At 41.4% G+C, this 50014-nt stretch carries 53 protein-coding genes; 25 read left to right on the top strand and 28 right to left on the bottom strand.

The genetic code is table 11. The features are described from left to right. Positions 1 to 30 precede the first annotated feature (30 nt). The 3 genes from WA352_RS09365 to WA352_RS09355 are packed head-to-tail and all read right to left on the bottom strand — an operon-like array spanning position 31 to position 2838. On the bottom strand, positions 31 to 1092 hold the full coding sequence (locus WA352_RS09365; protein WP_336142201.1) for a DUF6670 family protein: 1062 nt from the start codon (positions 1090 to 1092) through the stop codon (positions 31 to 33). Positions 1093 to 1108: 16 nt separating this feature from the next. After that, positions 1109 to 1942, bottom strand: coding sequence for a CDP-diacylglycerol--serine O-phosphatidyltransferase (gene pssA / locus WA352_RS09360; RefSeq protein ID WP_004802590.1), 834 nt, complete (start codon positions 1940 to 1942; stop codon positions 1109 to 1111). A 38-nt stretch (positions 1943 to 1980) separates the two neighbouring features. Beyond that, complete coding sequence (locus WA352_RS09355) at positions 1981 to 2838, bottom strand: 23S rRNA (adenine(2030)-N(6))-methyltransferase RlmJ (protein ID WP_336142199.1); 858 nt, start codon at positions 2836 to 2838, stop codon at positions 1981 to 1983. Positions 2839 to 3220: 382 nt separating this feature from the next. Between WA352_RS09355 and WA352_RS09350 the strand changes: the two genes are divergently transcribed. Both WA352_RS09350 and WA352_RS09345 read left to right on the top strand, forming a co-directional pair. After that, a complete protein-coding gene (locus WA352_RS09350) occupies positions 3221 to 3847 on the top strand; it encodes a 2OG-Fe(II) oxygenase (protein ID WP_241304876.1) in 627 nt (208 codons plus the stop codon). 62 nt (positions 3848 to 3909) lie between these two features. Next, a complete protein-coding gene (locus WA352_RS09345; protein WP_336142194.1) occupies positions 3910 to 4437 on the top strand; it encodes a hypothetical protein in 528 nt (175 codons plus the stop codon). Positions 4438 to 4458: 21 nt separating this feature from the next. On the opposite strand, the gene WA352_RS09340 is transcribed toward WA352_RS09345, so the two are convergent. The 4 genes from WA352_RS09340 to WA352_RS09325 all read right to left on the bottom strand — a co-directional run bounded on the left by WA352_RS09340 (position 4459) and on the right by WA352_RS09325 (position 8633). After that, positions 4459 to 4701: a DUF2789 family protein gene (locus WA352_RS09340; RefSeq protein WP_004802586.1), complete on the bottom strand. Its 243-nt coding sequence runs from the start codon at positions 4699 to 4701 to the stop codon at positions 4459 to 4461. A gap of 156 nt (positions 4702 to 4857) precedes the next feature. Further along, complete coding sequence (locus tag WA352_RS09335; RefSeq protein ID WP_004655942.1) at positions 4858 to 5844, bottom strand: malate dehydrogenase; 987 nt, start codon at positions 5842 to 5844, stop codon at positions 4858 to 4860. A gap of 167 nt (positions 5845 to 6011) precedes the next feature. Next, positions 6012 to 6680, bottom strand: coding sequence for a ribonuclease T2 family protein (locus WA352_RS09330; RefSeq protein ID WP_336142211.1), 669 nt, complete (start codon positions 6678 to 6680; stop codon positions 6012 to 6014). 45 nt (positions 6681 to 6725) lie between these two features. Beyond that, complete coding sequence (locus tag WA352_RS09325; RefSeq protein WP_336142206.1) at positions 6726 to 8633, bottom strand: lytic transglycosylase domain-containing protein; 1908 nt, start codon at positions 8631 to 8633, stop codon at positions 6726 to 6728. Positions 8634 to 8933: 300 nt separating this feature from the next. Here WA352_RS09325 and miaB point away from each other — a divergent pair, with 300 nt between their 5' ends. From miaB to WA352_RS09305, 4 genes are all read left to right on the top strand, one after another. Continuing rightward, the gene (gene miaB, locus WA352_RS09320; protein ID WP_004802583.1) at positions 8934 to 10385 is read left to right on the top strand and encodes a tRNA (N6-isopentenyl adenosine(37)-C2)-methylthiotransferase MiaB; all 1452 of its coding nucleotides are present in this window, start codon (positions 8934 to 8936) and stop codon (positions 10383 to 10385) included. Positions 10386 to 10424: 39 nt separating this feature from the next. After that, complete coding sequence (locus WA352_RS09315) at positions 10425 to 11501, top strand: PhoH family protein (RefSeq protein ID WP_004655946.1); 1077 nt, start codon at positions 10425 to 10427, stop codon at positions 11499 to 11501. 67 nt (positions 11502 to 11568) lie between these two features. Further along, positions 11569 to 12054, top strand: a complete 486-nt coding sequence (gene ybeY / locus WA352_RS09310; protein WP_004655947.1) for an rRNA maturation RNase YbeY — start codon at positions 11569 to 11571, stop codon at positions 12052 to 12054. An 11-nt stretch (positions 12055 to 12065) separates the two neighbouring features. After that, positions 12066 to 12365: an antibiotic biosynthesis monooxygenase family protein gene (locus WA352_RS09305; protein WP_005315274.1), complete on the top strand. Its 300-nt coding sequence runs from the start codon at positions 12066 to 12068 to the stop codon at positions 12363 to 12365. Positions 12366 to 12438: 73 nt separating this feature from the next. On the opposite strand, the gene WA352_RS09300 is transcribed toward WA352_RS09305, so the two are convergent. Then, the gene (locus tag WA352_RS09300) at positions 12439 to 14589 is read right to left on the bottom strand and encodes a TonB-dependent siderophore receptor (protein ID WP_336142189.1); all 2151 of its coding nucleotides are present in this window, start codon (positions 14587 to 14589) and stop codon (positions 12439 to 12441) included. 287 nt (positions 14590 to 14876) lie between these two features. Then, entirely contained in the window at positions 14877 to 15764 is an 888-nt protein-coding gene (locus WA352_RS09295; RefSeq protein ID WP_004802579.1) for an energy transducer TonB, read from the bottom strand. Positions 15765 to 16004: 240 nt separating this feature from the next. Between WA352_RS09295 and WA352_RS09290 the strand changes: the two genes are divergently transcribed. The 3 genes from WA352_RS09290 to WA352_RS09280 all read left to right on the top strand — a co-directional run bounded on the left by WA352_RS09290 (position 16005) and on the right by WA352_RS09280 (position 18250). Further along, complete coding sequence (locus tag WA352_RS09290) at positions 16005 to 16685, top strand: hypothetical protein (RefSeq protein WP_004802578.1); 681 nt, start codon at positions 16005 to 16007, stop codon at positions 16683 to 16685. Positions 16686 to 16881: 196 nt separating this feature from the next. Then, positions 16882 to 17586 (top strand): DUF3108 domain-containing protein, encoded by a 705-nt coding sequence (locus WA352_RS09285; protein WP_336142185.1) that lies wholly within the window; start codon positions 16882 to 16884, stop codon positions 17584 to 17586. A gap of 88 nt (positions 17587 to 17674) precedes the next feature. Next, positions 17675 to 18250, top strand: coding sequence for a xanthine phosphoribosyltransferase (locus tag WA352_RS09280; protein WP_004655958.1), 576 nt, complete (start codon positions 17675 to 17677; stop codon positions 18248 to 18250). Between the two features lie 50 nt (positions 18251 to 18300). Here WA352_RS09280 and WA352_RS09275 read toward each other — a convergent pair whose 3' ends face one another. After that, positions 18301 to 19125: a YwqG family protein gene (locus WA352_RS09275; protein WP_336142182.1), complete on the bottom strand. Its 825-nt coding sequence runs from the start codon at positions 19123 to 19125 to the stop codon at positions 18301 to 18303. 172 nt (positions 19126 to 19297) lie between these two features. On the opposite strand from WA352_RS09275, the gene thyA reads away from it, so the two are divergent. The 5 genes from thyA (at position 19298) to msrA (ending at position 22982) form a co-directional block, all read left to right on the top strand. After that, positions 19298 to 20140, top strand: coding sequence for a thymidylate synthase (thyA, locus tag WA352_RS09270; RefSeq protein WP_336142179.1), 843 nt, complete (start codon positions 19298 to 19300; stop codon positions 20138 to 20140). 25 nt (positions 20141 to 20165) lie between these two features. Beyond that, a complete protein-coding gene (locus tag WA352_RS09265; RefSeq protein WP_005315240.1) occupies positions 20166 to 20675 on the top strand; it encodes a dihydrofolate reductase in 510 nt (169 codons plus the stop codon). Between the two features lie 18 nt (positions 20676 to 20693). Beyond that, positions 20694 to 21749 (top strand): Lnb N-terminal periplasmic domain-containing protein, encoded by a 1056-nt coding sequence (locus tag WA352_RS09260; RefSeq protein WP_302924778.1) that lies wholly within the window; start codon positions 20694 to 20696, stop codon positions 21747 to 21749. A 125-nt stretch (positions 21750 to 21874) separates the two neighbouring features. Continuing rightward, positions 21875 to 22351, top strand: a complete 477-nt coding sequence (locus WA352_RS09255) for an META domain-containing protein (RefSeq protein ID WP_336142175.1) — start codon at positions 21875 to 21877, stop codon at positions 22349 to 22351. 106 nt (positions 22352 to 22457) lie between these two features. Then, positions 22458 to 22982 carry a peptide-methionine (S)-S-oxide reductase MsrA gene (gene msrA, locus WA352_RS09250; protein ID WP_336142173.1) on the top strand — a complete coding sequence of 175 codons (525 nt, stop codon included), beginning with the start codon at positions 22458 to 22460 and terminating at the stop codon, positions 22980 to 22982. A gap of 53 nt (positions 22983 to 23035) precedes the next feature. On the opposite strand, the gene WA352_RS09245 is transcribed toward msrA, so the two are convergent. The 5 genes from WA352_RS09245 to WA352_RS09225 form a co-directional block, all read right to left on the bottom strand. Further along, on the bottom strand, positions 23036 to 23440 hold the full coding sequence (locus tag WA352_RS09245; RefSeq protein WP_004802569.1) for an ExbD/TolR family protein: 405 nt from the start codon (positions 23438 to 23440) through the stop codon (positions 23036 to 23038). Position 23441: 1 nt separating this feature from the next. Then, on the bottom strand, positions 23442 to 24062 hold the full coding sequence (locus WA352_RS09240; protein WP_004655971.1) for a MotA/TolQ/ExbB proton channel family protein: 621 nt from the start codon (positions 24060 to 24062) through the stop codon (positions 23442 to 23444). Between the two features lie 42 nt (positions 24063 to 24104). After that, complete coding sequence (locus WA352_RS09235; RefSeq protein WP_004802567.1) at positions 24105 to 24854, bottom strand: energy transducer TonB family protein; 750 nt, start codon at positions 24852 to 24854, stop codon at positions 24105 to 24107. A 207-nt stretch (positions 24855 to 25061) separates the two neighbouring features. Beyond that, the gene (purU, locus tag WA352_RS09230) at positions 25062 to 25925 is read right to left on the bottom strand and encodes a formyltetrahydrofolate deformylase (protein ID WP_004802565.1); all 864 of its coding nucleotides are present in this window, start codon (positions 25923 to 25925) and stop codon (positions 25062 to 25064) included. An 88-nt stretch (positions 25926 to 26013) separates the two neighbouring features. Continuing rightward, complete coding sequence (locus WA352_RS09225; RefSeq protein ID WP_336142170.1) at positions 26014 to 26703, bottom strand: TetR/AcrR family transcriptional regulator; 690 nt, start codon at positions 26701 to 26703, stop codon at positions 26014 to 26016. A gap of 121 nt (positions 26704 to 26824) precedes the next feature. Here WA352_RS09225 and WA352_RS09220 point away from each other — a divergent pair, with 121 nt between their 5' ends. The 4 genes from WA352_RS09220 to WA352_RS09205 all read left to right on the top strand — a co-directional run bounded on the left by WA352_RS09220 (position 26825) and on the right by WA352_RS09205 (position 30793). Next, on the top strand, positions 26825 to 28279 hold the full coding sequence (locus WA352_RS09220) for a coniferyl aldehyde dehydrogenase (protein WP_336142168.1): 1455 nt from the start codon (positions 26825 to 26827) through the stop codon (positions 28277 to 28279). 168 nt (positions 28280 to 28447) lie between these two features. Continuing rightward, complete coding sequence (gene rpmB, locus WA352_RS09215) at positions 28448 to 28684, top strand: 50S ribosomal protein L28 (RefSeq protein ID WP_004649871.1); 237 nt, start codon at positions 28448 to 28450, stop codon at positions 28682 to 28684. A gap of 12 nt (positions 28685 to 28696) precedes the next feature. Beyond that, entirely contained in the window at positions 28697 to 28852 is a 156-nt protein-coding gene (rpmG, locus tag WA352_RS09210; RefSeq protein WP_003654787.1) for a 50S ribosomal protein L33, read from the top strand. Positions 28853 to 29077: 225 nt separating this feature from the next. Then, positions 29078 to 30793 carry a cation:proton antiporter gene (locus WA352_RS09205; protein ID WP_336142164.1) on the top strand — a complete coding sequence of 572 codons (1716 nt, stop codon included), beginning with the start codon at positions 29078 to 29080 and terminating at the stop codon, positions 30791 to 30793. A gap of 54 nt (positions 30794 to 30847) precedes the next feature. Here WA352_RS09205 and WA352_RS09200 read toward each other — a convergent pair whose 3' ends face one another. Both WA352_RS09200 and WA352_RS09195 read right to left on the bottom strand, forming a co-directional pair. Next, positions 30848 to 31126, bottom strand: coding sequence for a hypothetical protein (locus WA352_RS09200; protein ID WP_005200271.1), 279 nt, complete (start codon positions 31124 to 31126; stop codon positions 30848 to 30850). Between the two features lie 103 nt (positions 31127 to 31229). Beyond that, complete coding sequence (locus tag WA352_RS09195) at positions 31230 to 31733, bottom strand: DUF6586 family protein (protein ID WP_005192240.1); 504 nt, start codon at positions 31731 to 31733, stop codon at positions 31230 to 31232. Positions 31734 to 31817: 84 nt separating this feature from the next. On the opposite strand from WA352_RS09195, the gene WA352_RS09190 reads away from it, so the two are divergent. Further along, entirely contained in the window at positions 31818 to 32162 is a 345-nt protein-coding gene (locus WA352_RS09190; protein ID WP_336142158.1) for an EF-hand domain-containing protein, read from the top strand. Positions 32163 to 32173: 11 nt separating this feature from the next. On the opposite strand, the gene WA352_RS09185 is transcribed toward WA352_RS09190, so the two are convergent. From WA352_RS09185 to WA352_RS09150, 8 genes are all read right to left on the bottom strand, one after another. Then, a complete protein-coding gene (locus tag WA352_RS09185) occupies positions 32174 to 32536 on the bottom strand; it encodes an ASCH domain-containing protein (RefSeq protein ID WP_336142155.1) in 363 nt (120 codons plus the stop codon). A gap of 6 nt (positions 32537 to 32542) precedes the next feature. Next, positions 32543 to 32788 (bottom strand): RNA recognition motif domain-containing protein, encoded by a 246-nt coding sequence (locus tag WA352_RS09180; protein ID WP_004802550.1) that lies wholly within the window; start codon positions 32786 to 32788, stop codon positions 32543 to 32545. Positions 32789 to 32852: 64 nt separating this feature from the next. Next, on the bottom strand, positions 32853 to 34832 hold the full coding sequence (locus WA352_RS09175) for an ATP-dependent helicase (protein WP_336142153.1): 1980 nt from the start codon (positions 34830 to 34832) through the stop codon (positions 32853 to 32855). A gap of 118 nt (positions 34833 to 34950) precedes the next feature. Continuing rightward, entirely contained in the window at positions 34951 to 35523 is a 573-nt protein-coding gene (locus tag WA352_RS09170; protein ID WP_033133269.1) for an HdeD family acid-resistance protein, read from the bottom strand. Positions 35524 to 35702: 179 nt separating this feature from the next. Then, entirely contained in the window at positions 35703 to 36461 is a 759-nt protein-coding gene (locus tag WA352_RS09165) for a hypothetical protein (protein ID WP_336142151.1), read from the bottom strand. An 88-nt stretch (positions 36462 to 36549) separates the two neighbouring features. Beyond that, positions 36550 to 39189 (bottom strand): type I DNA topoisomerase, encoded by a 2640-nt coding sequence (topA, locus tag WA352_RS09160; protein ID WP_016164983.1) that lies wholly within the window; start codon positions 39187 to 39189, stop codon positions 36550 to 36552. Between the two features lie 33 nt (positions 39190 to 39222). Continuing rightward, on the bottom strand, positions 39223 to 39672 hold the full coding sequence (locus WA352_RS09155) for a hypothetical protein (RefSeq protein ID WP_004802536.1): 450 nt from the start codon (positions 39670 to 39672) through the stop codon (positions 39223 to 39225). 159 nt (positions 39673 to 39831) lie between these two features. Beyond that, positions 39832 to 40194, bottom strand: coding sequence for a winged helix-turn-helix transcriptional regulator (locus WA352_RS09150; RefSeq protein WP_005192219.1), 363 nt, complete (start codon positions 40192 to 40194; stop codon positions 39832 to 39834). Between the two features lie 99 nt (positions 40195 to 40293). Here WA352_RS09150 and WA352_RS09145 point away from each other — a divergent pair, with 99 nt between their 5' ends. Then, complete coding sequence (locus tag WA352_RS09145; protein WP_336142149.1) at positions 40294 to 41304, top strand: zinc-binding alcohol dehydrogenase family protein; 1011 nt, start codon at positions 40294 to 40296, stop codon at positions 41302 to 41304. A gap of 58 nt (positions 41305 to 41362) precedes the next feature. Here WA352_RS09145 and WA352_RS09140 read toward each other — a convergent pair whose 3' ends face one another. Next, a complete protein-coding gene (locus WA352_RS09140; protein ID WP_004656007.1) occupies positions 41363 to 41608 on the bottom strand; it encodes a SlyX family protein in 246 nt (81 codons plus the stop codon). 32 nt (positions 41609 to 41640) lie between these two features. On the opposite strand from WA352_RS09140, the gene WA352_RS09135 reads away from it, so the two are divergent. Beyond that, on the top strand, positions 41641 to 43536 hold the full coding sequence (locus tag WA352_RS09135) for an ATP-binding cassette domain-containing protein (protein WP_336142147.1): 1896 nt from the start codon (positions 41641 to 41643) through the stop codon (positions 43534 to 43536). A 55-nt stretch (positions 43537 to 43591) separates the two neighbouring features. Here the strand turns inward: WA352_RS09135 and WA352_RS09130 are convergent, their stop codons facing one another. Then, positions 43592 to 44122: an O-acetyl-ADP-ribose deacetylase gene (locus tag WA352_RS09130; RefSeq protein WP_336142145.1), complete on the bottom strand. Its 531-nt coding sequence runs from the start codon at positions 44120 to 44122 to the stop codon at positions 43592 to 43594. A gap of 139 nt (positions 44123 to 44261) precedes the next feature. Between WA352_RS09130 and WA352_RS09125 the strand changes: the two genes are divergently transcribed. Continuing rightward, a complete protein-coding gene (locus tag WA352_RS09125) occupies positions 44262 to 45197 on the top strand; it encodes an LpxL/LpxP family acyltransferase (protein WP_336142140.1) in 936 nt (311 codons plus the stop codon). Between the two features lie 58 nt (positions 45198 to 45255). On the opposite strand, the gene WA352_RS09120 is transcribed toward WA352_RS09125, so the two are convergent. After that, entirely contained in the window at positions 45256 to 46800 is a 1545-nt protein-coding gene (locus WA352_RS09120) for a PT dipeptide repeat lipoprotein (RefSeq protein WP_336142137.1), read from the bottom strand. Between the two features lie 135 nt (positions 46801 to 46935). Here WA352_RS09120 and WA352_RS09115 point away from each other — a divergent pair, with 135 nt between their 5' ends. From WA352_RS09115 to WA352_RS09105, 3 genes are read left to right on the top strand one after another with little or no spacing between them, the layout of a single operon-like run. Beyond that, positions 46936 to 48177, top strand: a complete 1242-nt coding sequence (locus WA352_RS09115) for a cupin-like domain-containing protein (RefSeq protein ID WP_336142134.1) — start codon at positions 46936 to 46938, stop codon at positions 48175 to 48177. 49 nt (positions 48178 to 48226) lie between these two features. Beyond that, positions 48227 to 49105 carry a DUF6502 family protein gene (locus WA352_RS09110; RefSeq protein WP_005315195.1) on the top strand — a complete coding sequence of 293 codons (879 nt, stop codon included), beginning with the start codon at positions 48227 to 48229 and terminating at the stop codon, positions 49103 to 49105. Positions 49106 to 49107: 2 nt separating this feature from the next. After that, on the top strand, positions 49108 to 49836 hold the full coding sequence (locus tag WA352_RS09105) for a hypothetical protein (protein ID WP_005315194.1): 729 nt from the start codon (positions 49108 to 49110) through the stop codon (positions 49834 to 49836). The last annotated feature ends 178 nt before the right edge of the window (positions 49837 to 50014 follow it).

Genomic DNA, 50014 nt, shown 5'->3' with positions numbered 1-50014 from the left:
CAAATTATCTTAATTTATTGCTTCGAACGCTTATTTTTTACACAAATAAGGCTGAAAATGTGCAATTTGGTCGATTATTTGCTCAGTTTTATTCTTTTCTTGCCAGTGTAAAGGGCGACAATCGATGTATTCACAGTATCCAGAACCTTGATAGCTTTGTTTGTTCCACAATAATTGATAATTAAAACTTCCTACATAACCCGCAGCTAAGCCAAATTTATAATCCCCTCGGCTTTGAGCGTGTAGTTGAAAGACCACTTCCCCCTTTTCTGAATATTGCCAAATAAATTCCCGTGGCAAATACATCTCCCGTCCATTTGGGGTCTGAACTTTTGGATAAACACGGGTGACATCTAAAATGACCTGATGATCATAGAGTATTGAATTTTGCTCATTCGACTGAATTTCAATTCTAGAAAAAATAATGTTATTCCACTGATTTCTAAGTTCAGACAAGATGATCTGAAAGTCTGCACTGACCTGAATAATTTGATAGGTAAAAAAATGAAAGGCGATAAAAGGTAAGTAGATGGCTCTGGCATGTTTCAAAATGCCTTGTGCTTGGATTTGATATTTTTGTTTTTTATAGGTTATTTCGCCTTCGCACTGACAGCGAACATACCAATAATCCCCAACGCCCCATTGCAAGGCTGAATGATTTTCTATTTCAGTACCAATATTCACTTTGAGTTGGCAACTGAGTTCTTCATCATCACGCTTAAAATAATAATTTGGGAAATCAACTTGGATTTGATCTACATCTAAAAACTGATAACGATCTTGCTCTAATTGACACTGTTCTTTGGCACTATAACTTTTGAGATGCCCAACTGTAGATAAGCTACTGGTAACCAAAACAGTCGCAGTATCAATTGCCGTCGTAGCAATTGCACTAGCGTTATAACAAATAGGAATCCGCGGTTGGCCAATCAGGCTAATGAAATTTAAATAATGAAAAGGTTCAGGCAAATTTGGCAGGATCAACGCCTGATAAACAATTTTAAAAAGACCTTTAGGCGGATGAAAAGTTAAAGCATCTGACTTATTGAGGTTCAGCTGCTTTAATTGATTGTTATTCATCAATATTGGCATACTGAACCTCCGTATTTTAAGTTGTTATTTTGGCATCATTCTTTTTGGCAAACAACGTCGTTACAAATCCTGAAAGGACATAGATGATACAGACAATGAGTATCCCTACAGGAATGTTGTACGTGATTGCAGCAAAAATCAAGACCACTGGCAACATCACGACAAAAGGTACACGCTTACGATCCATTTGTTTAAATGAATAGTATTTGATGTTTGAAATCATCAGTAAGCCAACGGCAACCATGACCACTGAATTAATCACTTGAATGACGATATCTTTTAAATCAAAGATAAATGGATAATCACGACCGACCCATACCAATGAAATAACAGTCACTGCCGCAAGCGGGCTGGCGATACCAATAAAGTAGCGCTTATCCACCACGCCGATTTGCACATTGAAACGCGCTAGGCGGAATGCGGCACAAGCTGTGTAAATAAAGCAACAGGCTAAACCGATACGTCCAAGATCATGCAAGCTCCAGCTATACATCAAAATAGCGGGTGCAACACCAAACGCCAACAAGTCAGAAAGCGAATCGTATTGCTCACCAAATGCACTTTGTGCACCAATTGCACGAGCCACTCTCCCATCCAAACCATCAAGCAATGCAGCCAAGAAAATGGCATAGATCGCTTGGTTAAAGTTTCCATTCATACTGGCAATAATTGAATAAAAACCAGAAAGAAGTGCGGCTGTTGTAATTAAATTCGGCCATAAATAAATGCCACGGCGTTTCACTTTTTGTCCTTCGTGCGTATGCTCTTCTTCTTCTACTTCAAAAGTGATTCCATCAAAAGAATGATCTTCTTTGTTCAAATCAGAATCAGGTTTAAGAGAATTTGTCATTATTTTCAATTCCTCGAGAATATTTGGACGTTGATGGGTTATTCACCCACCAACCAACGCACTGCAGCATGTCCACCATTTTCACTCATGCGCAAATGTGGAAATAACCATTGTAATGCTTGATCCGCATCTTCTGAGAACTTCCAAGGTGGATTAATCACCAATAAGCCACAACCATTCAATCCGACTGGGGTGTCATCTGGCCATACACAAATTTCACAAATGAGCTGACGGCGAATACCCGTTTTCATCATTTTCTTTTCAAAACGTTCAATCATGGCGCGATCTTTGATTGGATACCAAACTGCAATCACACCTGTTGGCCATTTTTTATGTGCGGCTTGGAGTATTTCAACCAATTGCGGGAAATCTTTACGCTCAATTTCGTAAGGAGGGTCAATCATGACCAATCCGCGCTTTTCTTTCGGCGGAATGACACCCATTAAACCTTCATAAAAATCACGCTCATGCAAGCCCGCACGTTTATCACGAATATTAAAATACAATTGTTGAAAAACATCACGCTGCATTTCAAATATAGTTGCTTTATCAATATCACGCATGCCTTCAAGCGCAAACCAAGGTGAACCTGGATAAGCGCCTTTACCCGAACTGGCACGCATATCTTCAACAATTTTAAGATATTGTTTTACACCTTCAGGTGCATTACGTTTAATCGAATCGTCAAGCTTGACCAAACGATGGATACCCGTTAAGAATTCACCTGATTTTTGTGCTTCAGACGTAGATAAATCATATTTACCTGCACCACCATGGGTATCGATATATCGATAAGGTTTATCTTTAGCATTTAAACGAGCGAGCAGTTGAAGCAAAAGTACATGCTTCATAACATCGGCAAAGTTACCCGCATGGAAATGGTGACGGTAATTCATGTTGACAATTATTCCTCAATTCAGCGGGTAGTTTAACATGAAAATAGGGGCCGATGACATTTCACAGATGCTTGCGACTGTAGACATTTTTTAGCTGATACAAGGCATGGTTTACGAAATTTAGCACCCTAAATGAGAAAAACATAACGCTGTAGCAGCAAAAAATGTCACAGTCCCGAAGGGTTATAGCTAAAACCACCCTAAACTTCGTTATGAAACTTGACAAGGGAATCGCCATTGCCTACGTTCCATGCCTTGTTTATGTCGTTTTAGCTTATAACGCAAAGCATGGTTGAAATGTCAGCAGCCCCTAAATTATTCTTTAGCGTTGATGTGATCGTCTAAAATTGCCCTACAATCGAACCTAAGTCACTGGAGTGCTATGCAAGCAACAACTCTTCCACCCGCATTAAATCTTCAGTCTTGGAATCTGGATCAAGTGCTGGATGATCTAAATGAATTTGGCTTTGCCTTGATTGATGATATTTACTCACTTGATTATGTACAGACATTAGCACATGAATGTACTTCGCATCTTGACGAATTTAGAGCAGCAGGAATACAAAATGGTGTGGTCAGCCATATCCGTAGTGATCACATTCTATGGATTGATGGGCAACTGCCGATTGCGCAACAGCATTTACAGACCTTAGAACACCTATCTCAAGCGTTGAATCAGGCTTTCTATTTAGGCATTAAAGAAGTCGAAGCACATTTCGCTTGTTACAACGCAGGCGAGTTTTATGCCTTACACCGCGATAACCCACAGCAAAAAAATGATCGCATGATTTCGACCGTGTTCTATTTGCATGAAAGTTGGCAAGAGGATTGGGGTGGTCAATTACGATTGCAAGATAAGCATGATCAATGGCATATCATTCAACCACAACCGAATCGTCTCGCGATTTTTCAAAGCGATGTCTTGCACGAAGTCCTACTCTCTAAACAGCAACGTTTATCAATCACGGCATGGTTACGTAGTGGTGGCTCAATTTGGAATAAAGCTTAATCCCTTTAAATTCCTAAAAACACCCTTATATACCACGCATAACTGACGATTTTGGATCCATAATGTCGAATGAAAATCAACAAGTGATTGCTCGAATTGGTGAAACAGACCAACTCTATTTAGACAGCAATACTCCCGAACTTGCTTTAGAACGTGCCGACCTACGTTTGCAATTAGTGGTACTGAGCCATATTCGTCAGGAACAATTGCATTTCTTGCAAGAAGCAATCGTTCTCATTGAACAGGCGCGTATTGAATACGATGAAATGCCACTCAGCTTATATTTGAATTTGTCCTTGCATCTAGCCAAAGCCTATATGATTTACTTTGAGTTGACCAAAGAACGACGCTTTGCCTTGATCACCCAACAAATTTTAAAACCCTTGGCCCATCATGAGCATTTAGACGTCTATTTCTTCTTGGCCTACGCATCAGCAGCTAAACAAGAACAAGCCTTAACACAACACTGGTTAAAAAAATATGTGTCATGTTTAGAACATGATTTAGAGTTATTACAACTCCACCCTGCATTTAATGCCATACGCCAAGAAGATTGGTTTAAAACATTGATTCAAAAAAAAGCTCACTAATGTGAGCTTTTTTTTATTTAACTATCTTGTGCTATCGACATGTAGTTGTTGATTCAACTCATCAATCACGATCGCCCACTCATCATCTTTATCCCAGTGACTTTTGAGAAAATCTCGCTGTCCTGCACTCCAAAATTCCGCTTCATGTAATTTTTGATCGGCAGGTAGTTGATGAGTTTTTACAAAGTTTTCGATTGCTGCCTCATCCGCCCCAAGCCCAAGTTGTTCGAATAAAAGCTCAAGTGTCGGTTGCTGTTCAAACATTGTTATTCTCCAAATCATGTCCTTTATCGAAGTAATCTAACAGCAAATCGCCATAGCATGCAGCGATAGGTCTATATTTTCTTGTTGTTTTTTGTGTTTATTGGCATAAAAAAAGCACTCTCTAGGAGAGTGCTTTCAATTTATCAAAAAGATAAATTATTTTACCATGTCAGCAATTGCTGCACGTTCTTCTTCAAGCTCATTCAACGTGAAGTTGATGCGCTCACGGCTGAACTCGTCAATTTCTAAGCCTTGAACGATTTTGTATTCACCGTTTTCAGTCGTTACAGGGAAACCGAACATAACGCCTTCTGGAATACCATAAGAACCATCAGATGGAATACCCATAGTTACCCATTTGCCGTTAGTGCCCAACGCCCAGTCACGCATGTGATCGATTGCAGCGTTTGCAGCTGAAGCAGCTGAAGACAAACCACGTGCTTCGATGATCGCAGCACCACGTTTACCAACAGTTGGAAGGAACACATCTTTGTTCCATGCAGCATCGTTGATTTTGTCTTTTAAGCTTACGCCATTTGCAGTTGCAAAACGGTAGTCTGCATACATTGTTGGAGAGTGGTTACCCCAAACGGTCATGTCTTCGATGTCAGAAACTGCAACACCTGCTTTTTGAGCAAGTTGAGTTAATGCACGGTTGTGGTCAAGACGTAACATTGCTGTAAAGTTTTTCGCTGGAAGATCTGGAGCAGATTTCATTGCGATGTAAGCATTGGTATTTGCTGGGTTACCAACAACCAATACTTTAACGTCACGGCTAGCAACTTCGTTAAGTGCTTGACCTTGACCGATAAAGATTTCGCCATTCACTTTCAACAAGTCAGCACGTTCCATACCAGGACCACGTGGGCGAGAACCAACTAATAACGCATAGTCAGCATCTTTAAATGCAACTTTAGGATCATCAGTCCCGATCATGCCTGCCAATAATGGGAAAGCACAGTCATCAAGTTCCATCATCACGCCTTTAAGCGCTTGTTGAGCTTTCTCAAAAGGAACTTCAAGCAATTGTAAAATTACTGGTTGATCTTTACCTAGCATTTCACCGCTTGCGATACGGAATAATAAGCTATAACCAATTTGACCAGCAGCGCCTGTAACGGCTACACGAACGGGTTGCTTCATGTGATATTCTCCAATGAGATGCGTTTGCACGATTGAACGCTATTATTATTCAATCGAATTATCATAAACGGCAAAGATTGTACTCTAAAGCGAATACAGATGCATGTAAAAGAGAATGAATTTCAACGAAAGTCTAATAGAAAATACAAATCAAACTAGGTAAATACCTAATAACTTCCTTTAATCGTAAATTCACTTGGGCAGCCCGTCACAATATGGCTTGCACATTGTTTATATTGACCATTTTTCTGATAACAAACGCGTATTTCAGTTAAGACTGAATCAAATCTCGATGACTGGCAAGTAAATCGAATTCCATTCGGCGGTAATGAAGGATTGAGCTTGGTAAATTGCTGTCTTAAGCTTTCCTTTTGTACTTCAATGGTATTCGGGCTGGTCAAATCCGCAGGTATTTTTAAACGCTCCGCAAAGTTAATAATGGTTCTAAAATATTGACTGGCATTCATCGGCATACAACCACCCACATCCTGCCATAACTGCACACGGGCATTTTCATCAGGCATGACCCGCGCCACCACCTTGGCTTGCAAAGGTGACAATTTGGCAGATGTTTTAGTGGAGCAATCACGATTGGGCGCTACTTCAGGTAATAAGCTCGCAATGGTCAGTGAATAGCCTTCCAAACATTTACGTTGCTTCTGTCTTGATAAATCAAAAGAGCAAGCTGCGGGTGTCATCTGCACATGCATGACATAGCCCGCAACATCTGAATTACTCGCAGCATGTAATGGCGTAGCAAAAGACAAGACCAAATAACAAGCCAATGCCTGTAGCGATCTCATCAATTGCCCTTTGAGTAATTCGACTGGTTTCATCAAATGCAAAAACTTCATTGTTTCACTTAAACATCTTGCTGTGTCTTAAGGCCCACTGCGCACAGGGATCGTGCTCATTCGTTTTTCTAACGATTGCGATCCCTGCCCTAATACCACGCCATAGTGCGTGGCATTGGTCATGACATGTTTAACATAGTCACGTGTTTCCAATAGTGGAATGGTTTCAGTGTACTGATCTGCAGCCATATTCTGAGCATCAGGCTGCCAACGGCGTGCACGATTTGGACCTGCGTTATAACCTGCTGTTGCCAATACCGCATTACCACTCAATTGACTTTGAATCATTGAAAGATAATAGGTCCCATAACGAATATTGGTATTCATTTCACTCAATGCTGCAGGATTATAGGTTTCACCCATTTGTCTTGCGATCAGTTTTGCTGTGTTTGGCATAATTTGCATCAAACCACCCGCCCCAACATGGGAACGTGCAGAAGTGACAAAGCGACTTTCTTGGCGCATTAAACCATAGGCCCACGCAGGATCAATACCTGCATTGTAACTATGACTGGTTACATTGCTACGATGCGGCGTGGTATAGCGATAGGTATCATTATGACGAGAGGTGGTTCGATCCGCCGCATAAATTGCACGGTCATACCAACCCATATCATGCGCACGTTTTGCTGCTGCTAAAAGCAGACCATCGTCGTGTTGTAAATAGGCTTGGCGAACTGCCCAGTTCCATTCACGATTGGTATAATTGGCAGGCGCATTCACATCTCTTAATGTAAACGCACGTCTAAAATGGATATTTTGATTCAGACGCTGAACATCTTGGGTGCTAGGCTGTTCATTATAAGGCTGATGGTTATAACGTTCGCCTAAGCGATCTTTTGCCAACAAGTTATGATAGTCATCGCCACTTTGTGCCAATTTGCGATAGATCTGCTGCGCTGCTTGTTTAGAACCGCCATCTGAACGCTGTTCCGATGCACGCGCTAACCAGTACTGCCAACGGTCTTCCTGCTTTTGTGTCACCGACATCGCATCAATGGCACGAATCAGACTTTCCCAAGCCCCGAAACGAATCGCTTGACGCGCATAGATTTCAGCTTCTTCCGGACTAAACGGATAACCATAACTTTGATCGAAAGCATTGAGTACTTCACGATTAAAACCATTTTTCATCACAGTGGTACCACCGACATATCCAATGGTACGATACAAATATTGTTGTACCGGTTGTGGCACATCTTGAACAGTACGCTGCACATTGCCCAAAGCATTGGTTAAATCACTATCGGCAACACGCCCCAAAGCAAAGATTAAATAAGCATAATCGGCATCATTGGCTTTTGGTGCACTCCACAAATAACCCAATGGATTGGCTTGAATTTGATTAAACTGTGCTAAAGAAAGATTCAAGCCCATGGTTTGAGCGGTCGCAATCGCGGGACCAGATTGGCCTGCACGTAATTGTCCCCATAAGCGTTGTTGACGATCTTGTGCAGTCATCAGTGGACTAGACAACATCAAACGCCCCAAACCATTACATGATTCAGGCTGAGAATTGGTTGCTAACCAAATGTCTTTATATTCTGCAAAAACCAGACTATCGCCTGTTTTTGCACGGACTTGTGCAACGGCACAGCTTTCTTCTTGATCTGGATTAGTGACATAACTCAGTACAGGCTTGGCATCGGCAAAGCTTCCGAGTTTGACTTTTTCTTCCACGTAATCAGCAGAGAGTTTTTCCGCCATCGCCGATTGTGGATAGCGTTGTGCAAAGCTAATAATTGATGAAGCTGGTTGAAAACCCAGATTGGTGTTCAGTTTCCAATATTCTGGATAATAACCCAAAGCATCATTTTGCATGTCAGATTGGTATTGATCGAGCAAAGCAGAATTGCCTGCATTGGCAGCGCGCAACGCATCATTAAATTGTTCATCTAAAGCATAGACAGACGAGCATGCGATCATTCCTCCCATTGCAATAAAACAACGGAAGCTCTTCTTGTTATTCAATTTTGGAGTTACGGTTGTTCTAAAATCACGCTGCTTTTTCATCTTCATCAATATCTATGCCCAATTTTGCCCTGCCATTATAGTGTAATAAGTCTGGCCTTCCACTATTGTTGTGTTATGTAAATTACTGATTCATATTCATTAAAATTCGCGCAATTTTATTCATAAACTGTCCATTTTTGTCAGTTTTTTATTCTCTGCGTTCCGTTTAAAATACTGCTATAATCCGCCGTTTATTTAAATCCACCTTGTTTAGGAGCCTGCATGACGGTTCAAACATTCATTCCCAGTGCTGTAAAAGCTGCTTCAGAAAACACTGTTACCCAGCCAATGCACACCGCTGATGTTTCAATCAAGAAATTGTTTATTGAAACTCAAGGGTGTCAGATGAATGAGTATGACAGTCATCGTATGGCAGATTTGTTAGGTGATTCACATGGCTATGTGCTCACTGACAATCCAAACGAAGCAGACATTCTGCTGATGAATACCTGCTCGATTCGTGAAAAAGCACAAGAGAAGGTATTTAGTGGTCTAGGCCGCTGGCGCAAACTGAAAGAACAAAACCCAGATCTCATCATTGGTGTGGGTGGTTGTGTTGCATCACAAGAAGGTGACAACATTCAAAAACGTGCACCTTATGTAGATATGATCTTTGGCCCACAAACGCTACACCGTTTGCCACAAATGCTAGATCAGCATCACGCTCAAATTGAAAAACCAAAGAAAGAAAAAATCAAATTGGTTGATATTTCTTTCCCAGATATCGAAAAGTTCGACTTTTTGCCTGAACCGCGTGTCGAAGGCTTTAAAGCATTCGTTTCAATTATGGAAGGTTGCTCGAAGTACTGTTCATTCTGTGTGGTCCCTTATACCCGTGGCGAAGAAGTGTCTCGTCCCTTGGATGATGTGTTGGCAGAAATCGCAGGCTTGGCTGAAAAAGGCGTACGTGAGATCAGCTTACTCGGTCAAAACGTGAATGGTTATCGCGGTGAAACCTTTGAAGGTGAAATTTGTACTTTCCCAGAATTGTTGCGCTTAGTGGCAGAAATTCCAGGGATTGGTCGTCTACGCTACACCACCTCTCACCCGCTTGAATTCTCAGAGGATTTAATTCAATGCTACCGTGATTTACCGCAAATGGTTTCGCACTTGCACCTACCAGTACAAAGTGGTTCAAACGATGTATTGCAAGCCATGAAACGTAACCATACGATTGATGTCTACATCGATAAAATTGCCAAGTTACGTAAAGTACGTCCAGATATGCATTTATCCAGCGACTTCATCATCGGTTTCCCAGGCGAAACAGATGCTCACTTTGCTGAAACCCTACAGTTCATTAAAGATCTAGATTTCGATCACTCTTATAGTTTTGTCTATTCGAAGCGTCCAGGTACACCAGCTTCTGATTTACCAGACAGTACTCCTGAGCAAGTGAAAAAAGACCGTTTGGCTCAAGTACAAGAAGTGATTAAACGTTCGAGTATTGATAAAACGGATGCCATGCTCGGTAAGATTGAACGTGTATTAATTGAGAAGGTTTCTGATAAAGATCCGAATGTTTTAATTGGTACAGCGGACAATACACGTTTGGTTACTTTTATCGGTGATGCCGCGTGGATTGGGCGTTTCGCAGAGATTGAGATCACGGAAATTAAAACTTTGAATTTAGTTTACGGAGAACTCTTGAATCTTGAACCTGACGTGGCGTAATGTAAGGGTATTCCTACAAAGCAACAAAAAGGGTTTATCTTGACTGCAGCGATTCGACGTACAGTAACGTTCCCTGAAATTCAATTGGAACGTTTGAAAAGCATGCTCGGTGCGTATAACGGGCATTTAAAACAAATCGAACAACGTTTAGATGTCAAAATTACTCACCGTGGTGATGCCTTTTATCTCGATGGTGATATAGAAGCGGTCGAAAGAGCCGAAGCACTACTGCAACGGCTCTATCAAGAATCAGAAATTTCCTCGCAAATCAGCGCCGATGTCATTCATTTGATGATCCAAGGTTCACAGACGGATCGTGAACTGATGGATGATTCAGATCAGGAACATACTGGCCTCGATAGTGTTTGGTTACAGACCCGCAAAGGGCGAATTAACCCACGTGGCGCCAATCAAAAACGCTATGTACAACGTATTTTACAAAGTGATATTTCCTTCGGTATTGGCCCAGCAGGGACCGGTAAAACCTATCTGGCGGTTGCTGCCGCGGTTGATATGCTGGAACGCAATGAAATTCAGCGAATCTTGCTGGTTCGTCCTGCGGTTGAAGCCGGTGAAAAGCTCGGTTTCTTACCCGGTGACCTCACCCAAAAAATCGATCCCTACTTACGCCCACTTTACGATGCCCTATATGAAATGCTGGGCTTTGAAAAAGTGGCTAAATTGATTGAACGCCAAGTGATTGAAGTTGCTCCGCTGGCCTATATGCGCGGACGTACCTTGAACCACTCATTCGTCATTTTAGATGAAGCACAAAACACCACACCTGAACAGATGAAGATGTTCCTGACCCGTTTAGGTTTTGGTTCACGTGCAGTGATTACGGGTGACGTTACACAGGTTGACTTACCGCGTGGGCAGCAATCGGGTTTAGCACAAGCATTACGTGTACTGGAAAATGTCCATGAGATTCATATCACCCGTTTCCATTCACGTGATGTGGTTCGCCATCAATTGGTACAAAAAATTGTTGAAGCTTACGAAGGTTGGGACAGTGAACAGCAACGCCTGTCTGCTGAAGCCCGTGCCGAACGCAAAGCCAAACAAGAAGCACTGATTGCAGAAAATGATTCTGCGGCAGATGCGCAACACATTTAGAAAAATCCCCCCACTCCCCTTAAGATGCTTTAGTCGCATCTTAGGGGGACGATTTTAAGGATCTACATTGAAAATCAATTTAAGTCTTCAACAAGACTTTCAAGCTGCGGAATTGCCACTCAAACGTGGTCAAATCAAAAAGAATATCGAAACTGCACTGCGCCATGTCGGTTTTGATGCCAATTGTGAAATTGGAATTGCCTGTGTTGATCTAGCTGAAAGCCATGAGCTCAATCTGCAATATCGCGAAAAAGACAAACCGACCAATGTGCTGTCTTTCCCAAGTGATATTCCTGAGGAAATGCTCAGCTTACTCGATGCAGAGCCTTTAGGTGACTTGGTGATTTGTATTCCTGTGGTTTTACAAGAAGCGGCTGAACAACAAAAAACTCCAAGCGATCATTTCACCCATTTATTGGTCCACGGCGTTCTACACTTGCTTGGTTTCGATCATGAAACCAGTGAAACTGAAGCTGAAGAAATGGAAGCTTTAGAAATTGAGATTCTAAAAAAACTGGGTATCGCCAATCCTTACCAAGCCGATGAAAGCTAATCCAAGGTCCTATGTATATCGTTATTTTTAAAGCCACGATCAAACAACTTGACGCAACTTATTCAGAAATGGCACAAAAGCTGAGAAATAAAGCCTTGAGCCAATTTAACTGCATCAAGTTTGAAGCGTGTAGTGAAAATGGTTTTGAAATTGCATTGTCTTACTGGCATAACCTTGAAGATATCAAGCAGTGGCAACGCGATGCAGAACATCTGGTTGCTCAACGATTAGGCAAAGAAAAATGGTATCAGGATTTTAGTGTGGAAATCTGCAACATTGAACGTGCTTATTCGAGTCAGAATGACATGTGAATAAGCACGAACTTATCCACATCTTCAATAACAAAACGGCTGAATGCAGCCGTTTTGTTATTTCTCAAGAGAATTAGAATTGATAACGTAGCGTCAAAGTCACGTTACGAGGTGATCCATAAACCATGCTGTTATTCCCGATGCCTGAATAATATTTTTTATCAAATACATTATTCAAATTAATCTGTGCTTTGATATTTGAATCAATATCATAGCCCACCATTAAGTTTGCTAAAGCATATGCATCTTGGCTAATACGTTGACTGCCTTCTCCAGTATAAAATTTACTCTTATAGTTTAGCCCGCCACCCACACTCCATTTATCCAAGGTATATTTGGTAAAGAGATTGGCGCTGGTTCTTGAAGACATGGTTTGAACTTCATTCCCTTTGGCATCTTTGGCATTGAAATGAGCAACACCGAAACTCAGGTTCCAGTTGTCTTTAATTTCCCCATCTAGTTCAAACTCAACCCCTTTGCTTTCAACGCCATCTACACTGCGGTAGGCTTTCTCAGTGGTTGGGTTACCATTGGTATCAGGTACAAAAACACCAACTATCTCTTCTGCAACATTATCCTGCTGGGTTTTAAATACCGACAAGGCCGCATTCAATTTACCGTCTAAAAACTCACCTTTTAAGCCAGTTTCATAGCTTTTCCCTTCTCTTGGATCAAGATATTGGCGATTCGCATCTCGTTTATCTTCTGGCTTAAAGATACTGGTATAACTGGCATACCAAGAGTATTGATCCAGAAAATCAAAAACTAAGCCTGCATATGGTGTAACTTCATTATTAAATTCCCGATTGCCTTCACCATTGTCACTTTCATATTTCCAGTTTGATAAACGTACCCCTGTAATTAACTTCAATGGCTCCAACAAGCTGAACTTGCCTGCAAGATAAGCACCTGTTTGTGTGGTCTTATTTGGAGGTTGATACAAGTTATTATTCTGAATGGCACCAATTAATGGAATATTTGGATGATCAAAATCGAGCACAGCACCTGAGGCAATCGGAGGCGTTCCTGAGTACCACTTATCTTTCTTGCTTTGGTTATACATAAAACCTGCAACAACTTCCTGCTTTAAACCACCCAGCATAAAAGGTGCTGAGAGATAGGTATCAATATTATTTTCTTTGGTCTTAGTAGCATCAGACCAGGTCATGAAAGAGTCGAGTGTATTGGTTGCTTTATCCAGCTTGCCCCATGAATAAAGCAAAGCCGTGTCTTGTTTTACTTCTCGATAAGCGTAGTTCACATTCAAATTGATATCGTTAAATAGATTCTGCTTCAATGTTGCAAAAGCCGTGGTGGTATCGGTATTCCAGTAGGTCCAATCCGAACTCACCGATTTAGAACGATCGAAATGAGTTCGGGTACCATCGGTGTAAAATGCTGGCAATCCGCCCCAACGAACGCCATCTCGCTCTAGATTCTGATACCCCGCACCGACTGAAAGGTAAGTCTTATCCGTAATATCTGCATCCACAACCGCATAGACTACATTATTGGTTTTTTCGTAGCGATCCATATACGAATCCGTATCCTCGTGCTTCACGACGACACGACCACGGACACTACCATCCGCATTTAATGGTGTTGAAATATCTGCTGAACTTGACCATGCATTCCATGAGCCCAAAGAAGTGCTGACATTCCCTGTCAACTCTTTCGCATTGGCATGTTTTCGAATCATGTTAATCGCAATAGCAGGATTCCCAGCACCTGTCATCAAACCATTTGCGCCTTTCACCAGTTCAACCCGATCGTACATGGTTAAATCAGGATCATTGGCTTCCATCCCCACATTGCTTGGAACACCATCAAACAGATAATAGTCGACATCAAAACCACGTGCTGTTGGGTACTGACGTTCATCCCACTGATTCACAGTCACGCCTGTGACGTTATTTAACATGTCCTGAAACGATGTAATATTGGCATCATCCAAATACTCACGGGTGAGAACTTTGACCGATTGTGGTGTTTCTCGAAGCGATAAATTAAGTTTGGTCGATGTATTGGTACTTTTAGCGGTATAACTTTTCTTTCCTTCCGTTACAGCCAAAGCCCCTTCTTCTGCTTTTACTGTAATCGTTGGCAATTTTGCATTTTCTTTAACTTGATCTTCTGCAAAAGCCAATGAAGGTAAAAGTATTGCAGCCATTGCTAAGACCAGTGGGCGGGCTTTAAACAGGTTTAAAGTTGGAGGTTGATGCATGAAATATGTCCTTATTGCAAGGGAGCGGTCTTGAAAACATGCATCTCATTCCCCCGATAAATTTTAAGAAGGATGCATTCATTTTCAAAAGGAGAGTTAACTAAAAACACATTGCAAATGATAATTGTTTTTATTATCAATTCAAGTTTTAAGCAATAAACTTACTTAACTGTTTTTATTGAATTTAAAAATATATTGAAGATTTTTAAAAAATAATTAAATGATTTTTATAAATATTTAATTCTTAGTTTATCCATCATTATTTTCTAATAAGAAGTACACCTTAATTAGTGCACTTCAAATTCAGCATCGACCGGATCAAAACGCCAAGTCCGAATGATACGTAACTCAGAGATTTCTTTTTTCATCGTGGCATCAAAAGGTCCAAATGGTGCGCCACGGCGGACCGATGCTTTGGCTGCCTCATCTAAAATCGCATGCCCAGAACTTTCAATGAGACGAATCGCTCGGATTCCCCCTTCTGCATTGAGAATCACCATGAGGCGTACTTCACCCGCCAAGCGTTGTTGTTTAGCTTGATCAGGATAATAGCGATTCCCGTATAACTCGACTTTTTGACGAAATTTATCTAAATAAGCAGCAGATGCATCTTGTTTGGCCTGAATGCCATCGACCGTTTTAATGCGTTGTTTACGGCTAAAATTTTGTTGTCGTTGTAAATATTGCGCTTCTAAGCTCGCGACCATAGCAGCTTTGGCTTGAAACTGACTTTGTAGATCATCCAAGGTCTTTTTTCGTTCGCTCTGTTCGGCTTGCTTTTGCCAACTCAGAACCGTCATGAGCACTTTTTCTTCGAATTTTAACTCTCGTTTTTGCTGTATTTTCTCCAGACTTTCTAACTCTTTTTCACCTGTAGTTGCATCCGCTTGCATCGGAGCAGGCATATCGCTCGACATCCGATGTGCTTCACGGAAATCGCCCGAACCTTTTTGATCAGCTTGCGCCAAAAAGTCTGCATCTTTAACTTTTTCAGTACTTGGACGAACGGTGACGGCAATTTCTTTGGTGGAGGTGTCAGATGGTGATGGCATGGTAAATTGAATCGCCAACACAGCCCCATGCAAAAGCATCGCCAAAGCCACTGCCCCAACAAAAATTGGATCTTGCCACCAATAAGGAGACAGTTCTGAACGAAAATTTATTTTATTCCACATGGTATTCAAGCGACAAAATGTCCCATCCCCAACGGCATAACCGTATAAAAACCAAACCAATATTCAAAATTTTACAAAAATGTGACCCACTTATAGTTACAGTGTTTCCATACCATCAATTTATGAAAATGTAGCAATTAATTTTGCTACACTGCAAGTCAGAAATTTATTTTTATTTTTAGTGAATACAAAGATTGTGGCATTGCTTTACTTATCAATTCACTTTCTGGAACAACTTTTATGCAAACGCTAATTTCATCTGTAGTTAAACGTCTACGTAAAGTTTACCAAAAAGCAGAAGAATTCATCGAAGAAGAAAGAGAGTTTTCACTTTCACAAGTTTTTGTGAATGCCACGATGGAACGTTATGTCACCGAAAATGTGGGCATTATGCAAGACCTGCATGCTGATCTGTATGACGGTTGGTTACGCTTATACACCACCCTCGATGTCAAAGGCCTGCACACCACCTTATCGGTTGATTTAAAGTTGATTCAAATGGAAATGAATCAAAATGTGCAACTGATGGTTTTTGAACAAATCAGCAATACCCAAGTGATTGAAGCCAAATTCAAAAACATCTTTCAAAAATGGGGCTTTTATGTGGCAATTTGGTATTACCAGAAATTCCGTGAAGAAGATCCACTTGGCAAAATCCTAGAACATTTTGAAGTGGTGAAAGTTCAAGATGATTTACTTTACCTCGATTTAAATCGTTGGTTAGGTAAAAAAGCCAGCATTATCGAAACGTTGAGTAAAGTACATGTCAATCGTGCACGTGTCCGTCCTGCGGAGTTGATTGTTTGGGGCAATGTGAATCTTGCTGCAATTTTATCGCCTTCCAATGAAGATGACTTTGACGAAGATGATCTCAACGACAGCGAAGTTACCCCGATTCAGCAAAAAGACCGTAAAAAATAAATACCTTTACATTGAGGTAGCATGTTGCTTGTCATGAGATGCTACCCAAAACATACATCTTCATGATTTATACGAAAAATTAACAAGCGCTTAGTAAAAAACCTGATCTTTTCTTCATAATCTACAGGCATAATATCTTTAAATCGTAATGATAAATGAGCGATTCAATTCTTCATTGCTCAAAGGATATAGTGTTATGACAAAGAAATTATTGAAAGTACTGGGTCTTACTTCGGCTGCCATTTTCAGTGCAAGCATCTCTAGTCATGCCTTGGCAATGGCGCCTTTCCAAGCCAGCTATCAATTCAGCTACAACAATAAAAACCTCGGTTCAGCAACACGTACTCTTTCTCAACAAGGCAATAACTGGACCTATCAATTCAGTGCCAAAGCTGGTGGTATTGCTTCTGCATCTGAAACCAGTCAATTTAGTTTTGCCGACAATAAGATTAGCTCACAAAAATTTAGTCGCAGCAGTAAAATCTTAATTCACAACAACACGATGAGCATTAACTTCAACCCCAATAGTAAAGTTGTGAATACCAAAAAAGATGACACAGCTCGCTCATTTGCATGGCAAGCAGGTGCTTTGGATGAACTCAATGCTGAACTGCAAATCCGTGAAGATTTGAAGAGCAATTCATTGAAAACCAAGTATCTGATTGCAGATGCGAAAGCCATCGATGAACGTCGCTTTGTGAAACAAGGCACTGAGAATATCAAAACCCCTTATGGCACTTTCAGTACCATCAAAGTGGTGATGCAGCACGATAAACCAGAGCGTAATACCGTGTTCTGGTTAGCCCCAAAACTCGATTACCTTCCTGTCAAAATGGCACATAATGATGGAAAATCATCATATGGTCTGCTATTAACAGGCTATTCGGGTAAAACAAACTAAGCATCTGGTCAATTTTGGCTTGCATTTTTTTCGATGCTTTTTAAAATATGCCTTTGCTTGAACAAGCATCCGTTTAGAGGATTCTCCCGTGTACGCTTTAGAACAGAAAATCTTAAATGAAGGTATCGTTCTATCTGATCAGGTTTTGAAAGTTGATGCTTTCTTAAACCACCAAATCGATCCTGTGTTGATGCAGTTGATTGGTAAAGAGTTTGCCGCTCGCTTTAAAGATGCAGGTATTACTAAAATTATTACCATCGAAGCCTCAGGTATTGCACCTGCAATCATGGCAGGTTTAGAACTTGGCGTTCCTGTTATTTTTGCGCGCAAATACCAGTCATTAACATTGAAAGACGACCTTTACCGTTCTAAAGTGTTCTCGTTTACCAAACAGACTGAAAGTACCATTGCGATTTCAAACAAGCACATTAGTTCAAGTGACAAAGCACTTGTAATTGATGACTTTTTGGCCAATGGTCAAGCTGCCTTAGGTCTAATTGACTTAATTCATCAAGCCAAAGCTGAAGTGGTTGGGGTGGGTATTGTGATTGAAAAATCATTCCAACCGGGCCGCGATGTATTGCTTGAAAAAGGCTACCGCGTTGAATCGTTAGCGCGTGTTAAATCTTTGGAAGATGGCAAAGTTACTTTTGTTACTGAATAAGATTCAGCACTGATAAAAAAAGCGGATGAACACTCATCCGCTTTTTTTATTTAACAACAATCCCAGTTATATAGCACTTTGGAAAAGTCTCGTTTCTTTAGATCTTCTGGATGAATAAAGAAATTTCCCACACCTGAATCGCCCCACATAATCTCGTTTTCCGCATCATCAGTATCGAGCTGAAAAAGCAGCACATAATCTTGAACTTTTTCATTATATTGACGTGGGTCAGTTTGGGTAAAATAAGGATAACCGCCTAAACGATGTCCACTTGCAGAGGCCAATTCATCATAAGGCTCGATAAAATCATCCTCGAAATCCCCACCTTCAAATTGATCTTCAAAATCATACAGTTCATCGACGCCTAAAATCTTTGGTGCAAAGGCAAAATCACCGAGGCTAATTGGCTGAGAAGTCAGGCTAAATTCAATCGCGTATTGCCCCGTAAATGGCAAATAATCATCTTCACTCAGCTGAACTTCAGAGAAGTCTTGTTTTAATTGTGAAGCATCTTCAATGACCTGCTCGAAGTACAACACTTTAAAACCCGATTGCTGTTGTTGGTCATCAAAATTCATTCCATACAAATCATCGGCAGCGATGTAGAACTGTAAAATTCCTTGGTCTGGAAAATGAGCTAAATTGGGGATTTCGCCAAAATTAAACTGCGCCAATAAAGTCAATGGATTGCCATTCGAATCGACTGGGTAAGTCGCATCCAGCGGTAAGTAAGGTTGTCCCCCAATTTTACTTTGCCATAAAGTTAATTCATCACTGGGTGTCAGTTGCATAGTGACGGTTGGCAGAATAGTCGCCGTGATTTTTTCTAGGTATGGCTGCAAATTGTTCGGCAAAGTCTCTGGTTTAAAATTCATTTTGTTGCTTGTCCATGTACTTATTTATAGAACTTAATATAAAACAAGCAGCTAAATTTAAATAGAGAACAAAGTCTGCACTACGACAGTTAATGACGCTCAATTGACCCATTATTTATCACATAAATTCTGATAAGATGAGCCCGATAAAAATTTGCGATTAGGAATCACGATGCGCACTTACTTAGACCTTTTACAACATATCCTCGACAATGGCGGCGACAAAGGCGACCGTACTGGCACAGGTACACGTTCAGTATTTGGTCATCAGATGCGCTTTGATCTTTCTAAAGGCTTTCCACTGCTCACCACCAAGAAAGTCCATTTTCGCTCTATTGCTATTGAATTACTTTGGTTCCTCAAAGGTGATACCAACGTTCAATATCTCAAAGATAATAAAGTTTCAATTTGGGATGAATGGGCAACCGCGGAACAAACTGCCCGTTTTGGTCGTCCTGAAAGTGAGCTTGGTCCAGTTTATGGTCACCAATGGCGTAACTTTGGCGCAACCCAAAATGAAGATGGTAGCTACCAGCAGGATGGCTTTGATCAGATCAAATGGTTGATCAATGAAATTAAAACCAATCCTAATTCTCGTCGTTTGATTGTGTCAGGCTGGAACCCAAATGAAGCAGGCAAAGTGGCATTACCACCTTGCCATACCCTGTTCCAATTTTTCGTACAAGATAACAAACTGTCATGCCAGTTGTATCAACGCAGTGCCGATGTGTTTTTGGGTGTCCCGTTTAATATTGCCAGCTATGCCCTACTGACCCATATGATTGCTCAGGTCTGTGGTTTAGGTGTCGGCGACTTTGTCTGGACAGGTGGTGATACGCATTTATATGCCAATCACTTTGAACAGGCACAATTACAGCTTAGCCGTGAGCCGCTACAGTTGTGTCAATTAAAGCTCAATCCTGAGATTACCGATATTTTCGATTTTAAATTTGAAGATATTGAAATTGTAGGGTATGAATCACACCCAGCAATTAAAGCACCTGTCGCAGTTTAAATCGATTAGTTAGAGAGAATATAAAATGGCATGGCAAGGCACTGAAGTTGTCCACGTAGTTGCAATGGATAAAAATCACTGTATCGGTAAAGGCAATGCTTTGCCGTGGCATATCTCTGCTGACCTAAAGCACTTTAAAGCCATTACCCAAGGGGGTGTGGTGATTATGGGGCGTAAAACCCTTGAATCTATGGGGCGTAGTCTACCGAATCGTGTCAATTGGGTGATTACCCGTGACCCTGAATGGCATTTTGACGGGGTTAAAGTCGCGCATAGTATCGAAGATGCACTTAATGGCGCACTTACAGATGCACAACACGCTGAAAAAGCATCCTTATTTATTATTGGGGGTGGAGAGATTTTTACCCAAACGCTCGCTATTGCGGATCGTTTAGAATTAACTCATGTTGATCTTGACGTTCAAGGTGATGCACATTACCCAAAAATCTCCGATGACTTTCGCAAAGTAAACTCGGAACAGCATACTGATGAGAAATCAGGGGTTACTTTTGAGTTTGCGACCTACCAAAAATAAGAATGGATCGCGCTTGCCATGCACAATATTGGATCACGTGAGTTTTTCATCGCTTTAGGCATTGGGCTTTTACACAGTCTGTTTACCTTGTGCGTGATCCTTTCAAGTATCTGGCTCTGTCTAGCTTTATGGATTCAGCAACCCTTAGGTAGTTTTTTCAGTCGAGCCGTCATTGCGCTATGGGTCTTATTTGCCCTCAGCTTGATTGGCGTCTATGTCAGTGGTCATCTGGTGAGTCGTCGCACCGATATCATTATTTATTGTGTGGCATTTGCCTGTGCTTTGGTCTGGTATTTTTCCTTAGAAGCAAGACAGGATCGGGATTGGAATCCTGAGGTTGCAGAACAGCTAAGCTATGAAAAGAATGGTGATCTTGTAAAGCTGCATAATGTGCGAAATTTTGACTGGCATGCCGATGGCAGCTATGACATTCATTGGGAAGATCGCAGCATTGATCTGAATAAGATTACGGGCATCAATGTCATTACCTCCTACTGGATGGGGCCACAAATTGCCCATACGCTGGTTAGTTTCGATTTTTCAGATCAAAAGCCATTGGTATTCTCTATTGAGATTCGTAAAGAAAAAGGCGAAGATTTTTCTGCGATTGGTGGCTTTTTCCGTAAATACGAACTCAGTTTAGTCGCATCCGATGAAAAAGATCTGATCTATACGCGCAGTAATGTTCGCCATGAACAAGTCTATTTATTCCCGATCAGAATGCCCGCAGCTGAACGCAAAGCTCTCTTCATTGAATATCTGCACAAAGCAGATGAACTGCGCGCAGAAGCCAAATGGTACAACACCCTGACCAGTAACTGCACCACGCTGGTCTTTGACATGGTTCAAGCGATTAATCCGCAGCGCTTACCCAAAGACTACCGCTTATTGGCCTCAGGTTATTTACCTAACTACCTCTACGATCTGAAGGCGCTCAATCAAAACTACAGTATGAAAGAATGGTATCGCTTGGCACATATCAATCCGCGTGCAGAACAATATGAGCAACAGCCTAACCAAAGCAGTGAATATTTTTCGGATGTCATTCGTACAGGTCTTCCCAAAACTGAGTAATTTTTCCACTCATTTTATTAAAAACACCTGAACATTTACAAAAGGATACGCAATATCCTGTTCCACTCCATGTTGTTTTATTCTAATGCCAAATATAGAAACACAATGATTTGGACTTAAATTTTATGTTAAAGCCTTTTTTAATAACATGTACTTTGGCAATTGCCGTAGCAATGACCGGTTGTTCAACCACAGAATCTCTCCAAACCTCTCCCAATGCATCTCAGAAAGAAAGCATCAATCTCTATGGTCGTAACTGGATTGCCACCCATATCAATGGTGTCGAGATTACAAGCAATGATCTTTCTGGTAAGCGCCCCGCAATTCAATTTGATGCGAAAGGCAAACATTTCTTTGGTGCAGATGGTTGTAACCAGATTCAAGGCAGCTTCGAAAGCCAAGGTGCTATCTTACGCTTAGGCCCGATTGCTTCGACCATGATGGCCTGTATCGGCAAAGATAATAGCGCGCTTTCACGCCAATATAGCAATGCTTTGGCAAGCACAACCAATTACGAGCTGAAAGGCCATGAGCTTAAATTCATGGATGCGTCAGGCAAGGTTCTGGTTAGCTTTGTCACCGTGATTCAACCGTTGCCATAATTCGTTATCGTAAAAAAGTAAAAGCTCGTTTCGAACACGGGCTTTTACTTTTTCAACACTTCGTTTACTTTAGTAGCATTCTTAAAATTAAAAATTGGGGAGTCTCATGCAACAAGCGCTCGTTGGTGGTGGATGTTTTTGGTGTGTAGAAGCGGTATTTCTACAGCTTAAAGGTGTAGAAAAAGTCGTGAGTGGTTATGCGGGCGGGATTAGCCAAAACCCAACCTATGAACAGGTCTGCCAAGGCAATACTCAACACGCAGAAGTTGTGCTGATTGATTTTGATGAACAGCAGATTAGCTATTCACAACTACTGAATGTCTTTTTTACGACGCATGACCCAACCACTTTAAATCGCCAAGGTAACGATATTGGCACGCAGTATCGCTCTGTTATTTATTACTTTAATGAGGAGCAAAAGCAGCAAGCCGAACAGATTATTCATGATCTGGAAAATGAAGGTCTGAATATTGTGACTGAGCTCAGCCCAGCACCGACGTTCTACCCTGCAGAAGAGTATCATCAGAACTTCTTTGCACGTAATCCCTCGCAAGGCTACTGCAACTTTAGCATTCCGCCTAAGCTATCTAAATTGCGCGCCAAATACCTTGATCTACTCAAAGATGCCTAGGCACAAAAAAAGCAACTCAATGAGTTGCTTTTTTCTTGGTATCGCGTGCTGTCTTAGTTTTCACTGACGAATGCGATATCACTTAAGCCTGCTTCGCTGGCACGAGACATCACTTGCGCAACCGTATCGTATTTTGATTCTTTATCTGCACGTAACTGCACAGTTGGTTTGGTCGCAGCCTGTCCCGCCTCTTGGAAACGCTTTTCTAGCTCTTCTAAGCTAATAATCTGCGCATCCCAAGCCACTTCACCTTTGTCATTAATACTAATGGTGATCGCTTTTGGTGGTGGATCTACAATTTCAGCAGTGGTTTTTGGTAAACTTAATGGAATTGATGGGTTAGCAACCGTTGCTGTGACTAAAAAGATAATCATCAATACCAACATAATGTCGATCAGAGGAATGAGATTCATCTCATTCATGCCACTGTCGTGGTCTTCACCCAATTGAAAGCCCATTTTAAGCTTGACCTCCAACTAAACTTTGTTGAGTCGCTTTAGTTTCTGTTTTTGCCGCTGTTTCTTGCTGCAACATGGTATCGATTAACAAGCTATGTGCTTGATCTTGTAAATCATGTGCTAAGCCACGATTGAAACGTACACAAATGTTATAGGCCATCACCGCTGGAATCGCCACTGCAAGACCAAGACCGGTCATGATCAGCGCCTCACCCACTGGGGTTGCAACCTGAGCTAGGCCAGCTTGACCACTTTTGCCCACCGCAACCAAGGCATGGAAAATACCCCATACTGTACCAAATAAGCCCACGAACGGCGCAAGTGAAGCAATCGTTCCAAGAACTGATACACCTTTTTCTGCTTGAGATTTCTCTGCAGAGATTTGGCGAAGCAATGCTTGCTCAGCGACAGCTTTACGTTGTTCAAACGATAATGGCTGTAACTTTGATTTAAGCGTAGCCAAAGCTTGAACAAGTTGAGTATAAGCTTGTTGTTTTAATTGGCGTGTTCCTAATAGGCGCAGAATGAAAATAGTCCACGTCGCAATCGACATTGCTAAAAGGATGAAATACAGTGTTTTACTTACTGCATCTGCATGTTGCCAATAAACTGAAAAGTTCATATACGAACTCCTGATTTAATCTGTCGCAAGGACTCAAATTTATTAAGGACTAAGATCAAACGGCTGCTCTGCTCGAATCGGGTAAGCAACACCATTTTCCATATACGGTTTAAATTTCGCACTTCTTACAGCACGTAAAACTTTTTCATCGAGATTTGGTATACCACTACTACGTGTAATACGTGCATTGGTAATTTTACCTTTCTCATCAGCTTCAATCAGTACCATCACTGAGCGTGTTTGGTTATCTAAATCTTTTGCTGTAACAGATAATTTCGGTGAACGACTCCATTGAACCCCTGAACCACCAATCGATACACGTTTTGGTGATGGATCAGCAGCAGGTTGAGGTTTCGTTACTTCCTGAACGGGTTGTGGTTTTTCCACTACTTTTTCAGTAACTGTGGTAACGACTTTGGTCTCAACTTTAGGTTCAATCTTTTGTTCAGTTTTTTGAAGAACAGGTTTTGGTGCTTCTTTGACCTGTTGAACCTTTTCAATCTTTTTCGGTGGAGGCAAAGGTTTTTCAACGACCTTAACTTCCTTCACTTCTTTTTTAGGTTCAGGTTTTGGCTGTTCTTTTGGTTTCGGTGGTTCAGGTTTAGGTGGTTCTTTAATCTTAACGAACTTCACCTTAAGCGGTTCTTTTTCGATTGGTCTTAACTCAATCGTTTTCATGTGGCTCACCGCCCACAGAACTCCTACATGTCCAATCACAACTGCAACTAAGGCAGCGATGATTTTCTTTTTCATCGGGTGTGGCGTGTTGAATGTAGCAGGAGATTGACTCATAAGAATCTAAGTACCTAATAGATGGTGACGCTTTCAAAAAAACGATTCCACTCATCGGATAGAACAATGAAAGTGCCGTAATAATAAATGAGAAGTGTTTTCATTTGCAACTATTTTTTCTTGTATATTCACTAACCATTGAAAAATAGGTATAAAAAAACATGCCTTTCGACATGTTCTCTTTACATATTGAAACAAAGCGATGAATTAGAACACCACTGTTTTGTTTCCATCCACAATGATACGGTCTTCTAAATGCCATTTTACTGCACGTGCCAATACGTTACGTTCAACGTCTTCGCCTAACTCACGTAACTGCTCAACGTTATAATCGTGGCTCACACGTTCAACATCTTGCTCAATGATTGGGCCTTGATCGAGATCAGCTGTCACATAGTGTGCGGTTGCACCAATCAGCTTCACTCCTTTCTCATAGGCTTGCTTGTATGGATTTGCACCCACGAAAGCAGGCAGGAAAGAATGATGAATATTGATGATCTTCATTTCCCACTTAGCAACAAAGTCTTCACTCAAAATCTGCATATAACGCGCCAAGATCAATAGATCATTGCCCTGCATCATTTCATCAATTTGAGCATACGCTTCAACTTTATTGTCTTTATTAACCGGTACAACATGGAATGGGATACCAAAGTTTTCAACCGATTCACGCAAATCTGGGTGGTTTGAAATGACTTGGGTAATTTCACATGGCAATGAACCACGTGCATGGCGCCATAACAATTCCAATAAAGCATGGTCTACTTTAGAAACTAAAATACCGACCTTTTTCAACTCACCAACAAAAGTAAGCTTCCATTGCATCTCATAACGTTCAGCAACATTGGCAGCAAAGGTCTGCATCAACGCTTCTTTACGAGACTGCAAATGATCAATCTCAAACTCAACACGCATGAAATAACGCCCGCCTTGAGCTTCTGTTGCGTACTGATCAAGTGCGGTAATGTTTGCTCCCTGATGATACAAAAAGCTCGATACGGCTTGCACGATCCCCGGCTTGTCTTCACAAGTAATCAGTAATCGCGCTGTGTGGGCTGTAGTCGTGTTCATTTGGTTAATATCACTTATTCGAATCAAATTAAAATCAAGCCGAGCATTCTAACCCTTTTTTGCTATTGACTAAATAGCTGCTGACGATCTATTCATCATCATTTTTAAGATTAGACAAACTCGCGAACAAGTCTGACGGTCCAAGTGATTTCAATAACTGCTCATAGGTTTGGCGACTTTCACCCATTAAATATGGTCCTTCTAAGAACACCATTTGTCGCAATGCTTGCCAAACCCACTTTTCTTCCAGACGATTGTTATCGCTGATATGACCAGACATATATAAGAAGTTGGTCAGCACAATCCACAAGTTGATGATCAAGGCTTCAATTTCTGAATCGGTCATTTTCATCAGACCCGCATCTACGAAGGCACGATAAATTCTTTGCCCCTGCTGCATCACCTGTCCGGCAAAACGTGGATAGATTTTTCGGAAGTCTTCATTATTTTCGACCAGATGATAGACATCACGGTGAATAAAACGATAAGCCCATAGCTGATTACTCAATACTTGAAAATAACTAATTTTATCATTGGCGTTTAATGGTCGATCCGTTGGTAAGGCCAACATTTCCAAGGTTTCAGCCTGATACTGCTGTGCCAATTCTTTGATAATTTCTTGTTTATTACGGAAATGATAATACAAATTACCAGGGCTAATTCCCAGTTCAGCCGCAATGTGATTGGTTGTGACCGAACGTTCTCCGCGCTCATTAAACAACTGCAAACTGATTTGCAAAATTCTATCTTTTGTTTTGTTCGGTTTAACGTGTGACATTGATTGCAACCATCTATAACATAATCAATAGGTTATAAAACAAACCTATAAAGCGACTTGACACTTTAGAGTATTTACTCTAAAAATTAAAAAATAATAAGCTTTCTTTTGGTCCACTCCTATGAACAGTCAAACAAAAACAACCGCTATGACACCTCATGTTGATGTGAAACGGCTACATGATTTGCTTGAGCAGCAAAAAGCAGCTTACCAACGCCATCCTGTGCCAAGCGCCAAAGAACGTATTGAACGCTTAGCTCGACTTAAAAACATCCTGATAAAGTATCAAGATCAATTTGCTAACGCAATTAGTCAAGATTATGGCAACCGTGCCATTATGGAAACCAAAATTGGCGAAGTTCTGACTTGTCTAGAACATATCAAATACTATAGCAAGAACTTAACTGAATGGATGAAACCATCTAAACGCCATATCAGCATGTTACACCAACCAGCAAAGGGCTGGGTAGAATATCAACCATTGGGTGTCATCGGGGTAATTGCGCCATGGAACTACCCTTTATTACTTTCAGTCGGCCCACTGATCTGTGCTTTGGCTGCTGGTAACCATACCATGATCAAAATTTCGAGTGCTTCTTCAAATTTTGGTTATGTGCTTGAAAATGCCCTTTCAGAAGCATTTCCACAAGAATTGGTTGCTGTCGTCAATGGCGGCGGTGCGATTTCAGATGCATTCAGTCACCTTGCATTTGATAAATTGATTTTTACAGGCTCGACCTCTGTCGGTAAAACAGTCATGGCTGCTGCTGCAGAGAATCTTGTTCCAGTGATTTTAGAGTTAGGTGGTAAGTCTCCAGCACTGGTGCATTCATCTATGAACATTCGTGATGTCGCACAACGTATTGCCGTGGGTAAGCTATGGAATGCAGGTCAAACCTGTGTTGCGCCAGACTATATGTTCCTGCCTAAAGGTAAAACAGCAGAGTTCACCAAGCACTACAATGACTTTGTGACCACGATGTACCCAAGCTTGCGTGACAATAACGACTACACCTCTATTGTGAATGACAAACAATATAATCGTCTGCAAGGTTATTTAGAGGATGCTCGTGACCAAGGTGCAACGATTGTTGAACTAAATGCTAAGAACGAGTCTTTAACTGAAGTTCGTAAGATTGCGCCGACCTTATTAACGGGCGTGACCACTGAAATGGAAATTATGAAGAATGAGATCTTTGGTCCAATTCTGCCTATTTTAGAATACGACCATATCGATGATGCGCTTCAGTTCATTAATAGTCGTCCACGTCCATTAGCTTTCTATTACTTCGATATCGATAGTGCACGTGCTGATTATGTCGCAGGACGTACCCATTCAGGACATTTTGGTATCAACCAAGTTCTTACCCACGTGGCGCAGGATGATCTGCCATTTGGGGGCATTGGTGCATCAGGTATGGGCAAATATCATGGTAAAGAAGGTTTCTTTAGCTTCTCACATGAACGTTCAATGATGTCAAATCCGGTAAGCCCTAAACTTTACAGTTTAAAATTCATCCTACCGCCGTATAATAAAGCAACGCACAAACTGCTTTTAAAAACACTATTTCGTTAAGCTGGTTAAGGCATGAGCTATCACACCAGTTCATGCCTTGTTTTTACTAAATTCGCTTGTCTTTTAATCGTATTTTTGGTATAAAACGCCCCTTGAATGATTTCATCCGTTTACTTGAATGGCTAGTTGCACGAAACAGTGCTATATAAACTAGCAATGGAGTTCACCATGTCTAAGGTTTGCCAAGTTACCGGCAAGCGTCCTATCGTTGGTAACAACGTATCGCACGCAAACAACAAAACCAAACGCCGGTTCGAGCCGAACCTGCACCACCACCGTTTTTGGTTAGAAAGCGAAAAGCGTTTTGTACGTCTTCGTCTAACTACTAAAGGTATGCGTATTATTGATAAATTGGGTATCGAGAAAGTTGTTGCTGATCTCCGTGCTCAAGGTCAAAAGATCTAAGGAGTCTGAACAATGCGTGATAAGATTCGCCTCGTTTCTACAGCTGGTACTGGTTATTTCTATACCACTACTAAGAACAAACGTACTATGCCGGAAAAAATGGAAATCAAAAAATTTGATCCAAAAATCCGTCAACACGTAATCTTCAAAGAAGCTAAAATTAAATAATTTTAGTTCTTTAAAAAAAACGACTTCATTTGAAGTCGTTTTTTTTGGCCTAAAAATGGTCATAATGCAAAAGAAATGAAACTGCGGTTTACATGATTTTTTTTGATAAATAAAAAAATTGTCATCAACAAATTCGATTTTACTTGTTACACTTTATTCGCTGTTTTCTTGGCATGTTTTATGCTCATTTATTTTTCCCTTAACCGCAACGATTAAGGAACCACAATGCCACATGATGTTGATTTAATTATATTACTTGCTGTTGGTTTTGGTATGGCCCTTATTTTTGGCTATATCGCAGCACGTCTACGTCTCCCTCCTTTGATTGGTTATTTAGTTGCAGGCATTATTATTAGCCCCAATACCCCTGGTGTGGTCGGCGATATGAAGCTCGCCAATCAGCTGGCTGAACTAGGGGTGATGTTCCTCATGTTCGGTGTCGGGATGCATTTCTCCCTCAAAGATTTACTGCAAGTACGCCGTATTGCTGTGCCTGGCGCAATTCTACAGATTGCGGTTGCAACCTTACTCGGGATTGCAGTTTCTATGCTTTGGGGCTGGAGCTTTGGCTCGGCACTGATCTTCGGCCTAAGCTTATCTTGTGCCAGCACTGTTGTTCTGCTCAAGGCATTGGGTGATCGTGGCTTACTTGACTCAGTGAATGGAAAAATTGCTGTCGGCTGGCTCTTGGTTGAAGACCTCGTGATGGTTTTAGCCTTGGTCCTTCTACCCGCAACAGCGGTATTACTCGGTGGACAGGCACTACCTGGGACAGATACATCGCAAAGCATCTGGATCACGATTGGTATTACCCTGCTCAAAGTGACAGGCTTTATCGCCTTCATGCTGATTATTGGTAAACGACTTGTACCAATGATCATGCAATTCGTGGCACGTTTAGGTTCTCGTGAGCTGTTTACACTCACTGTTGTTGCAGCTGCGGTTTCAATAGCATACGGCTCTTACGCGGTGTTCGGCGTATCCATGGCGCTTGGCGCATTCTTTGCGGGTATGGTGGTAAAAGAGTCCGACTTTAGCCACCGTGCGGAAGAAGAAACATTGCCATTACGTGAAATTTTCGCAATTTTGTTTTTTGTTTCAGTCGGCATGCTGTTTGATCCGAGCATTCTGGTAGAAGAGCCTTTACGTATTTTAGCTGTCGTTGCGATTATCATGGTGGGCAAGACCTTAGCAGCTATGGCTCTGGTATTGTTCTTCCGCTACCCAATCAATACCGCCTTAACCGTAGGCGCAAGTTTGGCGCAAATCGGTGAGTTCTCCTTTATCTTGGCGACACTCGGTTTATCATTAGGCTTACTTACACCTGATGCCCAAAACCTGATTCTTGCCGGCGCATTGTTCTCGATTACCCTGAACTCATTTGTGTTCTCTGCAATTGAACCTGTACAGCGCTGGATTCGTGAACGCTCGCATTTAGCACGTTTATTAGAACGTAGTGGTGACCCACTGGCCATGTTACCAGATGAGGTAGATCAAGCTTATCTACGCGATCAGGTGGTGATTATTGGCTATGGTGGTGTAGGCCGTCGTATCAGTGAAAACCTGATGCAACAAAATATCAAAGTGGTGATTGCTGAAGAAAATCGTGAAATTGTTGAAAAACTACGTAGCCAAGGCATTGCCGCGGTCAGTGGTGAAGCGACTGAACCCAATGTATTGATTCAGGCACATATTCAACATGCCCGTTTGCTGGTCATTTCACCGATGGATATTTTAGATATTCATCGTATCGTGGACATTTCAAAACAGCTAAATCCTGAAATTCAGGTCCTTATTTGCGCAGAGAGTAAAGAAGAAGCTGTGGTGATACGCGAAGAAAATATTGGTGAAGTGTTCTATGCCAAAGAAGAAATGGCAAAAAATATGAGCCATCATATTCTCAGTCAAATCGAACTGGCGCATCAATCCGAAGCCCACTAAATATGTTCAAAAATAAAAAAGCGTACTTTAAGTACGCTTTTTTATTCTGTGAGATTAGCTCAAGTGTGGAGGTTGCTCATCGACGACTTCGGCCTGCCACTCATTCATCTGCTTTTCTAACAGACCAAACAAAGCCGCTTGAATCATGTGCTGTGCGACAGTTGCTGTTTGATCGCCAAGTATGGCTTTGACCTCATCACTAAACTGTATCTTCACTAAAGGCTCATTTTCAGAACCCGCATTGCGCAAAGCCAACTCACCACCTTCGAGTTGGACCAACTCAAGAACTGCTTCTTGATTACCAAATAATTCTTTTAACTGTTGCATTGACATAAATTTTCTCCATGCTTCAACATGGTGGCAAAGTATTTTGCGCTCACGTCTTATTTATATAAGTACTGTTGGCATAGATTTCAAGTCGCTTTAAACATTCGACTTAGAACTCAACCATTTCATTACGGAAACCATCAATTAAATGACTCAATTCACGATGCCACTCACGTAAAATTTTGGCATCGGGCAACCAAGCCTGTGGGCTTTGGGTGACCTTGATGATTAGGTTTGAGGACGTCTCATTTTCAGGTTCAGGTGCTGTTGGCTCAGGTGCATATTGACACATACGGTATGCACGCTTTAACTCTGCCACAAAACCATCTTTAGCCAATTGCTGCAAAACTAAAACTTCAGGTGAAACCTGCCCTTTATCTGCCATATGCTCTTCAATCGATTTAAAGGTCGGCTGTAAATCATTGAGACGGTAATAACGCACCAGTTCCTGCAAGAAAGCTAAAAGTGCACCATGCAAATGGAAAACCGCAGCTTCGCGATAAGCCTGTGCCTGCTGAATATGCTCAGTTTGCTCCGCTTGTTGACATGCAAGACGAGCAAAATACAGTTTTTGATTGGTACGATCTGCATGATAACGAGCAACACGGGACATAATATTTTCCTTCAAGATCCTTTCGCTTGGATAGCTTAAGATTAAATGCTTTAATGATAAAATCAATATCTTTTGAGCCTACCCATGCGTCATATTCAACAAGCCATACTGAGCTTAATATGCTGTATGGTCATCCCAACTACCTATAGCTGTGAGCCAGCAGGATTAGACTGGGAAAAGCTCTATACAGATTATGATGTAAACCATGATCAAATGATCGATCAAAATGAATGGAAAAAACTGATCCAGTTACGAGGCCAACCCGTTGCTTGGCAAAAACAGGTCCTCACAATCGATTCCAAAAGAATAAAAATCTTTAAAGCCTTAGACCTCAATCACAATGGTCTGATCGACCAGCAAGAAATGATCAATATCTATCAATATTTTTCGAACCCTTGTCAGGGCTGGGGTTCAACTTGGGGTAAATAACGGTAGATAAACTATCCAATGTCCAACTCAAGCAGATAGAGTTTTCGTTTGGCAATGATTTGAATCGGTGGATCAATCGGACGAATATTACCAATAACCCAAGCAAAATATCCTTCAGCCCAATACATCGCACAAGCTGCGTCAACTTCATCAGATCGCCATGGATGCACGGATTCAATATCCACCAGTGCAACTGCAAAACCAACGTCTTCATCCCCATCATTCAAAAGAAAGTTTTGATTCTCTACAATTATCAAATCTTTCAGTGGCAACATTTCAGGTTGCCATGAGCGAACTTCAAGAGTTTTAATTTTCTTCGCTATTCGCTCAGCATTTGGTGCAACAATTGATAAAGCCGTATATTGCTTTAACATTGCTAATTAAGCTTTATCATCCGCAGCTTTGACACGAATGCCTTGGCTTTTTACTTTCAAGGTGTTTAAACCTTTAATTGCTTTAATCGCTTCACGAGGATTTGGCATTTCAACAAAACCAAAACCTTTCGATTTACCCGTTGCTTCGTCTTTGACCACGACACAAGACTCAACTTTTCCATATGCTTTGAATAAGTCGAGAATTTCCGCATCAGTCACATTACGGTCTAAATTACGAACTAAAATTTTCATGCTAAAACCTAAAAGATGATTCATTGTAGAATCAATGAATCAAAAGAAATTGAATCTGCCTAGTTTAATCGAAATCAATCCCAAAACCTAAATTGATTGTGGTAGCACGAGAACGATTGCTTTGACCATAGCCACGTGGAATATCTCGATGAATCTGAACATCGACTAAATGTTGAGGTAAATCATTGAGGAAGTAACTTTCTATTTTTCTTCCTAGCTCATCATATTGATCTTGTGACCATAAATTTAAATTCTGTTTGGTCAAAATCAATTCATCTTCTGCACGGGTTAAGGCCACATACAGCACACGACGCTCCTCCTCCACATCATCAAAATCGCCTTGTGCACGTGCATGAGGATATTGATTCGGAGAAACATGTGGGACATAACAGACTTTTTGTTCAGCACCCTTAGCTGAATGGATGGTAATCAGCGTCACTAAATCTTGGTCAGGCGTTTTATCAATTTCTGAGATAGAAATTGGATCAAGTACATATTCCTCTAAGAACTCCCCAAGAGCACTGTGTTTACGTGCCAATTGCTTGACCAAATCAAAGTCTTTAACACGGCGTGACCAATCTTTAGTTTTATAATTATTTTCCAGCTGTTCATTTAGCGCATCCAGTGCAAGGCCTATACAAGCTTCGACATGCTGCTGCAATACATCCAGTTGCATCAAAATTAAAATCGCCTGTTGTGGTACTTTGCCATGCCGCTCTAAACGTTGGCAACGGGCTTCAATATCAGGCAGTTGAATCAGCTCTTGCGCCAACTTACTGGCACCCACATCGCCCACGCCATCCCAAAGCGTCAGGAAACGCATCCAGGCTAAATCATCCTGCGGGTTAACGCTGACCCGAAGTAAGCTCAATACGTCTTTAACATGGGCAGACTCAAGCAGTTTTACCCCACCAACAAAACGATAAGAGATATTGGCTGCAATCAAAGCACCTTCCAAATAACGCCCACTAAAACCTGAGCGCAGCAACACCATATGTTCTGCCCAAGCCGCACCTTGCATATGACGGCGACTCAAATCCTGAATAATCCAATTGGCTTCCTCAAACTCATTACTCAAGATATGCAGTTGTGGCTTTAACCCTTTGCCCCGATAAGCCTGTAGATGCTTGTCATATTCAATTTGGCTCTGCTCCAGCAGCCAATTGGATAAATCCAAAATACCTTGGGTCGAACGATAATTCATTTCCAAAGTCAGCACTTCTGCATCGGGTACACGTTCTTTAAAATGATGAATATTTTCAAAATCTGCGCCACGAAAGCCATAAATAGATTGTGCATCATCCCCCACACAAAATAGTTTTACCTTGCCAACTAAAGGCTGAAGCAAAGCCCATTGCAGTGGATTAGTATCCTGCATTTCATCAACCAATAAGGCAGAGCAGAAACCAGTGACCCACTTCACTAACTCTGGTGAACTTTGCAAATGCACGGCAACAATAGATAGGATATCGTCGTAATCAAGAAAATTACGTTCATGCTTGCGTTGCTCATAGGCTTTCATCAATTCAGCAATTTGAGCTTTATACTCAACCGCTTGGGGTAACTGCTCAATCAATGCATCTGACAATTTGGTTTTGGTATTCCGCGCATAAGAATACAGATCGCACAATTCTGCAGCCTTCGGCAAGACATTGCCCTTATCTTTGCCACGCAATAAGCGGAACATCAGCAATTGATCATCTCGATCAATAATACTGAATTGGCTCAGCCCAAAAGCACGTGGATTACGGCGCAATAGATACATACAAAAAGTATGAAAGGTTGATGCACGTAAACCTTTGGCCTGTGCGCCCATATGTTGTTCAACACGCGTCACGATTTCACTTGCTGAACGTCGGGTAAAGGTCAGAATCTGAATTTGTTGTGCAGCTAAACCCTGATCAATTAAATATGCTGCTCTTGCCACGATGGTTTTGGTTTTACCACAACCTGCTCCAGCCAAGACCAGACAATTTTGTGCTGTCGTTGTGGCTGCTTGTTTTTGTTGAGGATTCAGTTCATCAATTAGCTTGGCAAGCGTCATACAATCGGTCAATTAAAAACGAAATGCTATTTTAGCAGACTCAAGCCATTGAAATGTTTCCGACTACAAAAACAAAAAGAGCATGTGTATTACATGCTCTTAGTTTTAACTTGATCGTTTAAATTGTGGTTGAGCTATGTGGTAACTGCTTAATTGCGCCAGCAAAAGTCAGGTAATTAATGCCTTGGAATAGAATATCAATCGCAAGGAACATCCCCAATACCCAGAACGGTGAATCCGGTGATGAAAGAATGAGAATACCGGTGAGTAAGGTTAATATGCCGGAAAACAGCACCCATCCCCAGCCTGAAATTGGTCTAAGGATAAAGGCGTTCACGGTACGGATAATCCCTGCAATAATTAAGGCAACCGCCAAGAAACTGGTGAGTACCACCGCGGTAATCACGGGTGTAGTAAACGCAAAGTAACCTGCTGCCAGATACAGCACACCAAACAAGGCCCACAACCAACGTGTGCCGCCTTTAAACACCATAAATGCGGCAACAAAATGCAAGATACCACCCAACATCATCAACACACCGAACAGCAATACCGCAGATAGTGTTGCAAAGGGTAAAGCCGCTAAAAGAACAAGGCCAAAAATAACCAATAATACGCCCAATAACAGATACCATTTACGATCAGCGTGCAGCTGATTGCGAATTAGATCGTTACCCACTGTTTTCATCATTATTTACTCTTTTATCATCAATGTTATATCTCTATATTGATCGCGTTTTTCACTGAGTTCTGTATAAGGCATGTTGAGAATTAATGACGGAATGTCAGAAAATGGATGTTTTCTTTGATCTTTTTAAGTTGTGTCATTATTTTTTTAAAGATATGGATAAGTCTGAACTTATCCACAATTTATTTGATCCAGCCTATTTCTTGGGCGGTCAGTACACTGATCACGGTTTGCTCTAAATCGTTTGGCATTTTACTTTTGTGTTCGGACAGTGGAATCCGTCCACCCATTATTTCAGCTTCAGTTTGTGGATAGAGCGGCTGTTTATCTGCCTGTGCATAGCCAATCGGAAAAATAGGTTCACCATTGGCTAAGTTATATTTATCGGTCGCGCCAAAACCATGTAATAACTCATGTACCAACACCACATTGTTCTGTTCTGCCTGTTTTGCTGATGCAAATAAATTGACTGAACCAATGCGCCCACGTTCCAGCGCAGTTGAGTGCTTGAGTTCCCGACTTTGCTTCGGGTCATAGAAATTCAGATATAGAGTTAAACTCGGTGAACCGTCTACCGACTCATGCTGCTTCCATGCATAAAAGCGAAACTTTAGACTCCACAGAATATTATTCAGAGTACTTGGCTGTTCAGACATCTTCGGTGGTGCTTGCTGCAATTCCCGCCCAATCTCGATCATAAAGTAACTGCTTTGCCCTCGATATTGCTGGCTATTTTTTTCCAGATATTGCTTCACCTCAGCAAAATCATCTTGCTGCAATTGTTGAATATACTGCTGTGTTGTAGCTAAACCATCGGCATTAATCGGATGCAACAGCACATTAATCGGCTGATTCCAATCCTGATTTTGATCACGATAAGCATTGATCGCAACGATCAACAACACCAGTAGTAAGCAAGCGACTCGAATATTTTTCCACATGCATTTCACCCCAATCAAAATTAATTTTTCTTTTTATTTGTTCTATAAAAAATGCCAGCAATCGCCAGCATTTTTTAAACTTTAATGTTTAAGCTTCTACCCATTTCCCATCTTGGAACACCAAACTCCACTTGGTTTGTTTCCCTTCAGCGGTTTCAGAACCCACATATTGTGCTTGGTTCTTACGGCTGAATTTCACTACCGTTGGATTGCCTTCTGGATCGACATCTGGAGCTTCTAACAAGAACTGGTATTTCGGATCAAGCTGCTCAGCCACACTGCGTAATTCAGCGACTTTCGGTGCACGCGTTTCACGGATTTTCGGGAATTTGCTGGCTGCTAAGAACAGACCTGCTGCACCATCGCGTAATACGAAGAAATCATCATGCTTGGCTGAACGTAAGTGTTCCATTTTGATTGGATCAACACGCGGTGGCGCTGGTTGACCACTCTTTAATACTTTACGGGTATTGTCACAACTTGAGCAGGCAAAGTAAGGTCCAAAACGACCTGTCTTTAACTGCATTTCACCATCACATTTATCACATGGAATGGTTGGACCATCATAGCCCTTAATCTTGAATTCGCCTTCCTCGACTTCGTAACCATCACAATCTGGGTTATTACCACAGACATGCAATTTACGACCACCATCGACCACATAGCTGTCCATTGCTGTACCGCATTTAGGACAACGGTGTTTCGACATCAAATCAGCTGTTTCAGCACCATCATCATCCGACAAAGCAGCTAAAGACTCGACTGGTGTTAAATTGAGTGTGCCTTTACAACGCTCTTTCGGTGGCAGGTTATAACCTGAACATCCTAAGAATACACCTGTTGTTCCAGTACGAACTTGCATTGGACGCGAACATTCAGGACAAGAGACATCGGCAACTTCGACTGGCTGATTACGGCGCATGCCGCTTTCACCCTGCGCATTGGTCAAACGTTTCTTGAAATCACCGTAGAAGGTATCCAGTAACTCTTTCCAGTTACGCTCCCCCATTGCAACACGGTCTAATTGACCTTCTAAATCAGCGGTAAAAGCATAATTCATCAGGTTATTAAAACTTTCATCCAAACGGTCTGTAACGATCTCACCCATCTTCTCGGCAAAGAGACGACGGTTTTCCAGTTTTACATAACCACGTTCTTGAATAGTTGAAATAATCGCAGCATAAGTCGATGGACGACCAATCCCTTTCTTCTCTAATTCTTTCACCAAAGACGCTTCGGTAAAGCGTGCAGGTGGCTTGGTAAAATGCTGACTCGGATCAAGTTTTTCTAACTTAAGTACTTCACCCACTTTCACCGCAGGCAATAAAATATCATCATCCGATTTATTTGCACCACGAACACGGGTAAAACCATCAAATACCAGTGTGCGGCCTTTCGCCTTTAACTCAACATTTGACGCTTCAACAGTCAAGGTCGAAGATAAATATTCTGCGGGTGTCATTTGACAGGCAACAAATTGACGCCAAATCAAATCATATAAACGTTGTGCATCACGCTCTACGCCCGCCAGTTTATCGCCAGTCAAACCAACATCTGAAGGACGGATTGCTTCATGGGCTTCTTGTGCACCTGCTTTATTGCCATAGCGATTTGGCTTGGCAGGGACATATTTTTCACCAAAATTTTGTTGAATATGGTTACGTACCATATTCACAGCGTCATCACTCAAAAAGGTTGAGTCCGTACGCATATAGGTAATAAAACCACCTTCATACAAACGCTGCGCTAGCATCATGGTTTTCTTCACAGAGAAACCTAAACGCGTACTCGCTGCTTGTTGTAAGGTTGAAGTGATATACGGAGCGCTCGGATTAACTTTAGTTGGTTTATCTTCGCGTAGTGCAACTTTATATTCAGCATCTTTTAATACACTGAGTAAGGCATCAGTTTCGGCTTTATTTTTAAGCTTAAGCGTTTTACCTGCTTGCTTAACCGCTTCTAAGCGTATGTCTTCTTTCTTAGAAATGGTATCTGCAAAAACTTGCCAGTATTCTTCTGGAATAAATGCACGGATTTCACGTTCGCGTTCAACCACCAGTTTTACAGCAACTGACTGCACGCGTCCTGCCGATAAACCACGGGCAATCTTTTCCCATAGTAATGGCGACACCATAAAGCCCACCACACGATCGAGGAAACGACGCGCCTGTTGAGCATTAACACGGTTTAAATCAAGCCGTGTTGGCTGTTTAAATGCTTCTTGAATGGCATTCTTGGTAATTTCGTTAAAGACCACACGATGGTAGCGACTATCATCCCCACCAATCACTTCTCTTAAATGCCAAGCAATTGCTTCCCCTTCTCTATCCAAGTCCGTTGCGAGATAGATTGCATCTGCATCTTTGGCGAGTTTTTTCAGTTCGGCAACTACATGTTCTTTGCCCGGGAGCACTTCATAGTGTGCGATCCAATCATGCTCTGGATCGACCCCCATACGGTTGATCAGCGCAGACTGTGCTTTTTCGGCTTTCTGTTGATCCGTTAATTTGGCACGGGTTGCGGGCTTCTTTTCAGTGGATTTCGCCCCGCCTCCTGTCGGTAAATCACGCACATGACCGACAGATGACTTCACCACATATTGTGAACCCAAATATTTATTAATTGTTTTCGCTTTTGCAGGCGACTCCACAATCACTAAGGCACGTTTCTTTGCAGCAGATGCGGAAGCTGCTGTGCTTTCTGAAGCAGAGCGTGGAGTATTCGCCATAATAAATCGTTTTTCCTATGATCAATCAGAGAGTTAGCGCTGTGCTAAATCATGTAAATAAGCTTTTATCTGTTCAAGCTGTGTGGCTCTTAGGTCAGTTTCTTCATCCCAATACAGTCCGACACAGTTTGCCTGCATATCAATAGCATAAACTCCTTTTAATGCAATGGTTAAATCATTAAATTTCTGATCCCCTTGCACAACCTGAAGCTTGCCATCCACCACCCGCGCGCGCATTAACGCCAAACGAGCATCTGGAATCAACACACTGTAATAAGCCACCATACTGGCACGTTTTTCCGATGCCATTGGAATCTTGGTCCATTCTGGCGCAACGATTAAACGCGGATGCAATCCCATTTTACGCGCCTGATCACGCATCATACCCAATGCCTTTTCTCGTGGACTGACACGCAAGCCAAAAATCGAGCCAAGTACAAACAGTACAATCGCAACAGTGATCCAAATTCCAATATTACTCATAAAGTAGTCCAAAACTTTCTTTTATTAGCGTTACATAAGTTGAATCCAAAAGGCAAGTTACAACGTAAAAAATAATCTTGTATTCAACAGTACCCTTTAAAGCCTCTATTTTCAGACTATCGAACACCTAAAATGCCAAATGCTTTTAACGCGCTTACTTTATTCGATCAGGGTTAATTTTCCGAATTGATCAAGATGTGCATCACCCCAATTCTTTAATGCAACAATAATCTGTTCCAGACTACGACCTAAATCAGTTAAACAATATTCAACTTTTGGAGGAACTTGCGGATAGACCTCTCGATGCAGAATGCCATCTTGTTCTAATTCGCGTAGCTGATTGGTCAGCATTCTCTGGGTAATACTCGGTACACGCTTACGAATTTCATTAAATCGTAAGGTGCCTTCATTAAATAAATGCCAGAGAATGACACATTTCCATTTTCCATCAATCAAACTGATGGCGGCTTCAACTGAACAGCCTGGGGAACAATCAAAACTCGAATGTCGCATTTTTGCCATTTTACAGTATCCTTTTTGACACTATGAGCGTTATTTGTCTGTAGTCACTAAAATTAAGCTTAAGTTATGCTGAGATTCCAATCAAGTGGAAACAAAACCATGAAAGCTGTGGCATACCAAAAGGCAGGTGCAATTACTTTAGACGATGCACTTGTAGACATTGAGATCGACTCACCTATTGCACATGGACATGATTTACTCGTTCGTGTGCAAGCTGTTTCGGTCAATCCAGTCGATACCAAAATTCGGAACAATAAAAGTGCAGAAGATCAGCAATGGAAAATTCTGGGCTGGGATGCAGTGGGTATCGTTGAGGCGATTGCCGAACACGTCACTCAATTTAAAATTGGTGACCACGTCTGGTATGCAGGTGCACTCAACCGACAAGGCAGTAATAGTGAATTACAATTGGTTGACGAGCGTATTGTCGGACATAAACCCAAGTCACTCGATGCTAGCGAAGCAGCAGCACTACCTTTAACCGCAATTACCGCATGGGAAATGCTGTTTGATCGATTACAAGTTCCTCGAGCTGCGGCTGAGAACACTTCGATCCTTGTCATTGGCGGTGCTGGTGGGGTGGGTTCAATCACCATTCAATTGCTCAAACAATTAACCAATTTAACCGTTATTAGTACCGCATCTCGACCAGAAACGTCTGAATGGGTAAAACAGTTGGGTGCTGATTATATCCTAGACCATCGCCAAGCTTTAGCTCCACAAATTCAGCAGCTCGGCTTAAATGCGCCTTTATATGTATTTTCAACCACGCAAACCGATCAGCATCTCGCGGATATTGCAGAACTGATCGCAGCACAAGGTCGTTTCGGTTTAATTGATGACCCAGAGCAACTCGACATTCAGCCCTTTAAATCAAAGTCTGTTTCGGTTCACTGGGAGCTTATGTTCACACGCTCTATGTATCAGACTGAAGATATGATCCAACAGGGCCAAATTTTAAATCAGGTTGCAAGCTTAGTTGATGAAGGAAAGATTAAAACCACCGTGAGTCAGGTACTTTCGCCAATCAATGCAGAAAACCTAAAACGTGTACATCAACAAATCGAAACTGGCACGACCAAAGGAAAAATTGTCCTGCAAGGTTTTTAAACGCGATTATTCAATGTAAATCTTGCTGTCATACCACTCAGCATTGCTGCAAGATTTATTAATAATGCGGTGGTTTATCATTTATCGGGTCAAAAGCTGCAATTCCTTCGGATAAATCTGAAGATTCAACCCGACGATATAAAAATTGCATTTGTTTTTTTAAATCAGCAATTTCCTGCGTTTGAATTGCGAGTTGCTGATTCAATTGTTCAACTAAATCATCTAAAAATGCAATTCGGACTTGCAAATCTTCAATGGGTGCGGAGAATGACGCGTGATTATCAAAATTTTGTGGTTTAGTCATTTCAGACCTCATCTGAACTTTTAGGAAACATTATGGCCTATATTACTTTAAGGGATGTCCATCTCGCATTTGGCGGACCTGCCTTACTCGACGGCGCGAACTTCAACCTAGAACGTGGCGAGCGAGTCTGTTTAATTGGTCGTAATGGAGAAGGTAAGTCTACTTTATTAAAACTGATTGAGGGAAGCTTGTTACCAGATAACGGTGAAGTTTCAATTCAAAATGGTTTAACTGTTTCAATGTTAGCCCAAGACGTTCCGATGGACTCAGGCAAAGTTGCTGACATTGTTGCCGATGGTGCAGGCGAAGCGTCTATTGTATTGAAAGAATACCACGAAGCCAGTGATGCCTGCGTATTGGGTGATATGGAAGCTTGCGACCGCATGGGCATGCTACAGCACAAACTGGATCAGTTGGATGGTTGGGCATTAGAAAATAAGGTCAACTCGATTCTCAGTAAAATGGGACTTGATCCTAACGCAGATCTAGCGGATTTATCGGGTGGTCGTAAACGTCGTGTGTTATTGGCACGTGCCCTACTCACTCAACCTGATGTATTGTTACTCGACGAACCAACCAACCATTTAGATGTTGAAAGTATCGAATGGCTCGAAAAGTTTTTATTGGATCAAAATAACCTGACCCTGCTGTTTATTTCGCATGACCGTTCATTTGTTGACAGCATTGCAACCCGTATTGTTGAGCTTGATCGTGGTATTTTGCGTAGCTACGAAGGTAACTATTCTCGCTATCTCGATCTCAAAGCACAACAAATGGAAGCAGAAGAAAAGCAGAATGCTTTATTTGATAAAAAGTTAGCTGAAGAAGAAGCTTGGATTCGTCAAGGCATTAAAGCACGTCGTACCCGTAACGAAGGTCGTGTCCGTGCGTTGCAAGACTTACGTGAACAATCTAAAGCACGTCGTTCACAACAAGGCAAAGTCAGTATGGCAACGCAAGAAGCCAATCGCTCTGGTAAGCTGGTATTTGAAATTGAAAATCTCAGCGTCAGCTATGGTCAACAACCACTGATCAAAGATTTCTCTGCTATCGTACTACGTGGTGATCGTATTGGTTTGGTCGGTGACAACGGTGTCGGTAAAACCACTTTGATTAAAGCGATTTTAGGTGAGATTGAGCACGGTGGTTCTGTGAAAACCGGTACTCAACTCGAAGTTGCTTATTTTGACCAATTGCGTAATGCCTTAGACCTTGAAAAAACCGTCATGGCCAACGTTTCAGAAGGTTCTGATTTTGTTGATGTGAATGGTAACCGCCGTCATATTTATAGTTATCTGCAAGACTTTTTATTCTCGCCAGAACGTGCGCGTACCCCAGTTAAAGCCCTATCTGGTGGTGAGAGAAACCGTATCTTATTGGCAAAATTATTGCTCAAACCATCGAATTTAATCGTGATGGATGAGCCAACCAATGACTTGGATATGGTGACACTTGAGCTACTTGAGGAAATGCTGTCTGACTATAAAGGTACGTTGCTGTTGATCTCGCATGACCGTGCCTTTATGGACAATGTCGTGACTTCGACATGGGTATTCGATGGTAAAGGTAACATTGATGAATACATCGGTGGCTATCAAGACTATCTGGAACAGCGCCCAGATCAAAAGGTGGTTGATCAGAAAAGTGATGTAAAAAAAGCGCAAGCCAAAGCAGAAGCGGCTGCAGCACCTAAAAAAGTAAAACTCAGTTATAAAGACCAGCGTGAGCTTGAGCAACTGCCTGCTGAGATTGAAAAATTGGAAACTGAACAAGCAGAATTATCAGAAAAATTAGCTGATGGGTCTTGGTTTGTTTCAGATGCCAATGCCGCAACTGCAGCCAGCCAACGCCTAGCAGAAATTGAAGAAGTATTGCTAGAAAAATTGGAACGCTGGGACATTTTAGAAAATATGTCTAAAGGCAACTAAGTTGATTGAGCATTTATCCTTTCGAGGGTAAATGCTCCTACCTTAGATACTCAATTCAGTTCAAATTAAAACCTTCTTTAAATTTCTGGTAAATATTAAAATTTTCATCATCAAAACAAATAAAAACAACCTGTTGTACACATATTCCCTTACTTAGTTGTTCAGCAATGGTCTTTAAGGCGATCTGTGCGGCTAGTTGTTTCGGAAAGCGATAAATCCCCGTTGAAATATTGGGAAATGCAAGGCTTTGTAGTTTCATCTCTTCTGCTAATTTAAAACTATTGAGATAGGCACTTTCCAATAGTCTCTCTTCCTGATGCTGCCCATCGACCCAAGTCGGTCCAACCGTATGGATGACATATTTAGCAGGCAGATTTCCTGCTGTGGTCACGACCGCTTCGCCAACTGTACAACCACCTTGCTTGGCACGAATCTTTTGACAATCTGCCAAAATCGCTGCGCCACCACGACGATGGATCGCGCCATCCACACCACCCCCACCTAATAGTGAAGTATTGGCTGCATTAACAATTGCATCTACCTCGATTTGGGTAATATCCCCTTTGATTATTCTGATACTTTTCAAAAGATTCCCCTTCTCAGTGTGTCATATAAGAGATCGTGAACGATAAAAACAGCTTTAGTTTTATTTTACATTTAAAGTTGCCAAACTCACTTCATGTTACACTGCTCTGAAATTCAACGTTATTCTCTTTACTAAGTTTATGAGTCAAAATCAGTCTTATATCCCTGGCGAATTTCAATGGAAATTTCTATTACCCAAATACTGGAAAATTTGGATCGCCATTCTCTTTCTTATGCTATTGGCCATTCTCCCATGGGCTATTCAATGGCGCTTGGCACAAGGTCTAGCCGCTTTATGCTGGCGCGTGCTCAAATCACGACGTAAAACCACACTTCGGAATTTAGAGTTGTGTTTTCCAGAGTGGTCTCCTGCCGAGGTTGAAGCACAAGCCAAACAAGTTTTCGTGGATATGATGCTTGGTGTATTTGAAACCCTCAATGCTTGGTACTGCCCCAAATGGTTTAAAGGCCGCCATAGTATTGAAGGCTTAGAACATATCACCGATGCAAAAGCACAAGGTAAAGGCGTATTATTACTCGGGACCCACAGTACCTTACTGGATGCAGGCGGTTATATCTGTTCTCAATATTTTGAACCCGATGTGGTGTATCGCCCACAAAACAATCCGCTGTTGGATATGCTGATTTATCGCTGTCGTGCCACCATTTATCAACATCAAATTGACCATGATGACATGCGAGGTTTGATTCGTCGCCTAAAAGACGGTGGTGCAATTTGGTATAGTCCAGATCAAGATTTTGGTTTAAAACAAGGTGTGATGGCTCCATTCTTTGGTGTTCCTGCTGCAACCGTCACTGCACATCGCCGTTTACTCAAAATTTCGAAAGCTGTCGCGATTCCATTATATTTCTACCGTTATGGCGATGTTCGCAATCCACAATATAAAGTGCTGATTGAACCAATTGTGGACAATATGCCAAGTGAAGATGAGGTAAGTGATGCGATCCGAGTGAATCAGATTATTGAAGCTCAACTTCGTATCGCACCTACGCAATGGATGTGGTTCCACCGTCGTTTTAAAACCCGTGCTGAAGGTTACGACAAAATTTATTAAGCTAAAAAAGCCGCCTCATGAATCAATGAAGCGGCTTTTTCTAAAGCAATAACCACAATTAATTCGGGAAAATTACCCCAGTACTTAAATCAAAATAAGTAGGGGTGTTGCTATACACCGAACCCAATTTAACATTAATGAACCAACCCAAGTTACCTTGATCTTGTAAACGGTTTTGAATTTCGCTCGGTAAATCCAATTTATAAATCGCATCTTCTTTAAAGACTTTTGATTCAATGCTGGCTGTACTTTCACTATCGCGTTCAAATAAATAGCCTTGTTGTAACACACCAAATCCAATCGAATTATCTTTATCAATCAAATGATAACCTTCTGCAGCTTGCTGTTTTAGCAACGCATCTAGTTTGGTTGGATTATCCTCAAAGAATCCTGCTTCCGTTTTTGGCATGTCAAAATAACGATAGCTATAGGTTCCATTGTGGGTGCTGCTATTTACACAAGTTGGGATGTAATACATGTCATTCTTGGTACCATTGGTTGTGAAGTCTTCACCCGCAGAGATTAATTTACAGCCTTGTGCGCCGAGCTCATTAAATGCAGCAAGAATACTTGCTCTGGTTTTATTGGTTAAGAAACGATTGTCATAAGTATAGGTTGCTGGCTTCTTATCATTTTTCACAAATAAATATTTATAGGTATTGCTTGGATCCTCTCTTAGGAACGACTTATAAATAAAGCCAGACTCACCTTGCTTTTTCATTTCAGCTAATTTGAGCACATATCTATTTGCGATCACATTGGTGGTGATATCAGCAATTTTATAGCTATAGGTATCGGTTGAAGCATTATTTTTTACATATAAGTTTTTAGGTTCAGGGAAATCACTATTGGCTTTTTTTACATCCAATGATGTACCCGCCAAGGCAAAACCTTGACTACCCTGCTCATTGGCTTGCGCCAAGAAATTGGCCCAAGACGCTTGATTATCGAGTAGACGATAACTTGCTGTTGCTTTACTCACAGTCGGTTTTAATAAGCTATAACCTTCGACATTGGTACGGGTATAACAAGTGACAACTTTAGATGGATCGACTGAATCCATATAAGTTTGAATATCTTTGATATTCGCTGTTTCACTCACTGCACACATGCCATCACCTTTAAAGGCATAAGCTGAAGCAATTCCATTTGGTCGATAGCGATCACTATATTTCACTCGATTTGCCGTGGTTGTACCGCTGGTTTCAGTCGCTGCAATCTCGCTAATCAGTGCATCATCTGATGCAACATCGTAAGTTTTAATGACTGCACCAGTACAATCCTCTTTTTCAAATTGACGGGTTTCCGTCGTAAAGCGAACACTATTATCGGAGGTCTTATGTACTGTTAAATTGGTTCGTGCTCCCTTATGACAGAATCCACCCAACCATGAACCCACAAAACGATCAGCCACGACTGGAGTTGGTGTAGGAGTCGGGGTGGGCGTTGGAGTGGGTGTAGGTGTTGGAGTCGGGGTCGGTGTAGGCGTTGGAGTCGGGGTAGGTGTTGGGGTCGGTGTTGAATCTGAATCATTATCAGATCCACAGCCCACCAAGATTGCGCAAGTTACGCTAAGTGCTAGTTGAGTCCATATATTTTTCATTGCATCACCCTCTGTGTGATTTTTTCACATATTCGTGTATGTGAAAATTTAACACTTTTATTCTTGAGTGCAAATATGTTTATGCGTAAATTAATAACGAAAGGTAAAATCATTTTTTATTGATGGTTGGAAGGTATGGATGCTCAAGAAAACTTAGCAAGACAATTCAATGCTTTACCGAAAGAATGGCAGGCATGGTTAGAGGAAAATTTAGAGCGTGGTTGTGCGCCAATTGATTTAGCCAATATTCTGTTGCGTGAAGGTTTAATTGACCTGAATAAAGATTTTTCTGCTCCGATATACACTGAAGAGCAGCACTACCGAGAACTTGAACAGGCAGCAGCTGCAGAACAAACCCAACTCAGCAGTACATTTACACCAGAGCAAAAAAAATGGTTGGCTCAGATGCTACTGGATGGTTTAAGCAAAGCTGAGATTTATCAGTCATTGATGAAGCAAGGATTGAATGAAAACGATATTGCATTCGAATGGGTACAGTTAAAGCAGCATCCTTATTTTCAAATCGCCGAAGAGCAGCACTTCCTGCTCAAAAAACGTAATTGGCTGCTGCATACTTTAGATCGTTTTGCCCGTTTAAATCCTGAATATCAGCAGATTAAGCGAGTTTCAAAACCTGATTTTGCAGATTTTATCCAACAGTATTACAGCCGAAACTTACCTGTGATTTTGACTGATGCTATCCAGCATTGGCCCTCTTTACACAAATGGTCACCACAATATTTCAAACAGGCTGTCGGTACACAAGAAATTGAAGTTCAGTTCAATCGTGAACAAGACCCTTTATTTGAACGTAACTCGATTCAACATAAAACCAAAATGCGAATGAGTGATTTTGTTGATTTAATCGAACAAACCCCACATTCCAATAATTTTTATATGACAGCGAACAATGCCAAAGCTAGCCAATCTAGTCTGGCTGCATTGTTTCAAGATATTGATCATTTTCATGGCTATACGGACCACGCCCAAGTCTATGATCGTAGCTTCATCTGGTTTGGCCCTAAAGGTGCCTTTACTCCCTTACACCATGATTTGACCAATAACTTTTTAGTACAAATTTATGGACGGAAAAAAGTCACCCTGGTTCCTGCAATGCAAACACCACACCTCTATAATGATGTCGCCGTATTTAGTAAAATTGGCGATCCTCATCGTCCTGATATAGTGAAATCATTTCCAGATTTTGCCCATAGCAGCAAAATCGAATGTATCCTGAATGAGGGCGAGGCCTTATTCATTCCACTAGGTTGGTGGCATTGTGTCGAAAGTTTAGACATTTCTATGAGTGTTTCCTTTACTCATTTCAATATCGATAATGCGGGCGCTGAATCCTTTCCTTCACTAAGCGGGCATTAAAAATTGTGTCAGCCAATGACTTAACCGAATCCGTTCTTAAGGTGTTCTAATGGTAAAACCAACCGACCAAGTCATCAACACAGCATCATCTGAATTGAATGCACAAGGTGTGATTCCGCAAGATGCAGAAACCACATTGGATAGCATTTATCCCATGATGCAGCATATCGCACGTTGGTTAATCCATTCCGGTGTTGGCTATACCGATTTCGTGGCTGCGCTAAAACCAATTTTTTATGAACAAGCCTTGGTTGAATTAGAACGAATCAAACAGAATAAAACCGATTCAGCAGTCAGTTTATTATCGGGACTGCATCGCAAAGATGTCAGCGCTTTTCGACAACAAGCCAATCAAGTCACCAATGAGGCTCCTAATTTTGCCATTAGTGTTCCTGCCCGTGTCATTGCCCGCTGGATTGCCCTTGATCTCCCCCATCAAATTCCTGTTTCCGGTGAGGAAAATAGTTTTGAAGCCTTGGTTAAACACATTTCAACAGAAAAACATCCGCGCTCGATTTTGTTTGAATTACAGCGTTTAGGTGTAGTTGTTCAAATCGATCAAGAGGTCGTATTACAACAACATAGCTTTACCCCAGATAACCAAATGCAAGAAAGTAAAGCTCTGTTTTCTGCCAATCTCAGTGACCATTTGGCTGCAGGGATTGATAACTTTATCAGTGAGAAACCCTTTACCCATCTCGAACAAGCTGTACATGCCGAAAAATTAACAGCACAATCTGTTGAGGCACTTCGGCAGTTGAGTATTACACTTTGGCAAGACATGGCAAAACAACTTTTAAATGCCGCGATTCAGCATTGTGATCAAGACCAAGAAAAAGATGATGCTTATTATCAATTTCGCTTTGGTGTCTACCAGTACGATACTCAGATAAAACTACAAGTGCCTTATATTTTTAAGGATAAATAACAATGAGAAGCTTATTGCTCGCGACAGTTTCCTTCATTTCAGTGGTTGTCTTAACCGCCTGTGGAGAAAACTTTTCTGTTGCCAATGTGAGTCTAGGTGGCAGTGGCTCTGGTACACAAAAACCATTACCTGGTGGAGGAAATCCACCTGTCACTGGTGATAAAGGTAAAGATGATGAAGAGGAAGATCAATATGATTATTTTGTTACCTTCCCTGATGCCGTAAATGATGAATGTACTGGCATACAACGTAGTATATATTTCATTGATGCTGGGACTAAGCATCCTCAGATTGCTGGAGCTCAGCAAAGTAGTCCTTCACAAACCGTTCAAATCAATATTAAAAATACAACGCCGAATTATATATTTGAAAAAATTCCTCAATGTCATCAAGTAGAATTTTGGGCAATGTCAGGGAAATTACATTTCCTTCCTGATCAATATTTAAGATGTTCGGCAGAGCAATATACTGTGCAAGTTTTACAACCTTATGAAATTAAAACCTATGAGTTTGACTTTAAAATTCCACAAGGTGATGACATTTTATTAGTTCGTTACCCAACACAATACACATCTAATTTGCCCGATGCCCAAACCCATTGGAGCAGTTGCCCAACCTTAGACATTCATCTTCCAGTCACCCAACAGCTGATCCCTAAATCGGGCGAAAAATTACCACCATCAAAACCAGATCTTAGCGAACCACTCTCTGGCAGAAAGCCACAACAATAAGCGGTATACAATCGGGCTAAAAAATTAAAACCCGAGTTCTGCATCCTGCAAAACTCGGGCAAATGAGGTTGTGCTTTCAAACTACTTTTATTATCCTGCGTCCATCGCATGCATCATATCCATGATGACTTTTCCATCTCAGCGTCGCTATCCTTAAGCGGAAATCCATTCCTGCGTC

Origin of the sequence: Acinetobacter sp. 102, assembly GCF_037028485.1 — a bacterium.
In the GTDB taxonomy this organism is placed as follows: Bacteria; Pseudomonadota; Gammaproteobacteria; order Pseudomonadales; family Moraxellaceae; genus Acinetobacter; species Acinetobacter higginsii.
The sequence above is the reverse complement of the archived record's forward strand: the minus strand, read 5'-3'. Positions and strand labels throughout refer to the sequence as shown.

Coding starts and splice junctions, on each gene's coding strand:
- WA352_RS09140 (WP_004656007.1), bottom strand. CDS start 41,608: ATGACTAAACCACAAAATTTTGATAATCACGCGTCATTCTCCGCACCC.
- WA352_RS09335 (WP_004655942.1), bottom strand. CDS start 5,844: ATGAAGCAACCCGTTCGTGTAGCCGTTACAGGCGCTGCTGGTCAAATT.
- WA352_RS09185 (WP_336142155.1), bottom strand. CDS start 32,536: ATGTTAAAGCAATATACGGCTTTATCAATTGTTGCACCAAATGCTGAG.
- WA352_RS09180 (WP_004802550.1), bottom strand. CDS start 32,788: ATGAAAATTTTAGTTCGTAATTTAGACCGTAATGTGACTGATGCGGAA.
- WA352_RS09300 (WP_336142189.1), bottom strand. CDS start 14,589: ATGCATCAACCTCCAACTTTAAACCTGTTTAAAGCCCGCCCACTGGTC.
- WA352_RS09365 (WP_336142201.1), bottom strand. CDS start 1,092: ATGCCAATATTGATGAATAACAATCAATTAAAGCAGCTGAACCTCAAT.
- WA352_RS09350 (WP_241304876.1), top strand. CDS start 3,221: ATGCAAGCAACAACTCTTCCACCCGCATTAAATCTTCAGTCTTGGAAT.
- WA352_RS09190 (WP_336142158.1), top strand. CDS start 31,818: ATGCGTCATATTCAACAAGCCATACTGAGCTTAATATGCTGTATGGTC.
- WA352_RS09305 (WP_005315274.1), top strand. CDS start 12,066: ATGTATATCGTTATTTTTAAAGCCACGATCAAACAACTTGACGCAACT.
- WA352_RS09355 (WP_336142199.1), bottom strand. CDS start 2,838: ATGAATTACCGTCACCATTTCCATGCGGGTAACTTTGCCGATGTTATG.
- WA352_RS09260 (WP_302924778.1), top strand. CDS start 20,694: ATGCACAATATTGGATCACGTGAGTTTTTCATCGCTTTAGGCATTGGG.
- WA352_RS09220 (WP_336142168.1), top strand. CDS start 26,825: ATGAACAGTCAAACAAAAACAACCGCTATGACACCTCATGTTGATGTG.
- WA352_RS09170 (WP_033133269.1), bottom strand. CDS start 35,523: ATGATGAAAACAGTGGGTAACGATCTAATTCGCAATCAGCTGCACGCT.
- WA352_RS09125 (WP_336142140.1), top strand. CDS start 44,262: ATGAGTCAAAATCAGTCTTATATCCCTGGCGAATTTCAATGGAAATTT.
- WA352_RS09115 (WP_336142134.1), top strand. CDS start 46,936: ATGGATGCTCAAGAAAACTTAGCAAGACAATTCAATGCTTTACCGAAA.
- msrA (WP_336142173.1), top strand. CDS start 22,458: ATGCAACAAGCGCTCGTTGGTGGTGGATGTTTTTGGTGTGTAGAAGCG.
- rpmB (WP_004649871.1), top strand. CDS start 28,448: ATGTCTAAGGTTTGCCAAGTTACCGGCAAGCGTCCTATCGTTGGTAAC.
- thyA (WP_336142179.1), top strand. CDS start 19,298: ATGCGCACTTACTTAGACCTTTTACAACATATCCTCGACAATGGCGGC.
- WA352_RS09275 (WP_336142182.1), bottom strand. CDS start 19,125: ATGAATTTTAAACCAGAGACTTTGCCGAACAATTTGCAGCCATACCTA.
- WA352_RS09225 (WP_336142170.1), bottom strand. CDS start 26,703: ATGTCACACGTTAAACCGAACAAAACAAAAGATAGAATTTTGCAAATC.
- WA352_RS09285 (WP_336142185.1), top strand. CDS start 16,882: ATGACAAAGAAATTATTGAAAGTACTGGGTCTTACTTCGGCTGCCATT.
- WA352_RS09330 (WP_336142211.1), bottom strand. CDS start 6,680: ATGAAACCAGTCGAATTACTCAAAGGGCAATTGATGAGATCGCTACAG.
- WA352_RS09200 (WP_005200271.1), bottom strand. CDS start 31,126: ATGTCAATGCAACAGTTAAAAGAATTATTTGGTAATCAAGAAGCAGTT.
- WA352_RS09175 (WP_336142153.1), bottom strand. CDS start 34,832: ATGACGCTTGCCAAGCTAATTGATGAACTGAATCCTCAACAAAAACAA.
- WA352_RS09105 (WP_005315194.1), top strand. CDS start 49,108: ATGAGAAGCTTATTGCTCGCGACAGTTTCCTTCATTTCAGTGGTTGTC.
- topA (WP_016164983.1), bottom strand. CDS start 39,189: ATGGCGAATACTCCACGCTCTGCTTCAGAAAGCACAGCAGCTTCCGCA.
- WA352_RS09205 (WP_336142164.1), top strand. CDS start 29,078: ATGCCACATGATGTTGATTTAATTATATTACTTGCTGTTGGTTTTGGT.
- WA352_RS09245 (WP_004802569.1), bottom strand. CDS start 23,440: ATGGGCTTTCAATTGGGTGAAGACCACGACAGTGGCATGAATGAGATG.
- WA352_RS09135 (WP_336142147.1), top strand. CDS start 41,641: ATGGCCTATATTACTTTAAGGGATGTCCATCTCGCATTTGGCGGACCT.
- WA352_RS09290 (WP_004802578.1), top strand. CDS start 16,005: ATGCAAACGCTAATTTCATCTGTAGTTAAACGTCTACGTAAAGTTTAC.
- WA352_RS09325 (WP_336142206.1), bottom strand. CDS start 8,633: ATGGGAGGAATGATCGCATGCTCGTCTGTCTATGCTTTAGATGAACAA.
- miaB (WP_004802583.1), top strand. CDS start 8,934: ATGACGGTTCAAACATTCATTCCCAGTGCTGTAAAAGCTGCTTCAGAA.
- WA352_RS09165 (WP_336142151.1), bottom strand. CDS start 36,461: ATGTGGAAAAATATTCGAGTCGCTTGCTTACTACTGGTGTTGTTGATC.
- WA352_RS09110 (WP_005315195.1), top strand. CDS start 48,227: ATGGTAAAACCAACCGACCAAGTCATCAACACAGCATCATCTGAATTG.
- WA352_RS09145 (WP_336142149.1), top strand. CDS start 40,294: ATGAAAGCTGTGGCATACCAAAAGGCAGGTGCAATTACTTTAGACGAT.
- WA352_RS09295 (WP_004802579.1), bottom strand. CDS start 15,764: ATGTGGAATAAAATAAATTTTCGTTCAGAACTGTCTCCTTATTGGTGG.
- rpmG (WP_003654787.1), top strand. CDS start 28,697: ATGCGTGATAAGATTCGCCTCGTTTCTACAGCTGGTACTGGTTATTTC.
- WA352_RS09255 (WP_336142175.1), top strand. CDS start 21,875: ATGTTAAAGCCTTTTTTAATAACATGTACTTTGGCAATTGCCGTAGCA.
- WA352_RS09265 (WP_005315240.1), top strand. CDS start 20,166: ATGGCATGGCAAGGCACTGAAGTTGTCCACGTAGTTGCAATGGATAAA.
- pssA (WP_004802590.1), bottom strand. CDS start 1,942: ATGACAAATTCTCTTAAACCTGATTCTGATTTGAACAAAGAAGATCAT.
- purU (WP_004802565.1), bottom strand. CDS start 25,925: ATGAACACGACTACAGCCCACACAGCGCGATTACTGATTACTTGTGAA.
- WA352_RS09345 (WP_336142194.1), top strand. CDS start 3,910: ATGTCGAATGAAAATCAACAAGTGATTGCTCGAATTGGTGAAACAGAC.
- WA352_RS09120 (WP_336142137.1), bottom strand. CDS start 46,800: ATGAAAAATATATGGACTCAACTAGCACTTAGCGTAACTTGCGCAATC.
- WA352_RS09340 (WP_004802586.1), bottom strand. CDS start 4,701: ATGTTTGAACAGCAACCGACACTTGAGCTTTTATTCGAACAACTTGGG.
- WA352_RS09235 (WP_004802567.1), bottom strand. CDS start 24,854: ATGAGTCAATCTCCTGCTACATTCAACACGCCACACCCGATGAAAAAG.
- WA352_RS09240 (WP_004655971.1), bottom strand. CDS start 24,062: ATGAACTTTTCAGTTTATTGGCAACATGCAGATGCAGTAAGTAAAACA.
- WA352_RS09150 (WP_005192219.1), bottom strand. CDS start 40,194: ATGGCAAAAATGCGACATTCGAGTTTTGATTGTTCCCCAGGCTGTTCA.
- WA352_RS09155 (WP_004802536.1), bottom strand. CDS start 39,672: ATGAGTAATATTGGAATTTGGATCACTGTTGCGATTGTACTGTTTGTA.
- WA352_RS09195 (WP_005192240.1), bottom strand. CDS start 31,733: ATGTCCCGTGTTGCTCGTTATCATGCAGATCGTACCAATCAAAAACTG.